This is a genomic window from Glaciimonas sp. GNP009, assembly GCF_054343755.1.
On record NZ_JBTGUV010000002.1, the window covers coordinates 1 to 57,671 of the forward strand.

Here is a 57,671-nt window from a genome sequence, read left to right on the forward strand (position 1 = left end):
GACTTGTAGTTGTGTCAACCGTTAATGTATGCTCGAGCCCTACCAAAAATTCGAAGCGGCGCAAGACAACATTCCGCACCGTTGCTGTTGAAGGAGCCTTGAGCCCTACTGCTGTACTACGCACCAGATCGTGGACAAGCTCGCACTGGCGCGCAATGAATTGACGCTTTTTCAGACTACCCGCGTCATTGAGCGCTCCCAGTAACCGGTGCACCGCCGCGACTGGGATTAGGTGTTGCGTGCTCGACCAATGGCTTAAAAGATCATAACTTATTACTTTGTCCTTGCTTCCTAAAATTCCCTTACTTTCCAATTGAGCATGAAGTGCAATCAAATTGCGTGCGTTAGCTGCGTGGGTGTAATCTTGAAACCAAAGCCATAGCGGCCCCTTCTTTGCTGACAGCAGCCGGGCCACTGCATTTTTCGGATCAGGTTTTTTATTGAAAAACTGCAGCAGAGAATTCCCTATCTTTTCCCACGCCACAAGGCCTTTCAATAACCGGTCTATAAACCGATACGCGGGTGCATCCAACCCTAAACCTGTCGCCTCCCACCACTCAGCGGGATCTGCGACAACCAAGCTGTCGCAGTGAGGGCAGGTTTTTCCATGTAGTGTCGACTGACGCAAAAATTGTACAAATTGCGCTTCAATATTCCCCACCCAAGCCAATAAGGCTGGCGCGAGCGGAACCGATAAGTCAAGTGGTTGCGATGCGGGAAACAACCAGGATAGTTGCGCCAACTTGCTCTGAATGTTGGCTATAGTTTCTGAAGTGGGTTTATTGCAGCCGCGCGATGCATGCTCGTAATTTTTTTGTTCGTCGCCCAGAACACTCCGTACCACCACTGTCGATTTCGATTCAAACGCTGCTTCTACCAGAAATTCGAGAGTTGGCACACTGGGCACGTGTGGCCTCAGTCCTAGCTTACTTTTGAACAAACGCATAGGCCGAAGCAGTGTGATCGGTTCAAAATTCTCCACATTGGAGATTGTCACTTTAGATAGCGAGAGGTTTTCCATCGAATGCCATAAAAAAGGTGCGCACTGGGCTCAAACTACGTCAGCACTGTAAAACATCCGGAACCTATTAAATCCCGTCCGTATTGTTTTGCAGTAGCAATGAGTATTTATCCAACCAATAGAAGAGAGATCATTATGGCATCCAGCAAAACATCCTCAGGCAAGCCGACACCTAAACTGAACACGCCCAAACCTCCAATCGTCCCAAACTTACCGAGCAAAACAAAAAATATTTCTGGAAAGAAGCGCGGAAACGCTGATCCGAAGGACAAACACTAATCGTAAAACTAGGCTTGGGGCTCTGGGCATCCAGTCTAAGACCACACATTGCCTGTATACCCGCGCCGACCTATACGTCGGCTTTTTGCATTGCAATACTAATACGAAACTTTGAAGGTAGGGCTATCTTCCGGCCGCATTTTTCTGCGGTCGTAGATGCGCGTGGTCGATATGTTAGCGTGCCCTAACCACTCCTGCACTTTGGCGATATCAGCTTCGTGGTCGAGCGCATTGGTAGCGGCCGTCGCGCGCAGCGCATGCGGCCCGAAGCCGGCGACGGCGATTTTTAACGAAGCGGCATAACCGGCCAGCATCTTGTAGACGCCGTCGGGCGTGATCGATGCCTCTGCATTCTTATGCATGTTGTTTTTCAGCGGTCGGAATAGTGCGCCCTGAGCATCGCTGGCGTGGCCGGCCGTCTGCAAGTACGCATCGATCACCTCGGCGGTCCCCGGATGCAGCGGCACGTAACGCAGCTTGCCGCCCTTGCCGTGAATGCGTAGATGGACGACACCGCGCCGTTGCTGCATATCACCGACCGTCAGTGCACATAGCTCAGCGCGCCGCAAGCCGTGATACAGCAGCGTCGACAGGATCGCGCGGTCGCGCTGCCCCTGCAGTGTCGTGACGTCCGGTGCATTGAGTAAGGCGCGTGCCTGATGATCGCCAATCGCCGGCGTCTTGCCTTCGGCACTGGTCATGGCCGGGCGTTTTACCCCTTTGACCGGATTGCTAACGACCGCATTGGCTTCGCACAGATAGTCGAACAGCGACGACAGCGCGGCCAGCTTGCGCCGGATCGTCGCGCCAGCCAGGGCGCGCTGTTCCAGATCGCGGCGCCAGGCGAGCACATGCGCGCGCACGACAATTCTGAACTGGTCCGGCCGATCGATGCCGGTGAACACCATGAATTCCTGGATATCACGCTGGTACGCGCGCCTAGTCTGGGGATTGTTGATATTGGCGAACCAAGTGGTGGCTGGTGGTACGTCTGCCAGTTGGGCAAACTGCTGCGCGGTCAAATTTTGACGACTGAGAACGCTGAGCGAGTGTTTCAATGACCTCTCCTTTAGCCATGACTAATGCACCATCGATTGTGTTACTGTATTATTCAAGGGGGACGATTTACTGTCAATGCCGGAGTAAAGATGTACCAAATGGCGCGTTAAAAGTGTACCAATCCGGGTTAATAAATAGAGCCGTTGAGGGCCTGAATTGTTCTCTTTTCAATGCACATTTCTATACTCTGCAGAGTTGGGGTGACGGGCGCAGCGCAGCGTAGCCCGTTCCCTTAAGACGTTGCTTTTACGGGGTGGCCCCTCCTTTTTCAGCAGTGCTGTTTGGTTTGACATTGCGCTGTTGCCGTTTCTTGCTGGTGGCCAATCGATACGATTCGCCGTTCATTTCCAGGATGTGGACGTGATGGGTAAGCCGGTCAAGCAAGGCGCCAGTCAGCCGCTCCGAACCGAGGACGCTGGTCCACTCGTCAAACGGTAAATTCGAGGTCACCAGCGTGGCACCGTGCTCATAGCGTCGGCTAAAGACCTCAAACAACAATTCCGCACCGACCGCTGTGAACGGCACATAGCCCAGTTCATCGATAATCAGTAACTTCACGTTAGTCAGTTGCTTTTGCAAGGCACGCAGTCGTTTCTCGTCACGCGCTTCCATCAGTTCATGGACCAGGGCGGCGGCCGTCGTAAAGGCAACGCTGTGTCCTTTCTGACAGGCAGCTAATCCTAGTGCCAGCGCAGTATGCGTCTTGCCAACACCCGAAGGTCCTAACGCGATGACGTTCTCGCGCTTATCAATCCACTCACAGCGTGTCAGTTCGAGCACCAGGGATTTGTTTAAGGTTGGCATCGCCATGAAGTCGAAGGTATCCAGACTCTTGGTCACCGGAAACCTGGCCAGACGGATGCGCCGCTCCATCGTGCGGCGTTCACGGTCGATACGTTCGAGTTCGCACAACCGTAATAAATAGCGTGGGTAATCTACGCCTTCACGCGCGCAGTCGGCGCCGACCTTCTCATACTCCCGGGCAAAGGTCGGCAGCTTCAGGGCTTTGAAGTGGTTGACCAACAGTACCTGCGGTGCCACCGTGGTGGTCTCGGACAGCGCCGCGCTGTTGGCGTTCATGCGAGGTCTCCGGTAACAGGTTGCGTCAGTAGCGCATTCCCGCTGAGCAAGCTGAGGTAGCTGCCGGCATCGGTCGTGCCGACCGTGGCGTTCGGCAAATACGGATACAGGGTTAAATCCAGCTTGGGTGGTCGTCGTTCGATGGCGCACAATACTAGGTGTTTGATGGCATCAAAGCTGAGCACGCCCAGATGATGGGCCTGGCCAATGGCACGCTCGACTTGCCCGATGCTGAAGGTTTCCAGCAACCGCAGGACCTGGATATATTCCTTGCGCCCACGCTTGTCCATGCGCGCTTCCAGCAGGCGTCGCAATCGCTCGAAGGCCGCTGGTAATGCCCACTCTTGCAGCGGTGCAGCCTGGTCAAGCGCACGCGGCTTCCTCTCCAGCAACGCCAGATAGTGCAGCGGGTTCACCACGAAGTCCGCTTTGGCATAACTGCGACGATGGTGCGCAATGCACTCCGGATTGCCAACCAGATAGATGTCGACCCAGTCGACGGTGCCTTTGACCAGCACCGCCTGATGACCGTATTGCGTCGGTACCGAATAGTCGTTGGTGCGGTAACGGACCAACGATTGCGATGATACCCGGCTGGTTTGCTTGTGACTGGCGTCATAGAGCGTTACCGGCAACGGCATCAATGCCGCCCGGTCATGGATGAGGCGCTGGCCGATGGTGTCAGATTGACCACGCAGCACGGCACGCTGACGTTTCAGGCAGCCGTCCAGCAATTGGCTATTCAATGCAGCGAAGTCATCTGCCACCGGCAATGGCACCATGAAGTGGCGTCGGCTGTAGCCGACCAGTCCTTCCACTTTACCCTTGTCGTTACCTTTGGCGGGACGTCCGAATTTATCATCAAACAAGTAATAACTCTGCAACTCGGCAAAGGCATGGGTCCGTCGGCGCTGGCCATCGCCTAATATCTTGGCCACTGCAATCCTGGTGTTGTCGTACAGAATTGATTGCGGCACGCCACCGAGAAACGCGAAGGCAGCAAGATGACCGTCCAGAAAGGCTTCCGTGTCTTCGGTCGGATACGCCTTGACGAAACACGCATCCGAATGCGGCATGTCCAGGCAGAAATAGTGGAAGCGGACCTTCTTGCCGCCGATGTACCCGTCGGCTTCGCCGAAATCGACCTGGGCATGGCCGGGGCGATGCGCCAGTGGCATGAACACTTCCTTCTGCCGGCTGGCCACACCGTTGACGTACTCGCGCACCAGGGTGTAGCTACCGTCGTAGCCATGCTCGTCACGTAATCGTTCGCGGATACGTACCGCCGTATGGCGCTGTTTCACATGGACTTGCTTATCGGCCTCGAGAATGGCGTCGATGATGGCTGCGAACGGTGCCAGCGTCGGAGAGACCGGGGCCGGCGCTCGCCGATATCCCGGCGGTGCCGCGAACTGGCACATCTTCCTGACGGTATTGCGATGGATACCGAAGTAGCGCGCAACCGCACGCTCACTCTTGTTCTCGACCATCACGGCGCGACGTACTTTGACGTATATGTCCACGGGAAACATCCTTTCCGCCTTTCTTATGCACCATCAAGGGCATAAGACTACAGGCTGGGATTGGTACACTTTTAACGCGCCATTCACGGCCGTTTCAAGTGCGCTATCCGGTACATTATTCACGCGGCATTTATAATTTACGTCCCTCCCCTACCAAAGCCGCCTTGTGCGGCTTTTTTATTGCCCGCCCCGTGCGGGCTTTTTCACATCTGGAGCATCAGTGCGCAAAAACTGGATCGCGCTCGTGATTGCATTGGCCAAGCTGGCCACGGCGATCATCGAGTACATCACCCAACAGTCCTAATCGCGCCAAGTCATTTCCCCAGCTGTCCGTAACTAGCCTGGGCTGACTTTCGAAGCGAAAAGTCAGTCGGGTATAGACACGCCAATTTACTCTTGATAACGCTTTTTATCAAGAGTAAATCGGTACGACAACCAGCGCCCTAACCAAATCGTCAGTTTGCAAAGTAAAAACCCTTTTACTGCCAATCATACATATCAATTGTATGCACATACATAAATAATATTTACATTCTTAAAAAAACCTCATACAATGAAGCCATGCATTACAAACATATGCACATGCATACGAAAAATTATATAGGAAGATAATGGTCACGATAAACACTCAGATGGAAAATGTATCCGAAACTGCTACTACACAGGATGCCAGCTTCCCGATGCCCTTTACGGCTGAAGAATTTCACCGTGATGTGCTCATACTCTATGTACATCAAATGCGCACGATGGCATGGATGAAAGGCGATTCAAGTATCTGGCAGGTCTTGGGGGAAGCGCCCGAAGATCCGGACGACATCTTCGGCCCGGAGATCACCGTGGAGGAAATGAAGATTACATATGCTGCCATCGCTGATACGTCATTCGCGAAATGCCTAGAAAGCATGTATCTATATAGTTATTTCGGCATTCTCGACGAAAGTTTCGAGCCCATGGAATATGAAACCAACTACACCATGCTCTCTGCCATTCTTTGTGATATGAACAAATCGCTTTTCATGTCTGAATGGGACTCCTATGGTGCGTGTGAAGAAATTGCCGCCGCACAAAGATGCTTAGCCGTCGCCGAGCTAGCAAACGCCAGAAGAGTTTTGGAAGGACACGAAAACTTTTCTTATTTCTTCGGGGCCAACTCAAAAGAGGATGACGCAACCAGTCTTGATGGCGGATTATCGGTACGCCAGATGGCCCTGCTTGCTGGCATGGAAGAAATGAGTATCCGCGCAGCTGCCAACCCCAAGCGTGCCAATCCTCTTCCAACCTACTCTGATGAAGAAAAACGGACACGCATTGCGATCGAAGCAGCGAAAGCCTGGCTGCAGGCGAAAGGCCGATATGTGCCTGTCGCGCGTAGATGGGGTAGTGGTGATATCGATCTCACCAAACGCAAGTTTTCAAGCCTCGCGGATCTGCGCCGAGTCATCTATGATCGCCCATTTTTCCTTGAACCGGAAAAACAAAAAAGCGAGGAATTGGCCAATCAGATCAAGGATCTTGGTATTAAGTATGGCGTTACCAAATTTGATGCATCGAGTCTTTCGGATACAAATTTCGTTCGCGACCTTGCCAAGCTCCTTGAGTTTCCGGCTGCTCTGTTCGAGCTCCGGCTGAGAGAGGTGCTTGCCAAAGAAGAGCTTGCAGCGGTTGAGTGTGCGTTGCGGGATATCGCCCGGCAATCCGATGAAAGAACCGTCAGTAGTTCACTTTAATAGGGAGACCCGTCATGAAGCTTACCAATCATGCAAAGATCCGGCAGCAACAGCGTGGCATACCACCAATCATTATTGATCTCCTGCTCAACTATGGGGCCATCGAGCACGACGGGAAGGATGCCACGAAACACTACTTCGATAAAGCATCGCGCCGCCGAGTCATGGCCTATGCCGGCCGACTCTCGAGCCAGATCGAAGAATACCTGGACTATTACGCCATCGTGGGGAACGACGGCCAGGTAATCACCATTGCCCCCCGGACCAAGAAAATCAACCATTAAAATCAGTATGATCCGCCATCATACTTACTACCCGACAGAAGGAATTATGGACATCACTCTCTTTTCCCACTACACCGACGCCATTCGTTCCACTAACTTTGGCAACGTCGCCAGTGCCTCCCAGATTCCGAGCGAATTCTTGTTCGGCCATGACGGCGCAATGACAGCCCATTACATTCCGTTCGATTTCGTGAACACCAAGGCGAAGGTCGTCCTAGTCGGTATCACGCCCGGCTTTACCCAGTGGAAAAACGCGATGATTGAAGCGCAGCAGCAACTGCAGGCTGGCGCTTCGCCCGAAGCCGCTCAAATTGCTGCCAAGCGAACCGGCGCTTTTAGCGGAGCCATGCGCCCCAATCTGGTTAGCCTACTCGACAAGATTCACTTGCATCGCTGGCTGAAAATTGAAAGCTGCACGGCGCTGTTTAGCCAGCATGACGACATAGTGCAGACGACCTCAATCCTGTGCCATCCGGTATTCGTCAACAACGAGAATTACAACGGCACACCGAACATGGTGAAGACACCGTTCCTGCGTAAGCTAATGCTGGACCATTTCGCTAAGGAGTCCGCCCAGCTGCCCGACGCCGTGTATATTCCACTTGGTCCCAAGGTTAGCGAAGGACTGTCATGGCTGGTCCAAGAGGGAGTGCTGAAAGAAGATCGAATTCTGGGAGGCTTACCTCATCCGTCCGGGGCCAATGCCGAGCGAATTTCTTACTTCCTAGGCAAAAAGGAAAAGAGATCACTCTCAGCCAAAACAAATGGTTCGAAACTGGATGAGGCTCGAACAATTTTGATCTCGCGGGTCCAATGCTTGGCCTGATACATCCATTGACCGCTGGCGTAATCGCGCCTATGAATGTAACGCTGAAACATCTAAAACTATCATGCCAATAAAACTCACTCGATTGACAACCGTTGGCTTCTCGCTCGCGGGTAGATGGCTGCTTTCAGGACGAGGGCTGGACCTCGACCTCGATAAAATTATTGCAGGCAAACGTGATGTACTCTATGCGTTTGCGGTTGACGGCGCTCTCAGCTATATTGGAAAAACAGCGTCTACCTTGCGCTCGCGCATGCAAGGTTATAAAACACCTCCAAGTAGCTCGCAAAACGGCGGTACAACCAACATCAAGAACAACCGCAATATCCTGGATGCGCTAGCGAAGGGAAAAACCGTTAGTATTTTTGTGCTATTCGATCAGAGCCAACAAAGTCACGGCGAATTTTGCATAAATTTGGCGGCAGGTTTGGAAGATAATTTAATTCGCGAACTTTCTCCCCCCTGGAATGACCACATGTCCACAAAGGCTGAAACAGTACAAGATCTTGCAACCTCTAAATTGCCCCAAAAAACTGTCCGAGTTGGGAACGAGCCTCGGCTTTCAAAGCCGGATTTTCAAATGATGTTACATCGATTGCTTGCTGAAGCAGCAAGCGCTGGCGAAATTTTTATCGATGTTAGGGCCGGGAATTTGCATACTCGAGTAGGGGGCTACCCAGCCAAGGGGCATTCCATGCCGACTTGTTGTTCCGTGATGCGTGACGAAATAAAAACTGGAGATAATGTCCTCTCTGAGCCCCCAAAAGGCAAAGGAGCGTCACTATTGATTCGCTATCGTCTTCCACGGGCATGAGACTAGCTTAACGAGCTAAATCCGGAAACATTCGATCTTCTCGATGGAGATTTATATAGATCTGAAAATTGCTAATAACTACACTTAGCTGGTGTCGCCCAGTTGTTGCATAGGGGCCAAACTTAACTTAACCGGATACCCAATGTCAGATTAAGTTAAGTTAAGTTAAGTTTAATTGTAGTAGCTCAGACTTGACCTGACAGTGAGCGTCGGATGAACGCCTCCTTTCGCCCCTAGGCGGAGGTAGACGTTTGCATGTGCCGGACGGCCGCTGACCAGAGCTGCTCGTGCCGTAACACACTCAGTCCGGGTTGTCCTCGCCGTAATTGTCCGGGTTGCTCATCCAATCCGGCTCAATGTCGCTCAAACCAATGTGGTGTGTTCGCGGAAGGATCTCGATCGCCTCAATCGTCATCCGATCGGGAATTTTCCCGCCGAGCGTAACGATTGCTTCAATGTGAATGCGTTCGTCGGTGACAATCTGGCCGCTTCCCATCGACATGTACTCCCCGTCGATACCGTCCCACTTGCGAAATTTAAAGTAGCTGCTGACCTGCGCGAGCGCAGTGGCGTCGACCTGGACAAACACCCTACCGTCACCATGCTCGACGGCCTCAAAGCTCCTCGCAGCCCATTCTGGATCAGGCAGCTCGACGTCGGTGAAGGTCGCCTCCACCCACTCCGATTCAAACTCGAATTGCGAGTCCGCATCGACATCGAATTCAACCTTGTCATCCTGACCGGACAGCTCTCGCAACAATGCGGCTTGCAGACCGACCGGGTCGCCTTCGCCCAGCAATTCGGCGAGCCGGCGCGCGGCATAGCTGGCAGTCTGATCCTGAAACCCGCTAAGGGCATCCGCAAGATCGCGAACCAAGACGAGACGTGGGCTCGTTGCACAGTAACGGACCCAGTCTGGATCGTTTGAAACCACCAGCACCTTACTCTCGTGCTGTTTGGCCCAGCACTCGAGGGTTAGTAGCGCGACCGCATCCGGAAACTCGTGCTTCTTTGGCCCGCTGGCCGCAAAAGGCGCCTGCGCGCCAAAGTATCGGAGCATCACTTGATCCAGCGTCACATACTCACCCGCATTGAGGATCACGGCGCCCGTGCGTTCAATCCAGCCGGCCAAGCGTTGGTTGGCGATTTCAGTAGCAGCCGCCGGATCGGCGATCTTCGCGAGCAGTTGCATCGCCGGCGTTACATCGTCGACCAGTGACAGCAGTTGCGCATGCTCCAGGAGACGCATCGCGCGTTTGAGCTTGCCCTGTGCATCGCTTGCGGCCTGAAGCAGATGTGCCTCGACCTCGCCGGCGATCACATCTGGCAATAACACGGCAATTTCGCCATCGGCAAATTGCGTCACGCGCTGGAGCAACCCTGCTTCCAGCGCGAGCTGCTTCGCGTCGAACACCTCGGTATCGAGCGCGATCGCACCGATCTCGTTCGCTTCGATCTGTTTACGAATCGCTTTATCCATAACGTACCATATAAGAGATAGAAAGGGTAGCATCTTGCCTAGACGAAAAGTGCGCGAATTGTCACGAAAAAGCAGGTCGCTGCTAGTAACGGACCTACGGACTTTATTCATCTGACAGCCAGTGTTAGATGAAGTCTGAGCTACTACAGTTTAATATATATAAATTCATATTACTTATTTCATTGCCTATCGTTCCTTGTCGCCATTGCGCTCGGCACTATCGCGTTCTTGGGTAGGCTCAGGCGTCTGCTGCTGTCGTTGTACCAGTGCGACTATTGCTCGTTTCATCTGGTGCCGCTCCGTCTCGGGGCGGGGCAATTCCTTCGCATAACGTTCAACGGCTGTTGCTAGTGTTTCGTCGCCGTCGTGCCGCAGCTCTTTAGCAACATTTAACAACGAGCGCACTACGGCTTGGCGCCGGTTGATGATGGCAACCTCCCAGGGCTTCGGCTCGCGATCTCCGCGCACTAGCTCTTGTCGCGCTTCCTCGAATTTGTTCTTCGTGACGGTCGAGTCGCCGCGCTTCTCTGCATAGTGCATACCGGCTGTTTTCCCTTTGCGCGTCTTTCCGCGAATGTCCCTCGGGGTTGCGTTGGCCTCTATGCCTTGCTCGCGCAGCTTTTCGGCAAAGTCGCCGCGCCATTCTTCGAGCGTCGCCTTACGGATATGAAGGCGCTTCCCGTCGAAGCCTTCGGCTTTGACGACCAGGTGAACATGGGGATGCGGCGGGGCGTTCTTGTGGGGGTCTGTATCGGGCGTATGCAGAACCATCATGTATTGATGCTGCCCGTAGAACCGCTCACGTGCGAAGTTTTGCGCCGCCTTGAATAAGCCTTTCGGGTCGGTGCCAGTCGGCATCGACAAAACGATGTTGAACGCTTGGCGGTATTTACCTTGGCCGTTTGCAGCGTCCAAGTCCCAAGAATCGTGCAGCTCCTTTACGTCTTCCTTGCCGCTTATTTTCTCGCCCTGGTCATTGACTGCATCTAACTTCCCGTTGCGCGTGATGTAGTCCATGTGCGCCCTGACGTGCTGCGTCGTCTTACCGCCGCCCGACACCTTAACCATAACTTCCGGAACACGATTCACCGTGCGCGCTAGCTGCGCTTTCATCTCGCCCAAGGTGAAGCGCTCCGTCCGGGAGCGCCGCCCGTTCACCAGGAAGTCAATGTCGTGCGATTCTCCAGGAGCAAATCCGCCGTTAATCGCCATTGGTCACACCCCACGATTTCAGGTTTGCTCTAATTAGGTCTTTGACGCTGGACCGCTCTTGATCGATTAGCGCCTTCATTTCCTCGAACGGTACAGCCAATGCTAAATGTGCTTCGTCTAGCGACGTATTCAAAGCGCGTGCGATTTGATTCACATTTCGCCCCATGGCAGAAAGCTGCGTCGTTGCTTCTCGCAACGCGAGCATTTCATTTTCGGAAAACCGGGGTTGCCCGGTTAGGTGAACGCGCAGCAGGTGCGCCAAGTAGGTGCCGCGCTTCCAATGGCGAATGTCCGCAAGTCGCGCAAGCTCGTGATACTCAAATAGCGACAACCTAACGCGCACGTCTTCAGACTTCACACCTCCCAGTTTTTCAGACTGGGACGAATCGGCCGCAGCGAAGGCAGGGGGATTGCGCTGCAAAAAAGCCGAGACAATTACTTCGAGCAAGCGTGCCTCACTCAGGCCTTGGGCTTGCGCTTGAGCAAGAAACGCCACCTTTATTTCATCAGTGACGCGCGTTTTTAGCAGGGGCTTTGCAGATGGCATTTCTAAGACTTTCCCCGCAGCGAGGTAACGAGTGAGGACCGAAATTTCGTCATGACGAAATGAGGATCCAGCAAAGTGGTCCACCTTGCCTACGCTAGTCTATCCTGCAATAGGTACTATCTCAAGCCGTTTCTTCGTCATGACGAAGAAACGCATCAGCTTCTACGGAAAAAATATCATCGCGGGCGGCTGAAGTAGATCCATCTTTTTGTTTCGGCTAGTTCGACGAAATGAACCCATTTGCTGTTATGCCAAAAATCTATGAAAAATACTCAAAATTCTTTTTTAATACGAACGAATCGACCGAAATGATCTGTAAACATCTCTATCTCTTTAGTAGTTCATGGGTGAGCTGTATCATCGCCAAAGGGGTCGTGGGTGACCTGCATTATCACCAAAGGGGTCGTGGGTGACCTGCATTATCACCAAAGGGGTCATGGGTGACCTGCATTATCACCAAAGGGGTCGTGGGTGACCTGCATTATCACCAAAGGGGTCATGGGTGACCTGCATTATCACCAAAGGGGTCGTGGGTGACCTGCATTATCACCAAAGGGGTCATGGGTGACCTGCATTATCACCAAAGGGGTCGTGGGTGACCTGCATTATCACCAAAGGGGTCATGGGTGACCTGCATTATCACCAAAGGGGTCATGGGTGACCTGCATATAAGTCCCTACCTCATCGCCTTTCTAAAACACCGGGGCTTGTAGTACCAGGGCGCCCCCGTAGGGTTTCCAGACTCATCCGCTCCATCAAGTCATTTTTTCGTCATGACGAAATTTGACTTGTAAAATGAGGCGGCGAAATCCGCCTCGTTTAAATTTCTTAGCCTTTAATTTTGCGCATTTCTTCCGCGAGAACCCATAAGGCGCGATTGAGTTTGATGTTTTGGTCAATCCCTTTTACTTCGCGTGTCGTACTGACTTGGCCGGTAGCGCTGCGACCACGCAAACCACCTCTAACCAAGTTTTCTTGAACGCAATTAAAAGTTGTCCACAAATCATCAGAACGGTCTTCCATCCGTTTTGGGCGCAGAATTTGATTTTCGGTGATAGGTGCCGGTGTCAATTCAGTATCGTATTTCAAAGACAATGCAGCGCGGGCGAATGCTGCTTGCTCTCCCTCGTTGAGCGTTAAGGATTTCATCCCGTCTTTTTGGCCGTTGACCAGATCGAAATCGTCCAGGACACGAAAAGCGCCTTCGATCACGTTGTCAACGATGTTGCCTTTATGACGAATGCGGATATCACTTAATATGTCGCCGCAAACCATGCCATTCGAGCAAACGAAGCGGAAAACACCGGACAGCATTTGATACGACGATGATCCATCATGGCTATTCAGCAAAATGATTTCGTTGGCTTCCTTGCCGTCGATCTGGCTTGCATGGCGCAAGCGGATCATGTGTTTTGTATGGTCGCGCTTCGCATCGTCACGAGTGCGCGTTTGGCAAACCATGAACGGGCTAAAGCCTTCTTTACGCAAGCCGCGCAGCACGTCGCTTGTCGGAATGTAGGTGTAACGATCTGACCGGCTGGCGTGTTTTTCTTCCGCGAAAATCGAAGGGGCAACTGCTGTAATTTGCTCGTCTGACAGTGGGGAATTCGAGCGCAAAACGTGTTGGTTACGGCCAAATCGGGAAGATAATTGCATGATATTTCCTTTAAGAGATTGTCGGGTTAAGGTCAATCAGCACTGAATTAACCATGTACCTATTATATGTTTTGTATATAGTTTTGTATATAGTTTTACCGATGAATTGTTTTAATCAACTACAACTTATCTATATACAAAACTAATTACAATGGTGCTCTGAAATTTGTTTTCCGTAGTAGTGAATTTGGGCGCTTGGCGCTTGCCTTTGACTTGGATTTGCGCAAGGGATATGGAGGGCTGCGAAGCAGTCCACGCGGAGCGGGGATGAGCGAATAGCGAACCCGGAGAAGCCCGGTCGCCGCATAGCGGCGATGCGCCCGATTGCATCTGCACTATGCGAAATAAACTTGGGGACGATTGATATGGAAAATCGTAGAAAATGCCATCACAAGTTAAATAGGTATTAATTTTTTGCTATTTTTACGCACTGCTGGGCTCCTATCGTCGTCAATATATTATTGACGCTTGCCGGATTCATATAAGGGCTCTTATACTGTGTTTTTATACAGCATAAATTATGAATATCCCCCTCCCTCTCTCGTCTTTTCCGTTGCTGCTGACGTTGTTCGATGGGCCCGTTTACGCTGGTTTTCCGTCGCCAGCCTCTGACTATGCGCAACGCCGGATCAATCTAAATGAACATCTGCTTATGAATGAGCAGGCATCATTCCTTTTTCGCGTTCGTGGAGACTCCATGTTAGGTATCGGCATCTATGATGATGACACCTTGATTGTTGATCGCTCGATCACGCCCGCACATAACCACATTGTTCTTGCCATCGTTGATGAAGAATTTACCGTAAAACGTTTGTTTCAGCGTGGTCAGCTTGTGAGGCTATTGGCCGAGAACCCGGCTTTTCCCCCGATTATGCTAAAGGAAGGTCAAGAGCTGCGCATTTGGGGCGTGGTGACATTCAATCTGCACAAACTCTTGAATGTGTGAGTCAGTATGCAGAGCGCGCCTCGCAGCATTGCACTAATTGATTGCAACAATTTTTACGTCAGTTGTGAGCGAATCTTTCGACCGGATCTTTTGACTAGGCCTGTCATCGTGCTTTCCAACAATGACGGCTGTGCCGTCTCCAGGAGCAACGAGGCAAAGGCGCTGGGCGTAAAAATGGGCGTACCTGTGTTCAAAATCCGCGATCTGGTGCGCGAGCAAGGAATTGAAGTGTTTTCCTCTAACTATGTGCTGTATGCCGATATGAGTAATCGAGTTATGTCGATACTCAGTCAATTCTCCCCGATGCAGGAGGTGTACAGCATCGATGAATCATTCCTGGAGTTGACTGGCTTCACCGACATCCAGGATCGTTCGAGAGCGATGAGGAAGCGCGTCTATCGTGACACCGGGATTCCGGTTTGTGTCGGCATCGGGTCATCAAAAACACTGGCTAAGTTGTCCAATTTTGTGGCGAAGCGGCACCCGCGATCAAATGGGGTGTTCAACATCAATTTGCTTTGCCAGCGCCAAGTCAACAGCGTTCTCAAAAATATCCCGGTCGAAGAAATTTGGGGAATCGGTCGTAGGTTGACGACGGCTCTGAACGGCATGGGTATTGAAAGTGTCTTGCAATTGCGAGATGCAGACGTGGCCAGCATGCGCAATCGTTTTGGTGTAGTGATGGAAAAGACGGTCCGGGAACTGCGCGGTGACGCCTGCATCGAGCTGGAAGAGGTAGCTCCAGCGAAACAGCAAATCATCAATAGTCGGTCGTTTGGTCAGGCAGTGACAGAGATGGAGGCTCTTCAGGACGCCCTCGCCCACTTTGTTAGCAACGCGGCCAAGAAGCTACGCGATCAGAATTCCATTGCCGCCATGATGCAGGTATTCATCATGACGGACAGATTCAGGGAAGACCGGCCGCAATACTGCCCAAGCGTTACCATCCCTCTCACAACGCCGACCGCGAACAGCATGTCGTTGCAAAGCTGGGCGCTAGTCGGTCTGAAATCGATCTACAAGCCAGGCTTTTACTACAAGAAGGCTGGCGTTATCTTGAGCGAAATTTGTGATTCTTCGATCTACCAAGGCGACTTGTTTGCGGCCGAGATCGAGCATCCTGCTCTCATGCAAACACTGGATGCGATCAACACCAGGTATGGCAAGGGAACTCTGAAACTCAGTCAGGACGGCTCAAGGCAATCATGGAAGATGCGTCAGGAAAAAAAATCGCCAGAATACACAACTAATTGGGAAGAATTGCCGATCTGTGGATAGTATTTAAACTGCATCGTAAGCAAATTTCAGGAAAGTCATCATTATGTGTGTGAACTATTTGCCGGTATCCCGTCAGGTGCTCGAAACAACTTTTGAATCACCAGTACAGGGCGAATTCGACTGGAAAACAGAGACCTGGAAAGATTATCCTGCCCCTATCATCATCGGGCAAGACGGGCGAAGAAAAGCAGTTTGCGGGGTGTATGGCATGGTTCCTAAAACCAAATTACCCCTTGGCGTAAAACCATACAGCACGATGAATGCGCGGGTGGAGACGGTTGGAGCCTTACGCAGCTACGCAAAATACTGGCGCGAATGCCGGTTGTGCCTGGTGCCGATGACAGGTTTTTTTGAACCCAACTATGAATCCGGTGCGCCCGTTCGCTGGTGTATAGGAATGGCTGACGAGTCACCGTTTGTGGTCGCAGGTTTGTATCGAACCTGGGCCGAACTGGACGGCACTGAATCTTTTTCTTTCACTCAGCTCACGATCAATGCCGACGATCATCCATTAATGCGGCGATTCCACAAACCTGGCGATGAAAAGCGTTCACTCGTTATTGTGCCGTCCGACGCCTACGATGATTGGTTGGAGTGCCGCGATCCTGAATTAGCCAGGGCATTCTTGCATCACTACCCTGCTGATTGGATGACGGCACGGCCAGCGCCGAAACTGAGGGAAAACAGAGAACAGCAAACCGATATCTTTCAATGATGGTCACACAAGGTTCGACTCAACACGGAAAGGGTCAGTTCGACCTCATATCTGTGTTAATAGCGAAGGATTCTCAGTATGTTGTATTCCAAAATGACGGAAGTGCAGCAAGCATTCGAGTACGCGATAACCCGCTCGAACCCCGACACCACAACCGATTTATCTACACGTTACTCAATCCAAATGCAGTGACTTTTCAAAATAAGGAAAAACAGTGTCACAACAAAAAACTGTCTCAATCGCCGAAGTACTCTCAACACACTTTTTGAAGGAACTGAAGCCTCATGCACCCGCGATTCAACGTGGTCTAGAGCAACTAGACGATTTTCGCAAACGGTTTAACAACGCAGCCGAACAGTTTGTTAGACAGCACGAGGCAACGTTTATAGCGTTAAGCAAAGTTGATTGGGCAGACGCGGCGAGACGGGTCAACGCCATGCATGACCTCTCGAAAAAGGCCATGATTTTGGCATCTTCGAAAGGATGGTTTTTTGGTTGGAATGATTCCTTGTCGGGAGTGCTTACGCTGGTAGAAAAACTCGACGGGATTGATTCTAAAGAGCTGGATGAAGTAATGGCACAATACCATCGTGAAAACTTGGACTTTGTGGAAAAAGAGTTGACTCAGCGGCATCCGAATAGGTCAGCGCCTATAACGGCCGCGTTCGCGGCCCATAGAAATTTTGGGGAGGCCGGGTATTTCTTGTCGATACCTGTGTTTATCGCGCAGGCGGACGGCTTACTGTCCGAGATATTGGACGTTAAGTCGCCCATGAGCATCAATAAAAAAGGACAACGAGAGGCGCGAGGGGCGACGGCTCTACGCGCGATGGTGGGAACAGATGCCAAGTTGACCGGCCTCCTTCATCCGCTTCTCATAATGGACCAGCTTGATTTCCTAAAAAGCGAGGCGGACCGTGACAAAGCTGCCGAAGCCGCGGGAAAAGCCTTCACTGTCCTGAATCGTCATCAAGTATTGCATGGAGAATGTTGTGACTACGGCAGCGAAATCAACAGTCTGAAGGCCTTTTCTTTCCTAGCATTCGTCGGCGTGCATCTGCCTATGCTGCTTGAAGATCAAAAGAACATCAAACCTTAACCTGACGTAGTTGGCGGTTCGCGATTGACGCCCGGTTGATGTGTATTTCAGCTTGATACTGCAATCTTGCTATGCTACTGGTAACCAAAAAAGAGGTAAACCCATGACATCCCATTTAACACCTGCATTTGTGTTCAATCTACTAGCCGTTGTCGCTGCCATTGTTGCTGCTGTGTATTGGTATCGCTCATCGCAAGTATCTATGCCACACGAACTTGTAGGGATCGCCCTTGTCGGAGGGAGGGCACATGTCAACACCAAACCTTTGGTGGCGGCAGCTAAAGAGAGTGGGCGCTTAAACTCTATTGCAGCAGGTTGGAGCGCTGGTGCGGCACTCTTTGTTGCAGTCGCTACTGTTTGTGATGCATTCGCACATACAATCTGACAGGCAGTACACTTGACTTACGATTTTTTCCGTTTCGTGAGCTGCCCCTACATGTAGTTGTAGCGGCTCGCGTTTGAAAACGGGGGTGCTCGCATTCGACGCCGTTTTCGGCTCGAATTAACTGCAAATGACGGGGCGCCCGTGCTCACGCTATCTGCAAATGAGCTTGCAATCGACGGCGCCGGCTCGCATTCCATGGCGGCGTGCTCGCGCTAACTGCAAATACCAGAAGACATGAATATCGTCTCGTTGGGGTCTAGACACTCCGGCGGTGATGTCTCAAATGTACAAATTCGACCCTTGTGGGACGCACACATTGTCTCGATAATAGTGGCTCAGTTGGGTACATTCGTACGGTACAATTTTCCACAGGTAATGTCAACAACCGGCCAGAAGCAATGGGATGGACTCCTCCTCCCCTCCGGGACGCGCTGGAGGTAGGTTATCCTCATTTGAAGACAGCGACGAACGGGCCTACCCCGGGGCGCACGCGAAACCTAAAAGGATCAACCATGAAGGCCACTTGAGCGAGCGGTTTGCGCGCCACTTTTAAGAAGAACTGGATTAAAAATGACCTTAAACGAGATTCTCAAAAATCTGTTCGAAGAACTGGATCGTACGCATCCCGGCGGGCATGCCGACGCCAAGGTTCTGCGCAACCCGGGCCAGCTGCCGAACTTTACGACTACGAGCAATGGGGTGATACGGTATTTCACCGACACCACTCTGAAACTGATTCAATCGGTGGCGTCCACTCTCCTGGTCAATGACAAGCCAGGACAGAAAACGGTAGATGAATCGGTCTACCGCAATGTAGTGCGAGAGTCAGTCGCGGAGGTACACATGTTGCTGTCGGCGGACGGAAAAGTATGGAGCGACAAAACCGCGAACGAAATCAAGGCCGCGTTGAAGGCTGAAGTCGCGGAAAGATTATACGGACTGACCCAGCAGTTTAAGCACTATTTTCCTGCGTCGACGTCAGGATTTGGACGAAATGCTGTATTTGATTTAGGCCCAGTATCAATAATGAGCCGGGAACTCTGGCTCCAACGCGTGGATTTTTCTCCGGGGGCTAAGGCTAACTACCTGGGCCTCCCCGCCGAGAATGAGACTTGGAAGGATGAGATATCTTCGGCGCTGCAATCGGGGGATCCAGAGTTAAAGCTGGAAGGGTTGGCTAGTTCCATCTGGCCTGCGATCAATCGATATGGATACATCGTCAGCGTCACGATTGAAGGGAAAGATCGTGTGCTTTCACGGCGCTTGGCAGAGATCGTTTGCCGTGCCGCACTCGATGGCCTATCGCTTATTTTCGGCGACATTGGGTTCTTTGAGCATCAAGTCCTTTCCTCGGAGAGTCTTCCGCCTGGGTTGGTGTACACGATGATTGAAACGAACGGACATCTATGGCTTCCTGGTTCCTATGCCGGCCGCGAACGCCGTGACCTCCGGTATGAAGTTTTGAAGGATGTCTGCACGGACAATGCTGACTACTTCACTTACCTAGGAAGGATCCTTGATGCGGTCGTTGCACCATCAAGCGCAACGCATCCGTTGCTTTCTCAGCGTTGGGCGACGGCATTGAATTGGTACGCCGAAGGGGCTAGGGAGAGCAATAGCGCAATCGCATTGGCTAAATTTGGCTCCAGTTTGGATGTTCTTGCCTCAGGTGGGAAGGCGTCTGGCATCACCGACATGTTGGTGAATCTATTGGGATGCAAGGCCAGTTCGGTCGTGGATAACGGGGAGAAGCAGAGGACGCTCTCCGGTCTGGTTTGCGAAGTCTACGATGCGGGCAGGTCACAGATTTTGCACGGAAATCACATCGACCAGTTGAAGTCCTTCGACGAATCGAAGGCGTATGCGTCGCAGCTTGCCCGTCTGGCTCTCATGGAAGCGGCCAAGCGACTTGTGAGCTTTGCCGGCCCCGATGAAAACGACAAAGCATTCAGGTCGATGCAGTAATAGGATAGGGCTTGAGGTAGCAACCTGGCCCTAATCTCGTCGGAATGACATTGCATATTCCTTTCCGCAGTTGCGATTCACTTCCTTAGAGACGATAACGGCTACGCCGGCCTTTCGGCCGGCGAATCTGGATAATAGCCAAGTAACAGTTTTATAATTCGGCAGCGCAGAGGGATGAGTGACGGACAGGGCAGTGTATGCCTTTATCACGTAGGCGGCGCTCGACGTGTAACAATTCTTCCTCAGTAGCGGAAGGGTGGAGCCGAACCTCCTTCATGAGTGCATTCAGCGAGTAGTCCAATATTAGGCCACTGCCTTTGCGTCGAATTACGTTGTGACTTTGTTCGATACCTGTTTTTGACATTCCAGATGTGACGCTTTCGTCCAAATGGGAGAGCTTGTCGCCCACGTGAGCGGCGGTGCGTGACTCAAATCCGGTAAGGATAGAGTAATGTGTGAGGTCAAATACCAAGCGAAACTCTTGTTCGTCCACGAAGCACTCATTCTTTACCGAAAGCGGGTCATGTCCTGCCACGACTTTGAGCACGTCGTCGTAAGTAACCTCAGGAAATTTGGATGCATATTTTAGTGGCTCAGGGAGCGCATCTTGAATAGTCCAAGAGTCGCTGACGACTAGCACTCCGTTCATGCCAAACTCGTCCCACATTTGTTGAGATTCTTCAGCACCCAGATACCAGCAGCTTAAGTAGCTGTCGGTTCTCTTGAAGTCTTGCATGCCGAGCTGGAGCTTGTCCAGGTCTCGAAGCAGCGCAGCACTCGTATTTGGCATCTTCTGTGAGATGAGTCGAGATAGGAGGGTGTGGTCATATTTTCCTTCGTCCTTGTCACTCTGATCTGCTGCGGCACCTAGATATAAGCCATCATCTGCAAGCAGCCAATTAAATTTTTGGGCAGTAAGGTATCGTGAGATGGGTCTGTTCATGTAGATCAAATTTCATTAATTTTTTCAGTGTGGCCGCTTGCCGCTTGCTCTGCACAGTGAAGCACGAACTCCAGGTTCTTGACAAGCTGGCGCCTGCTTTTAAGAAATGATTCGGCATGGTCGAGTCACTAGTTAGATAGTTTGTACAAAGATTCCAAGTCCGAAAGTGCGGAAGTCCGGCTTGCGCGGTTGCTACCCACGTAGCGATATTCCAGCATTAATTGATCGACCGCTTTGGGGTCGATAACGGTCTGTCAACTTACTCAGGAATTTCATTTGCAGTTAGTGTGAGCACGTCGCCGTGGAATGCTAGCCGGCGCAGTCGATTACAAGCTCATTTGCAGATAACGTGAGCACGAGCGCCGTTTCACTTGCAGTTATTGTGAGCCGAAAACGGCGTCGAATGCTAGCACGCCCGTTTTCAAATGCGAGCCGTTACATGTAGTGGCTCGCGTTTGAAAATGGCTATACTCACATTTGACGCTCATTCTGGATCGCATTAAGTAAAAATGACGGTGCTGATTCGCGTTTCATGTTGGCGTGCTCACGCTAAGTGCAGATAAAATACCAATCCTTTTAGGGTGATCTGGCATGAAGTACCGTATTTATTGCGTTTCCTATATCAACAACGAGTTTTGAGATGCGATTGAACTCCAACTCAATGAAATCGCGCGCACAAGTTTCAGGATAGTTGACCTTCTTATAGGTGAATGCCGCCAATTTTAGTTGATGACGTTCTGGTACTTTGCCGGTCATGTCCTCGGAGAGCGAAGTAGGAATAATGCTCCTATGCTTGCTGTGATTCGATAGGGCGGTAAGATGGCCAAAGTAGCCATCATCGACAAGCGAAGTCAGATATCGGCAGACTTCTTCAAGGTCGGACGTTTGCTCCAGGCGCTCAAGAACGGTTTTCACGTTGATAGCCGCCTCCTTTATTGGTTTTCCAGAGCGATCTAGTCCCGTTGAGTAGTAGATCGCGTGCGCGAGGATGTCAGGGATAGCGTGCAAACTCTGAAGGCACGCGAGCACATGCGCGCCAAACTTTGTCATAAATAAATAGAAATCATCACGAATAATCTCTACGCCGAATGCCACTTGCAAAATAGACGAGCCGGACAATCGTTTTGATGCAAACGCACTGAATAGGTCATTGGCTTCGTGATAATGAAACTTTGCGAATTCTTGTCTTTGTATAATAGATTGAAGGCTTGGCTGAGCAAGCTTGAGTTGTGATCGACTGTAGCAGTACTGAATCAACTTTTGTGTTACGTCGATATGCCATGTGTCCATGATGCGTCCATGCCCCAAAAAATTGATTGCATATCTGAAATTTATTAGTTTTTAGTATTAATTTTTATGCAACCCGCTCCCAACTTAACGAATGGCTCCCCTACCTAAGCGACTCGGACGCCCTCAAACTCCGCGACGACACTCTCAATTTTAGCGAACATTTCGGCAGGTCCAGTGTATGTGTGCGACTCGAAACCTTCAGGCTCGAATTGCTTCAAAATAATGTTCGCAGCCTGATAGACCTCGGCGCGGCCTATGCCTAGTTCATTGGCGATTTCGGTGTATCCGCGACCGTCAACCAACGCGGCACGCGCGTAAGCGATGCCCTTTTCTTTTAGCCTAGTCTTGCCAACGAGCGCATCAAATTGCTCGGCCGTCAGTCGAATTTTCTTCATGCTAATTTTGAACCTTTAGATTACTCAATCCACAACACGGAAAATACGGGCCACGTCACGTAGCACCTTCTCCGCATCCTCGAAACTGGAACGCTATCCCGACGCTTTTGCATCGCTTACCGCTCCGCGATCATGACGTAACCATCCGGTGCCAGGAACGACAACAGCGCGTCATAGAACCAAAGCACCATCGTAGACGCGATGCCGGCAACCAGGAACGCCCATAGCGGTGTGTGCTGGTCGCGGACAAAGAACGCGCAGAACAGGAAGCCCAACAGGCACAAGCCCGACGCCAGCCCGAAGACCGCCCCGAAGATGGGGCGGACGAAAATCAGGAGCGAGAACAGGACGAACCGCACCAAGTTAAGAAGCCCCCGTAGAACTTTCATGGTGTATTACCTCCGTGCCGACGATCTCGACGGCGGCCAGATCGATCTCGGCCACTTCGCCGGTATCCTTGTAGAGGATCTCAACCTTGCGGCTATGCATAACCGTTGCGATCCGTTCGCCGTCCTTAATGACAATAGCGAGTTTCTTTACTACTTCTTGCGTCTTTGTAGTCACCGGCTTGTTTGGCTCGGTGGCTTTATCATCGGCGCTGCCTGTAAGCGCAGCCATGCTGTTTGCTGCTAAATCCGGCACCGCCCCATCACTCAACCCATTTTCGGGCGCCTGTGCGCCATTTGCTGCTGCCTGTTGGCCTTCGTCAATGATTCGAAGCTCTGCTTCTGATCCATTCAAGCCCGCGCTTGTTGGTGATACAACCGGTGCCTTCAAACCTTTGATCAAAGCCGTGACCCCTGCCCTCGTTATTTCTTCCGCAGACGCGACGTAAGTTTCCGCTTCGGCAGGAAAATCGGCATACGCTTTAATCAAGTCGTACAAGGTCCGAACACCAACGCTCTTGTCACGCGCAAGCACTTGAATGAATTCAGGCGCATCGACTAGCGGCAAATGCTCGGATACAAACGACGCTTTTTGCCCTAGCTTCACGGCAATGTCACCTTTCTTATCACCCTTGGCGATACGCTTCTGGATGAACATTGCAATCTCTAACGGTGCTAGGTCTTCACGCTGAATGTTCTCGGCTAGTTGGTCATAATCGTCGTGCGTTTCATCAATGAAGCCGGGGATAGTCGTCTTGCCAGCCCGGATCGATGCACGGTAACGCCGCGCGCCGTGGTTGATGATGTATTTGCCGTCCACGTTCATCGGCTTCACTGAGATAGGCGACCGCACCTTCGATGCGCGAATCTGCACCGCCAAGCTTTCGATGGCTTCTTCGGAAAAGAATTTGCGTGGTTGATTGGGATCTTCAATTACATCCGTAAGCAACAATTCCAACGGCTCACCATTCGATGCTGTTTCGCTTCCTTCTGAGAGCGCAGCCAAATTACCCAACCCAGTAAGATCTAGTTTATTTTTTGCCATTACGCTTTCTCCATTCGGTCCTGCATCATCTTGAAGACAGCCTTTACTTCTCGCCCAGCCGTGCGCGCTGCGGTCTTAACCTTGCCTTTGCCACTGTCATCGTCGCTGTCAGACTCCAAGCGCCATACTGGCACGCCCGCTCCACACGCTTCACGGTATGCGGAACGCTTAGTCACAAAAGCACCAATAACAAATTGCTTGTAAGCCGACATAATTTGTTTAAGCCATTCGTCTTGTGCCGGAGAATTAGTGTCATATTCATTCGGCAAAATTCCAAGATTCACCAAATTTGGATTCCATTTCTTTTGAATGAACATGATCCGTTTAAGCACTTCTGTAGCAACGTCAATGCTGTACGGATCAATGCGACACGGTAAAACCGCATAGTCACTTGCCACAACAAGTGCATTTGCCACCCGGCTATTTGCCCCCGCCGTATCTATAACTGCATAGTCGAAACCGTCTGCAATGTCGGCCAACCGTGCCCGTAACGTTGTCACGAGCTCATCGTCGCCTTTATCGGACTTCTCAACCTGGCGTAAGCCTGAGTCCCCACGTAACAGAACGATTTGTTGCGGCATGGTCGGCAATTTAATCGGTGTCTCACTAAAAAGAACGCTTGCACCCATACTTGGTATTGCGTACTCAGCTAGACTTTTGCTGCTGTTGGCTTGTTCATCGCCATCGATAAACAATACGCGCTTACCTTGCTCGGCCAAGTAATGAGCCTTGTTATACGAAAGGATAGATTTACCGCTACCACCTTTCTGATTCACGAAAACCAGCTTCTTCATGAGTGCCCCTTAGTTAGATTTTCTCGCGCCTTGCGTTCCATGTCCTTGACCATATCCGCCATGTCAGGCGGCAACGTGACGCTAATACTCGTCCATCCATTGGGTCGCGAGCCGTGGTCTATGTGAAACTGCCATGCTTTGCCGACCATCTGACTTACTGCCTTGTTCGTAACGCCTAATACCCCTGCAATTTCCGTCTGTGAACGTCCGTCCACAAGGATTTGTTGAAGTGCATGCACGTTGCGCTCTTTTAGCCGGGAAAGGAGAGGACGCAGCGCCTCGAATTCCTGGGCCGTCAACCGTTTCTTGCCTCGCATCGCTGTTCCTCGAAGTAATCATTTATCTCCTAACTCCGTCTCGTTAGTCGGTCCCGCCAGGTTGCCGCCCGTCGCACTCAAATTACCAACACGAGATTATTTTAGGTTAAACAAAATGGTAAGTAAATAGATATTTGAACCTTTTTACAACAGCCTTTGCTCAAATCAACATTTGTTTTCCGTAGTAGCTATCGATGTCTTTTGTAAGAGAGGTCACTTTTGAAGTTTCGACTACCTTTCCCGGGGGTCAGCAAGCCCGTTTGCGGGCGTCTGCCCCTCTCCGTAGGATGGGGGCGTAGTTTTGTCGTTTTGGGGGCTAACAAGCGCGAAGCGCGATTTACTCCCGCTTGCGGGGGTCTGGAATTGAAGCTGTTGCTGGTCCGATTAAAAGCTTATTAAAATATAGATTAATAAAAGATTAGCGTCTGTGGATAACGTCTATGAAAACAATGGGTGTTGTCGGGAGCGCAACCCCGTATTGCCGGGAGTGGAACCCCGTGTAAGCGGGAGCGCAACCCCGCGACATCGGGAACGATACCCCGTGGATCGGGAACGATACCCCGCGACATCGGGAGCGTAACCCCGTATCACCGGGAGTGGAACCCCGTGCGTAATCTCTTGGCTCGCATCTGTTTTTAATATCTAAGTCATAACCAAATTCCTCGGGAACGATACCCCGTGTCAAATTCCTACTGCTTTGGCTTGTTTTGGCGTGGAGAAATCCTCGTAGACCGGGAGTGAAACCCCGTGCATCGGGAACGATACCCCGTGCTTTGTTTATCCCGCAGAAACTTTCTTTTTGCCGGCGATGGCTTGCGCTACCGGTGTTTTCATTACGGTTACAAGGTCGCTTTGCTCGTCAATTTGCCAGTCTCGTATCGCCCCAATTTTTTTAAGTTCATCGAGCGCGTTTCGTAGCGCTTTCCTAAAATCGCCAAGCCTTTTGGTGGTACTTCCGCAAAGCGTTTTAATGGTTAGCACTTTGTAGGGGAACGGGTCAGCATGACTAGCATAAAAACCATGTAGCCATTTAGCCAGGTTATTTTTACCCAATGCGCGGCGCTGCTGCCAGTCCACATATGTATAGCCGTCCTCGTACAGAGAAAGCATTTTTTCATCAAAAATGACAACGTATTGTTGTGTTTCTTCATCCCGGTATACGTTTTTTACCAATGTCCCTGAAAACGTCTTTTTTTCTTTCTTCCAAGTGATTTCCACAACGCCGCCCATCAACCGCGCAATTTCTTCCTTGAGTTGCTCATGGTCTTGCCCGCCGAGACCTCGCTCAAGGTCAGTCAATAGTTGATTGCCGGTGAATTCCACGCAACTTTCCAGCGGCTTTTTCCGGCCGTAATGCAAGAGCATTTCCAACACATCTAAATCGGTCTGATTGAATTTTTCGCCTTTAAACCGGATTTCAATCCCGCCTACCGAAGAGAGTAATTCGCGCTTCTTTGCAATAGTTCTTTCCTGGGCGATAGAGAAAAGTGACCCGCGCAAAGCGGCGTTTGGGACACCTCGGACTTGATCCGGCCACAATTCCAACGCAAGTTGAATTTTCGGTTCTTCTTTCTTGGGTGGGGCTTCTTTTTCTCTTTTCGCCCGGTTGAAAGTTAGCGAAGCCAAAGCATCGCTCAACGGTTTAAAAGTCTCAACAGCCATTTCTCGACCTCCGTAATAGGCGGGCTTCTTTGTCGCCAGTTTCTTCTCTAATCATGCGGCACTCCTAGCCATAGTGCGGCGCCGAACAAGGCTAGAGCCGCAATTATTCCAACGATCCGCCCAAGCCGCTTTTGCATAACAGCGTAAGCAAACGCCGCGCCGAGTACGCCAAGAATGATTGTCTTTGCCATTATGCTTTCATTCTCCGCTGAAACCGCAATTTGAATCACGCTGAGTAGCGGGCGCAAAATGATCTAGCGGCGTTGCTTGAGTACACGTAAAATTATCAGTAGCCGACACTCTATCTCCGTCTAGTTAGGGTCTGGTTAAAAGCCTCGCTACGGTTGCCGCCGTCCGGGGCTTTGTCTTTTCTACTGCGGACCGATTATCGAGCACTGCGGTGCGCTTGAAACAATTCAAACACCCTCCGACATGCGTCAAAGTATAAATAGACTAAAATGGTAAGTCAATAGTATTATTTACCTTTTGAGTTGTGCTATTATCGCTTTTAACAAAACAAAATATTACTTTCCGTATAAGCAATAATTCATGTTTTGTAGGAGCCGCAAGAATGGACAAGCTCGAAATATCAAAGGCACGTGAGATCCCTCTTGATGCGATCCTCGAACGCTTTGGAGCCGAACGAGACCCAACCGACCCTAAGCGCAACTGGAAAACGCACGCCGGCCGTATAACGATCACGGATGACAAGTTCTACAATCATGATCTTGAAAGAGGCGGCGGCGGTGCCATCGACCTAGCAATACAATTGGGCGGCTTCAAATTTAAAGACGCAGTTGCTTGGCTTGGCGGCAACATCAGCCGCGATGCTGCTATTCAGCAATACCAGGCTGAAGCAGTCAAGCACGCAAGCCGCATTCTTGATGAGACGCAGGCACCCAAGCTCGCGGTACCAGAACAGGACCCCGCCACACTCAACCGAGTGAAAGCTTATCTAATCGGAAAACGTGGAATTCCCGAGCCGATAGTCGATAACGCGATCAACAAAGGGCGCTTATGGTCCGACAAGTACGCGAATGCCGTGTTCAGCTTGCGCGACCTCGAAGGCAACCAAATCGGTGCTGAATTACGCGGTACATATGACAAGCCATTTCATGGGGTGCGTGGCGAAAAAGGATTGTTCTTCACTGGCACATCGCAGTCAAAGACCGCCGTGTTTGTCGAGTCGGCCATTGACGCCATGAGCTATCAAGCGCTCAACCCTAAAGCCTTAGTTATTGGCACGGCCGGCAGTAGTCGCGAGGTGATGACCGCAGCTGCAAGAGCTCTTGACGAAAATGGCTTCAAAATCGTGGATGGCTTTGACAACGACAAGGCCGGCGAACGCCATGGCGTAACCCTCCGGGAAGCAGTGAATGCCCCTGTTGAACGGTTGCGACCGGCACAGGGCAAGGACTGGAACGACGAGCTCAAGGCCCAGCGCACAACAGAAAAAACTCCCACGGCTGAACGCTGACAACACATCTTTACTCCCTTAGCTCTAACGATTTTGGTTGGTATGTTTTGAACTATTTGATCACGCAGCACTCACATATTGCCATACGGCAATATGTATATACATTCGACCACTCATCGCTGGAGCCTTATCGTCTTTAAGACGTTTGCGAGAAATGGATCGACGATGATCGTAATCAAAGCCTCTAAGTTTTAAGTTTTAAGTTTTTTATTTCAAATAAGGGCTTGATGATGAAACTATATCCATATCGGAAAGTATTATTTCCGCAGTACCTATCAGCGCCTACACCAATAACAGAATGTATGAACCTGTTCACTGGTAATCAGCCATGAGACCGGCGACTCTTCTGCTTACCGCGATCATATCTTTGTTCAGTGCCTTACCCTTCACGGCCTATGCACAAGGCACATTCCCTACTATCGATCAAGCAACGCAAAAAACGCGCGATGATACGCGCCATCAAATTCTGAAAATCGAATTGGCTACGGAAATAAAGGCATTCGAGAGCACCAAACAGTCGCTTACCGATGCAACCAACACCAAACAACCATTAACCAAACTCGATGCACTCCGCCAAGAGGCAGACCGACATACCAAGAACCTTAATGCACTATACGTCGAACTCGCTGCCTTTGATAAACCGCTAGTTTCCTCAAAAACATCTTTACCCGTTCGTCTGCAAGCACGAACAAAAAATAATTTGGTATCTGATACGGCACAACCAGCACCGTTTTGGGACGTTTATAAACGCGCTCAGGTGAAGGCTGATGGAGAATCCCAAGCGTCTCTCTGGTTGCGACATTCAGATGAAAATCAATTAATAAATTAATGCAAAATCAATTTAAGTCAAATTGATACTACACTTTTGCCATTTTTGTTGATACACTATACGTATATTAGTAAAACTCATCTGGCAACCCCGTATCAACAAAACTCAGACTTCGCGCTACAATTCGTTCTTCTTGTAGACGGAGTCCCTATGAACATCACTGAGAAAGAACTTCTCAACTATCTAGCCATTTCGAGCGAAGCCACGGAATCTTCACGAATGAGCACCGACGAAAAGAGAGGTATAGACAGTTTCCAGATTGAGGAAACAGAAGACGGTCGGTTCATCCTCGTGATGACCTTAACGTTTAAAAAAGGTGACTTCATACTGACGAGCGCGAGAAAAACGCCCCGTCTCTGGCCGAACCTAAATACCTTAGTTGCATTTCTAAAGGAACTGGATTTTCCAGATGCACCTATTTCACTACGGTTACTTTTGAAGAGGGATCCATGACGAAGCACATCAGAACTCTATGCAAGGCCGGCGCCCTCAAGCGCCGTGAAGCGATTTCCCTCCTCCTTCTTGCTACACTTTTCCCCTCTCTCGCTTTCGCTGCCTCACCTTTCGCGGGCGGCACAACTGGCCTCTCCGCTGACATTCTTACCATCGTTGCCCCTATCGCTGGCCTCGCGCTGATCGCGGTCGGCGTGATCTGCTGGTTCGGCAAAATTTCCTGGCTTTGGTTTGGCGGTCTTGTTATTGGGATTGTCCTGGTCTTCGGCAATCAGCAAGTCGTTTCTTGGATTCGCGGCCTGTTCGGCGTCTGATACTCCGGAGGTTTCATGAACAAGAACGACGGTATTACCGTTGACACCTTGTTCGTGGGGCCAACCCGTCCCACGACCTTTTGGGGTGTCACTTGGCAAGCGTTCATTTTGAACGTGATTGTCACGATGGAAGCCTTTGTATGGACGCGCAACTTGGTTTGGTTGCTTCTATTCATTCCGATTCACGGTATCTGCTACCTAATCTGTCTACGCGACCCACGTACCTTTGAACTCCTAATTCAGTGGGGTCCAACCAAAGGTGCTGCGTTCCTCCGTAATTTCTTTTATTGGAAGGCCGCGACGTTTAGCCCGCTCGAAATCCACGTCGGCAAAAAACCTTCTTTCCGTAGTAGAAGAAAATTTAAAAAGGCGCTATCGAAATGAGCACTTCGATTGATGTTAAACGTGAGAAGGCACTACGACGCGAGCCGGTTGTCTCGAAAAATATTCCCTATGCGGTCCACTTGACACCGACAACAGTTATGACGGAGAACCGTGACTATGTGCAGGTTCTCCGATTAACTGGTGCCAGCTTCGAGAGCGCAGACGATGACCAAGTGAATAACTGGCACGAACGCCTCAACGGACTGCTTCGCAGCGTTGCTTCGCAAAATATTGCGATCTGGCAGCATATCGTTCGACGCGAAGAAAACACCTATCCAAAGGGTGATTTCCCTGAAGGCTTTGCCAAAAACTTGAACACTAAATACGCTGCGCGCGTAGGCGGCGAAGCGTTGATGGTCAACGAACTGTATTTGACTGTTGTCTATCGCCCCCAACCTTCGAGAGTCGGAAATGCACTTTGGAGGCTTATCGCATCAGGCGATAACAATGCATTAGTTGAGGAGCGAGAAGAATCGATCGACACCCTTAACAAAGTCGTATCGGAACTTGAAAGCTCATTAATACGCTATGACGCAGAACGTTTGTCGGTCTATAAGCATAACGGCGTTCTGTTCACCGAACCGATGGAGTTTTTCGCGTATTTGGTCAATGGTGAATGGCAACGCATCCCGCTTGCGCAAGCTCCCTTACGGACCTTGATCCCGACTTCGCGCCCGTTCTTCGGCAATGAAGCAATCGAAATCCGGCATCCGACAAAGACAACATACGGCGCGATGCTGGGCATCAATGCGTACCCACCAGAAACCAAGTCAGTCTTCCTGAATCACCTGCTGACGGTGCCATTTTCGTTTGTACTAACCCAATCATTTTCTTTCTTGCAGCAGGACACGGCGCGCGGAAAACTCAAGCGTGCAAAAAACCGCATGAACAATGCCGGTGACGATGCTAGGTCACAAATAGACGAAATTGACGATGCGCTTGATGACTTGGTATCACGCCGTTTCGTCATGGGCGACCACCACTTCAATTTGTTCGTCAAGGCAGCTAACCTGCGCGAGCTATCCGATAATATTTCCATAGCACGCACGGCACTATCGGAAGGCGGCATCGTTGCCGCGCGTGAAGACCTTGCTGTCGCATCCGCTTTTTGGGCGCAACTTCCAGCTAATTTTAAAATGCGACCTCGTATCGCCGCTATTAACAGCCGCAACTTGTGCGGCTTTGCACCGTTGCATAACTTTCCTATGGGGCGCCGTCAAAACAATCATTGGGGCGACGCTCTTACGATGTTTATAACGTCAGCCGGGACGCCCTACTATTTCAGCTTTCACGCGGCCGACCCAAACGACGAAGACGGCGGTACCAAAAAGGACGTTGGACATACGCTTGTTCTGGGCCCAACCGGCTCAGGGAAAACCGCATGGATCGCGTTCAATCTTTGCATGCTGCAAAAATTTGGCGTCACCTCGATCCTGTTTACAAAAGATCGTGACACTGAGATCGTCATTCGTGCGTTAGGTGGCAAGTATTACCCGATCAAAACCGGCGTTCCAACTGGCTGGAATCCGTTTTGGCTTAATGATGACGACCCAAGCACGACAGCCTATCTCAACCGGCTCGTTCGTAAGCTTGTCACGCGTCCGCGCCTAGTCGAAAGCGGCATCGAAATCGACAGCGAGCCACTATCCATCACCGAAGAAAACGAAATCGAACGGGCTATCGCATCGGTGTTTCGGCTCGACAAGGAATACCGACGCCTTGGCCGCGTCCTTGACTATCTGACAAAAGGGCAAGGTAGCGTACATGGACGCCTCGCCAAATGGTGCTATTCACGTGAAGCTGGCCGCCCTGATGGTGCGAACGCCTGGGTGTTCGACAACGCAACAGATAGCCTTATTGATTCGTTCGGTTCAGCGCTCACGACCGGCTTTGACATTACCGCCTTCCTTGATGTACCTGAACTACGTACACCGATCAATATGCACCTGTTCCATTTGACGGATCGTTTGATCGACGGCCGACGCTTGGCATTGTTCATTGCCGAGTTCTGGAAGTCTCTGGGAGATCCGCAATTCGCTGGCTTCGCAAAGGATCAGCTCAAGACAATCCGTAAACAAAACGGCTTTGTGGTGCTCGATTCACAATCCCCCAGCGACGCTTTGAACCACCCAATCAGTCGCACGCTTATCGAACAAACGCCGACCAAAATTCTATTCCCCAACCCTGACGCAAAGTATGAGGAATATACGGAAGGAGGTTTGAATTTATCCGAACGCGAATATCGACTCATCAAGGAAGAAATCCCTGAAGGCTCGCGCATGTTTCTGATTAAACAAGGGCATCACTCGGTAGTCGCTCAACTCGACCTCAAAGGCTTCGATTATGAATTGTCGGTGTTGTCTAGCCGAAAAGCCAATATCGAATTCATGGAAAAGTTGATCGCGCAGTACGGTGAGGCTACAGATAAGTGGCTTCCTCTTTTCGAAGAACATAGGAAAGCAGCATGAAAATCACCCATCGCAAGCTGGCCACGCTCGCCGTCTTTGTTTCCGTAGCAGCCTCTTTCAATCCGGTTTTTGCCACTGGCCTTCCGGTTCTCGACGTAGCCAATCTTGGACAAGCGATGCAACAAGTCGCTGCTTGGCAACAGCAATATTCACAAATGCAAAATCAGATTAGTTCGATGACTGGGGACCGAGGCATGGCAAACCTTCTGCCTGGCAATCGGACCTACCTGCCATCCGACTGGAATAGCGCAATGAATACGCTAAATCAAGGTGCCGGTACAAGCTACGGGGGGCTAGCCCAAGCTGCGCAGCAAATCAAAAACGCGCAATCGGTCTTGTCGCAGCAACAAACCTCGACTATGACGCCCCAAATGCAGCAGTACGTGGAGAAAATTCGTAATTTGTCGGCCTCCCAACAGGCGATGGGACAAGCTGCTTACACTACTGCAGCGCAGCGCGTGAACACACTGCAGACGCTTACCAATTCGCTTAACGGCCAGACTGACCCGAAGGCCGTCATGGATTTGCAGGCTCGTATTCAGTCCGAACAGGCCGGACTTGCAAATGATCAGGCGCAGCTTCAATCCGTGGCGCAGCTAACAGCCGCACAAGGCCAGGCACAAAAAGTTATGGCCAACGAATTACGGGCCCAAACGAGTGGCAGCGGTAATTTCCCTCGGACCGACACTTCAGTCGCCCACTAAACCAGAAAGTGAATTAGATGAAAGTTACTCCAACTACCCTCCCCCTCGCCTCTCTCCTATCCCTCGCTGCATTGCTTGCCGGGTGTTCCGGCAAGCCAACGCAGATTCCGTTTCTGGATCGAATCATGACGGCCGAGGAATTCACCGCACAGCCTGACGTTCGCGAAAAGGTGCTGTTGTTCTGCGCAAACGATCCCGGTCGACTTGGTACCGAACCGAACTGTGTCAACGCAAAGCAGTCCACACGCATGGCGACTTCCGGATCTGGCAATTTCCCTAGGCTCGACATATCGCCGCCTTCCAATGTCAAGAGCGGCACCAAGAGCAAGTAGGGGATAGAACTATGTCGATGACCTACCAAGATGGCTTTACCTATGTAAATGGCGTGTGCAACAGCTACATAGGCGCAAACGTGGCTGCTGTGGCTTCTGCCATTGCACCGGCAGCGTACACACTTCTGAGCGTGTACGTGATCTTGTGGGGTGTCGCAAGTATGCGCGGGTTGATTCAAGAGCCAATCCTCGAAGCAGCGGTGCGGCTCATGAAGATTGCTTTCATTTTCGGCATCGGCATTCAGTTGGCAGAGTACAACACCTATGTAACGGACACGTTTTTTAATGGCCCCGAACAACTGGCATCCGTGCTTACTAACTCAACAAGCAACAGCACCGCGATTAACAGCCTCGACCAAGTTCTCGATCAGGGCTTCCAAATCGGGAAAACGTTTTGGGACAAGGGCGGCATTATCGACGGCGACTTTGGGATGTATATGGTTGCGTTGCTGGTTTGGATCATCACCATTGCAGTTACTGCCTATGCGTTCTTCTTGATCATGCTGGCAAAAATTGCGCTCTCGCTGATTATTGCGCTCGGCCCACTATTCATTATCTCGCTCTTGTTCCAGCCAACCGCCAATTTTTTCAATTCGTGGATTCAACAACTCTCGAACTATTTCTTGCTCATGGTGTTGGTGATCGCAGCAAACGTGTTCGTAATGACGCTTTTTCAACGTGCTGCGGGTGGCGCCACTGCGATATCCAGTACAGCTCAAATCGATCAGATTTTTCCATTCTTGATTATGGGTACCGTTTCCTTGCTTGTGACCGCGCAACTTCCAAGCATCGCGGCCGGCTTGGCCGGCGGCATTTCGCTTTCTTCCTATGGCACGGGCAGGCTTGGCTTGTCCGTGCTGTCGCGTCCTGGTCGTGAGCTGGCAAGTGCTGGTTATCGCGGTGGCAAACGGGGCGCAGCCGCTGGCACAAAGAAAGCGACGCGTGCCGGGTGGAATGCTACGGGGGGTCGGGCCTACAGCGCCTATAAGAACCGAAGCCGCAATTCCATTAATCAATCATAAACGATTAAATCGATAATACAAAACAAGATTTTATGTTTGTACAAAACATGATATTTTGTGTCGTGTTTTTTGTTTTTCACGAGAGGAAAACCATGCGTTCTAAAGCTCTGGTCGCTGTACTTCTTGCCTTGGCTCTACTAGCCGGCTGTGTCAGCGCTCCCCCTACCTGCGACGGCGCTAACCGTCGTCCTGTAAATCAACCTCCGCAAGCAGGCATAACGCATCTTAGTTGCGGCTCGCACGCGACTGCTTAACTAAGGGATATCTCATGCCTGAAGCCAACAAAGAAACACCTGACGACAAACTACAGCAGCAATTAAATGACTTACGTCAGTTCATTGAAGCGCACGACGATATTCAGGTACTACTCGAAAATTCAGCCTCTTGGGCTGATAGCCAGGCCGAAGGAAAAGAGAAATCGCGCATTATCGCTTGGCGTGTTGCTTTCGGTGCTGGTGCCTTTGGATTACTGTCCCTGGTGGTCGCCCTTACAGCGGTCGGGACGGCATTCCGCCCCGCTCCACCGCCCGAGATCCTTCGCGTTGACAGAACAACAGGCGCAACGGAACGGCTCATTTCCCTGAAAGAATTCCAACAAACGCCAGAAGATGCAACGATTCGGCGCAACGTCGCAACCTTCATGCGTGCACGTGAGAATTACAGTTATGACACCGCCGAAGACAACTATTACGATGCGGCCGCCTTCATGACGCCGCAACTTCAACAGCAATGGGGTGCGTATTGGGATACAGCAAATTTGAAGTCTCCCCTCAATTACTACAAGAAAGACGGCAAGGCCCGTATCGAGCTTGGTGCTATCACAATCAACCGGAACTCTGACGGTGTTGCGACCAGTGTTCGCGCTGGCTTTACGCGGACCATCAAACGCAACGATCAACTGGTCGGCCCACCTACGTCATGGATCGCAACAATTCCCTTCCATTGGGTCAATGCGCCTACAAAGGAACGCGACCGCCGTGTGAATGATCTTGGCTTCGAGGTCACAGACTACCAAGTTGATGCGGACATTGGCGCCAGTGCCAACACATCGCTACTAACGCCCTCACCACAGCAACCGACACCGTTCTCGCTAGCGGCCTTGGCCGCCCCTCAGATATCGGCTCACGTGGCTAAGCCAGGGAGTGCGCAATGAATCTCAAACCTCTAGCTTTCTGCGTAGGCGTGAGCATGACCGTCGCCATTTCTCTGCCATCGCTTGCGTCGCAGCCAGCCCACGCCGCGCCAGGCGATACCCGTGTTCGCTTCGTTGATTACGACGCAAACAACGTTGTAACGATCTATGGGCGCGTCGGCGCTGATACCCTCGTCATGTTCGAAAAGGGCGAAAAAGTCCGTGATTTGAGTGGCGGCGACACAGACGCATGGGGCGTGGGCGTCACGACAGCGGGCAATGGTTTTTTCATAAAACCAAAGGTAACTAGTCCAAACACAAACGTACATGTCATCACTGACAAGCGCGTCTACAGCATCGATATGAAGATCGCTGGCAAAGGCCAGACCAACTATCTGACAGTTTGGTATCGCTATCCCGACGAAGACGCGGCCCGCCGTGCGGCAGCAGCAAGCCGGACCACGGCGCGCGATCTATTGAACCGTGGTGGTACTGCGACCGCAAAGAACCGGCACTACTCAGTTCAAGGATCGGACGACCTCACCCCTTATGAGGCATGGGACGATGGCACAGCGACTTATTTCCGCTTTGCCGCGCATCGTATTACCCCGGCCGTTTACACAGTCAGTGAGGATGGTAAAGAACACTTGGCCAACTTCAATACTGAGCCTGACGGCACTCTGACAATTCACACAGTTGCGCGCAAGTTCGTATTCCGCTCAGGCGAGCTCGTTACCTGCATTTTCAATGAATCCTACGACGCCGTAGGTACGCGATCCACGACAAACACGGTATCACCGAACGTCGAGCGCATTATTAAGAAGGGAGAACCGCAATGAAATTTCCTTTCCGTAGTCGCAATCAAGATGCCAATGATGCAACAAATGAACGTAGCACAGTCAATGGCGAGCGCTCCGTAACTTCCGTAAATAAAGGACTTGGCGTCCAAACAAAGATCACAAACCTTGTGATCGGCGCAGCGGTAATTTTTCTCGTTGGATTTTTACTTTTCAAGTATTACGCCGCCATTTATGAAAAACGTAAAGAGGCGCAAGCCTCTACACAAAAAGATGGGAATCATGCCATTGCAACCAACCTACCCCCACTGATGCCGCCAGCATTTTCTGATACGCCCCCCGCAACTTCCCCACCCCCGCCAATGATCGCCGCCAACGGTGCCACGGTCGGTACAGATGGAAAACCGGTGCTCACCCCCGCGCAAATAAATCTAAATCGCCGACTGGGCTCCGGAGTGTTCTTCAAAGTGGATAGCGCTTCAGGTAGTGCTGGATCGGCGGTCGGCAATTCCCCTGGCGCGGCCGGTTCTGGTACTGGCGCACGCACCAGTCAAAGCAGTGACTCCTCTGGTGCCAGTGACCCACTTTCGAAGTCGCTTCAAGCCTCCCGTTTTTCCGATGCTAAAGCATATATCCTGCCAGACCCAAGCTTCATGATTACGATGGGTGCCGGAATTCCGTGCACCGTTCTACCTGCAATCGACACGACGCTACCAGGCATCGTAACGTGCATCCAGAAAGAGGACGTGTACAGCGCAGACCATAAGGTACTGCTGCTGGAACGCGGGACGAAATGGGTCGGTCAACAGAAATTCGGCATGGCGCAAGGTCAACGACGTGTCGGTATCTTGTGGACTCGCGGCGAAACGCCGAATCATGTTTTGGTCGATGTCGATTCAGCGGCAGGAGATGCACTTGGTCGTCCTGGCGTTGATGGCATAGTAGACAATCACTTTTGGGACCGTTTCGGTGCCGCGATCATGCTCAGCTTGATTAGCGACGTTGGCACGTATTTGGCCGCTACGCAGCAGAACAATGGCAGTGGGAGTAATAACACCACTATCGCCTTTCCGAATACGGTGCAAGGTTCGCAAGGTGTCATGAGCGACGTGTTAAAAAATACCCTTAACATTCCTCCAACTCTGACCAAGAACCAAGGTGCCGACATTACCATTTATGTTGCGCGAGATCTTGATTTCCGCGACGTGTATGACGTACAGGTCAAGCAGTGATGACCCAGGAAAAATCCACCCTCGCAATACACTTGGAACCGCTCTCGCGGTTCCTTAGTGATTCCGACGTTACTGAAATTTGTATCAACGAACCACATAAGGTATTCATCGAAGGCCGCGTCGGCTGGACTGTACATCTTGTTGAGGCACTCACCTTCGACTGGTGCATGGATGCAGCTAAGCTAATTGCCAATTGGGCGAATCAAAGCATCACAGAAGAATCACCCATGTTGTCCGCGCAACTTCCGGACGGTGAACGCGTTCAAATCGTTTTGCCCCCGACCGTCCCATCCGGCACTGTTTCAATCACTATTCGCCGCCCTTCTACATCAGTGATGTCGCTCGATGAAATCATCGATACCGAAGCCTTTGCTAACGCTCGATGCGAGCAATCGCTGCGCCTTACTGCCGAAGAACGCAAAACCATAGAAGACGAATTACCCGACCACGATAAGAAGCTGCTCGAGCTGTTTCACGCAAAAAAATGGAAAGAATTTCTGACGCAATCTGTTCTACGGAAAAAAAACATCATTTCGTCAGGTCAGACCGGATCTGGAAAAACAACATTAGGCAACGCACTAATAGCGATCATTCCATTAACCGAGAGAATCATCACGGTTGAAGACGTGCGTGAAGCTCGTCTGCCACATGAAAATCTGGTCAGCATGGTGTATTCGAAAGACAACAAGGGCTTAGCAAAGGTCACCCCAAAACAGATTTTTGAGGGCAACTTACGCCAACGCCCCGACCGCGTGTTGCCGGCCGAGTTACGCGGCGACGAAGCGTTCTTCTTCATCCAGAACGTGATTAATAGCGGCCATCCAGGAACAATTACCACCGTCCACGCAAACCGCGCAAAACTCGCGTTCATGCGCCTATCTTTCATGATTAAAGCCAGTCCGGAAGGTGCCGGCATCAGTCGTGAAGACATCCTCGAAACGCTGTATGCCCTGATTGACGTGATCGTGCAAATGGAACGACTGCCAACAGGGCAACGTGTCGTAAGCGAAGTTTATTTCGACCCGGCATTCGCTGCAAAGCAATTAGGGTAAATGGAGCCACGATGATTATTTCCCCCGCAGATAGTCCGAAGGTAAAAGCCGGCGCATACGTCGGCCTTATCGTTGTTGGCTGCATTATGGCGTTGTACCTGGCCGGGTATTTCTTTCTTTTCAAGCTGCACAATCCGGAGTTTCCGCCATATAAGGCCACGCTGCTGACGGTAATCGACTATTGGACGTACTACGGTCATGAGCCGTACACGCGCAAATGGTTGACCATTTGCTTGATTGGCGGATTCGTGCCGGCGTTGGTGTTCATCGGTGTGCTGCTCGCGCCGGTCAGTCGAGCCTTACACGGTGACGCACGCTTCGCAAAATATCAGGAAGTCAAACAAGCCGGCTTGCTTGGCGAACTTGGTTTGATCTTGGGTAAATGGGGCGACCGCTTCGTCATGCTTTCCGGCCAGCTAGGTGCAATCTGCGCAGCCCCTCCGCGTAGCGGCAAGGGCGCAGGCTTGGTCCAACCAAATATGTTGAATTGGCCTGATAGCGTTGTGTTGTTGGACGTTCGGCAAGAAAGCTATCGCATAACGTCCGGCTTTCGCTCGACATTCAGCGATACGTTTTTATTTAATCCCGTGGCTGAAGACGGTCGCACCATGCAATGGAACCCGCTGTCGTATATTCGCGATGATCCTGTACTACGCATCAATGATGCGCAGAAGATCGGGAACATGCTGTCCCCAGACCCGCCGGACGGAGACCCTTTCTGGCCAGCCTCGTGCCGCACGCTGTTTCTCGGCCTTGCACTTTATCTTTTCGAAACACCTGGATTGCCACGAACCTTCGGCGAAATCGTCCGCCAAATTATGTATGGTGAAGGAGAATCAGTAGGCGAACACTGGAAGGAAATAATCGAAGAACGCGACGAATCCGCTACACCGCTATCAAGCGCATGCAAGGCCGCGCTCTACGATTTCATCTACACCAGCGGTAACACGCAGTCGTCTATCAGGAAGACATTTACAGCAAAGCTCGAACTGTGGCTTAACCCGCTAGTTGATGCTGCGACGAGCGGGGACTCTTTCGATCTCCGCGACTTGCGTAGCAAAAAGATATCAGTCTACGTCGGCGTTCGCCCCGGCGATCTCGACCGACTCAGACTCATTCTTAATTTGTTTTTTGAGCAAATTCTCGATCTCAACACCATCGAAATGCCAGAAGACAATCCGGCACTCAAATATGAACTATTGATGATGATGGACGAATTTACAGCCGTTGGCCGTATGCCCATTTTTGCTAAATCGATTAGCTTCATGGGCGGCTACAACATCCGTCCATTTGTCATTGTGCAAGGCTTCTCGCAGTTGCGGGCAACCTACGGCCCCGATGTTGCGGAAACCATCGTCACATGTTGCGGTGGAATGGTGGTGTACGCCCCCAAGGAACAGAAACATGCAAATGAGGTTTCTGAAATGCTCGGCGACATGACAGTCAAGTCGAAGTCTCAGTCGCGCCAAATAATGAGTAACAAGGGCGGCAGCGTCAATACGTCCGTCGCGCCGCGCCGACTATTGAAGCCCCAAGAAGTAAAAGAGATCGGCAAGAACCGTGAAATTATCTTCATCGAAAATGTAAAACCGATTCTCTGTTTAAAAATTTCCTACTGGAAAGATCGCGCGTTCATGCGACGCGCAAACATGCCACTTCCCCATATTGAACCTATTGAAATTACGATGCCCACGACGAACGGGACCGGCAGAAAGAAGAAAAAATCGAGGCCAGTACCGCAGCAGGATGCTCAAGGCAACATCGTCACTGTTACGGAAAGAGAAATTACGCCGGCCGACATGGACAAACTCGATCAGTTAAGTCTCACGGATTACGACATCGACTTTGAAAGCGTGGAAGTACCAAAAGGAGAAACTATCAGCGACGCCGATATGAAGAAAGCTTTCGGGTCGTTCTTGCAAACCATCGCAGACGAATAAAGGAGCACTAGCATGGCAGAACAGACATTCAATCAAAACGGCGCATTCAAAATCAACGATCAATATGCAACCGCCTTACGCTACGAGGTCACACTCGATGGCGACGCCTTCGCAAGCGGCGCAATCAAGTTCGTCAACGGTCGCAAACAAGTCGCGGAGGTCAAGATTGAGAACCGCGCGGAAGCGGTCGAAATACTGGGCGAGCGCAACGTCGCCAATATCGAGGCCGCGAAAGGCAAGGAAAAAGACAGCCCACCCGGTACCGCCAAAGGTAAATTACAGTCTGAACACTTGGCCTACAAAGATTCCTACACACCCGACAAGCGACCAGAAAACATTGTCGAAGCCGGAGTGGACCGCGAAGCCAGCGAACTAGACGCAGAGATTGCCACCTGGGTAACGAAGCGCCGCGAGCAAATGACACGCTCACGCCAACAGCGGCTACAGAACGAGCAAATTGTCGAAGCGGAAGACATTACCGTGCCAGCGGCCCGGCCAAACTTCGACATTGACACGCCAACCACCAATGCCAGCGATGATGACCGCGCAGCGGATCGCTCCAAAGCGATTCCTGCACCAATCAAACAGCGTTTCATCCAGGCTGACAATAAGTATTACTTCCCAGACAAGACACATGCATTCGATGATCGCGGTAGCAAGCTTGCTACCCGTAGCGAGAGTCAAGAAGTCCTCCGATCAATCGTAGCGATAGCACACGCTCGTGGATGGGACCGCGTGACAGTGCGGGGCACTGAAGACTTCCGCCGTGCGGCCTGGCTCGAAGCATCGTTGTCAGGCATTGAGGTAAGCGGCTACACAGCGTCGAAGGTTGAAAAGGCACACTTGGCCACGCTGCTTGATCGCAGCGGCCAGGAAAACAGCGTTGAGCGTGGCACCGACCGGCAACAGTCAACCGCCCCCGAACGCACCAGATCAATTACTGCAAAGCAACCTGAAGAAACCGTTAAAGCGCCCTCTGGCAATCGTCAGACCGTGACAGCAGACGCGAACCAGGAAGCGACTGCGAGCGCTCCTGCTGCGCCCGCTGGCCCATCTGTTCCGCTACGTGCTGGCGTTGTTGCCGGCAAGCTGCTCGAACACGGCGAAGCGAAGTATCAGCATGATCCGAAAAAGGAAATAAGCTATTTCGTGAAGCTGGAAACGGCGCGCGGCGAGCAAACCGTGTGGGGCGTCGATCTCAAACGCGCTGTAGCTGAATCAAGCGTCGCTCTCGGTGAAAATGTCGCAATCGAAAGGCAAGGTAGCAAGCCCGTTACTGCTCGCGAACGCATGTTTGATGAAAACGGTAAAGCGGTTGGCGAACGTGCCGTAGATACTCACCGCAATAAGTGGTTTGTTGGTTCTGTGGATAAGGCAGAAGCGTTCGCACTAGGCGACCGTACCGAGGTCGTAAAAAAGCATCCAGATCTAGCACCGGCCTACGGCACTGTTTCAGCAGCTCGTAAGTTCGCGGAAAAGCAATTTCCTGACAACAAAAATGACCAGGCGCGTTTCATAGCTGTAGCTCAGCAAGTCGTCGCGGAGAAAATTGCACACGGTGAACCAGTACCGGCACCAAAGATTCGCGAAACGAAGGTACAAGAACGTCCTAAACAACAAGCTAAGGACCAAGAACGCGATGCTCAACCCGCCCAAAAACTGCAAGATGCTGACCGTCAGAGAGCCAGGTAATGCGCCGCGCTGCCATCGCTCTCTTTATATGTGGAACCGTTGCTCTGCCCTGCCACTTAGCGTTTGCGGGCGCGCAGACCGAAGAACAATTATCGGCCAGTATCCAAGCCGGCTTATCCGCATCTTTGAGCGACCAAGCAGCCCCTGAGCCGTTCTTTCCTTCCGAAGCAGCGAAGACCAAGTGGTTAACCGACCGGGCCGCGCTGCTCGCCAAACGGATACCAGAGATTGAGGACCGCATTACGTTCCTCAAGACAGTCTATTACGAAGCGACACGCGCCGGCCTTGATCCCGAACTGGTACTCGGCTTGATCCAGACAGAAAGCAATTTCCGCAAATACGCCGTTTCATCGGCCAGCGCTCGCGGCTACATGCAAGTAATGCCTTTTTGGGTGAATTCCATCGGCCGACCAACCGATAACCTTTTTCATCTTCGGACCAATCTGCGCTACGGCTGCACAATCCTCCGTCACTACCTGGATAAGGAGCGCGGCAATCTTTTTCTCGCTCTCGGCCGCTACAACGGCAGCCGCGGACAAGCGGCTTATCCAAACTTGGTTTTTGTATCTTGGTCGCGATGGCGTTCAATGCCATCTGGATTACCCCAGTCACCATCCGCTTTAAGCATTGCAGAAATAAAATAGAAGTTGTTGACCGAAAAGCAAAGAATTGCTATTTGTTCATGACATACTTATCCAGACAGCGCCACCGGCGCTAAATGGAAAGTGTCATGACAGAAAAATTGGCAGAATGCACCGCCCTCACAAACGGGGCGCACTTTTATCGTGGCGATTTGCACATTCATTCGTTCGTCGCGTCACATGATGTTAAGGACGCGGCGATGACGCCTGAGGCGATCGTCGCGACTGCGGTCGCTGAAAAGCTCGATCTCATTGCGATTGCAGACCACAATGAAATACAAAGTATCCGCGCCGCGCTTGCTGCTGGTGTTGCTGCTGGTCTGTTGGTAATCCCTGCGGTCGAACTGTCAACGCCCGAAGGACATTTGCTGTGCTATTTTCCAACGATTGAGGCGCTTGAACAGTTCCATGGCCGTCTCGATTTGTCCGATCGCGGGACCCAAAACAGCCGTTGCAGGACGAGTATGAGCCGCTGCCTAGACTTGACTGGGGAGCAGAGCGGCTTCGCAGTGCTAGCTCACATCGATGGCGGAAACGGTCTGGAAACCAACAATCCCGGTGCGTCGCCTCACAAGCTCGACATCTTATGTCACCGTGCTCTGTTAGGCATTGAACTGAACACCGCCCTATCTCCTGTTTCCTACACCAAGGAGGACTCGAATTCCATTCGAGCTGGAATTGGAAAACAGCGTATTGAAAAGCTGGGACTCGGCGAGCGGCAATATTTGGCCCGCATCCTCAATTCCGACTCGCATACCTTGAATTCCCTGGGACGCAATGCCCGCCAGGACCAGAAACTGACACGCTACAAAATGACAGTGCCATCATTCCTTAGCTTAAAGCATGCTCTTGAGGAATGCGATTCGCGTGTACGCCTGGAGGAAGAAGTACCGGAAACAACGCCGTTTGTCCTCGGAGTTGCATTTAGTGGTGGCTTCTTGGACGGACAGGCAATTCATTTAAGCCGCAACCTCAACTGCATCATCGGTGGCAGGGGAAGCGGGAAATCGACAACGTTCGAAGCCATCCGATGTCTCGTAGGCTCGCATACTGAAGCTGAAATGGTCGATTCCGAGGTATGGCCAAATCAGCTGCATCTATTCTGGAAAGACGAAGCGGGCCAGGAACATAGCCTTTTGAGATCGATTGGCGGCCCGGTCGAAAATCTGGATGACGCCCAAGATGGCCCCATCACCTTCGACATCGATTGTTTCAGCCAGGGCGAGGCGGCACGCGTGCGGGAGCAAGCAAAGACAGATCCCCTCGCCTTGATGAAGTACTTAGACACATTCACCGGCGTGCAGGACGCACTGGTCGAGGAAGCAAACATCCTGCAGTCCTTAAGCGACAAGCACGATGACATCCTCAAAGCTGAAAAGCAGGTTGCGTTGATCCCACCAACACAGCGATCACTCAGTACCATCCAGCAGCAACTTACGGCGTTCGAAGTGGCCAAAGGGGCCGAGATCATGCACCAGCAACGGAGTCTTGCCAGCGAAAAGGGCCGGCGCGACTCGCTAACAAAAAGCATTGCGGATATTGGACAAGCGATAGCCAGCCAGTCCGTTACAAACATGATTAACGATGCGCGAGCATTCGTAGAGGCCAACGACATCACCACCGGGGTCAATGAGGCACGCACGATCGTTGTACTGGCCGAGGCGTTTAAGGAGCGGGCGGATGAATTGGAACAACACTTGAATGAAGCGTTCAGCTCCTTCAGGAAAAACACTGTGCGCGAGATGGATGCCTGGGCATTAAAGGAACGTCCCATTCGCGAAGATATCGAGATCAAGCGCATCGTGCTTGAGCAGCAAGGCGTAAAGCTGAACATGGTCCATATCAGCAAGCTGACTACCGACGAAGCGACGCACAAGCAGGATTTGACAACGCTAAAGAGCTGGGAGTCACACCTGAAGCACCTCCAGTCCGAATACGCCACATTGCTGTCGCAGCGCTGGGCAGCGCGCGCCAAAGTGGCTTTGTGCCGGCAAGGCTACGCCGCCAAGGCGACAAGGGCACTTGGGGAGGTGCTAACCGACCTACGCGTAAAACTACAATACGTCCAGAGCGGTTTCTCCGAACAGGCGGTCACCATTGTGGCTACGGCGCTAGGATGGAGAACTGTGAATCACGCCAAGGCCAAGCTTCTCATCATCAACCTCACGGTGCCTGGCCTGCTAGAAGCGGTGTCAAAAAAACGCGTTGCAACCATCACCACTATCCCCACCGAGGACGATACCTATCCGTTCGGCAAAACGGAAGCCGAGGACATTATTGCCAAGCTGGGCGAGCCTGCCGTGAAGGCTTTGCTAGAACAATGCCAGGTCGATGACTACCCTAAACTCACTGTGTCACGTCACACTAGTAATGCGGACGGTGCCGCGCTGATGAAGCGCGAATTTTCGCAGCTCTCTCTCGGTCAGCAGCAATCTGTTCTGCTTGCCCTTATCTTGTCCTCAGACAGCAAGCGTCCCCTAATCATTGACCAGCCCGAAGATAATCTCGACAGCGAGTTTATTTTCCATACCTTCGTCCCTGTTCTACGCAGAGCGAAGGAACGCCGCCAAGTCATCATCGTCACCCACAACGCCAATATTGCCGTATTGGGCGATGCCGAACAGCTGATTGTCCTGAAAACGAATCGCGACCGCAGCCAGATTGTTGCGCGCGGATCCATTGACGACCCTATGGCCCGGGACGCAGCCTGCAAGATATTGGAAGGCGCAAAAGAAGCGTTCGCCCGGCGGGCACGGATTTATGGCATCAAGTAAGGGCCCATTCGGCTTCGCCAGTGAGCCTGTCATTGAACACACTTGCAAACACATATAAGATGTTGCCAATCTTAGCCAATTTTGACAACTGTGCATGTTTTTTACAATGATCAAGCCCAAGTCCACATCTGACATTCTGACGCTCCCTGAGGTTGCTGAATATCTTAAAGTCGCAGAGCGAACGCTGTACCGCCTAGCTGCTACCAAGAAGATTCCAGCATTCAAGGTCGGTGGAACGTGGCGCTTTCCGCGCGCCGATATCGATCAGTGGATTAAGCGTCAGACATCAGAGACGCTCGGCGATGATGGATCCGACTCGCCTGGTAGAGGCGACTGATGGCTGCGCCAGAAACGCTAGCGCGCTTGGAACAGCTAGCCGCTGAGATTGGTGCCCTGCACAGCAAGCTCATCCTGCTGGTCGGGGCTCCGCATACCGGCAAGACGGCATTGTTGTCAGCATTCGCGGGGCGCGTCGAGGCCAGCACTTTGAACGTCGGCTCAGAGCTGGGCCGTCGGCTGGCTGCGATTCCGCGCAAGCAGCGCCACTTGCAGGCCGGTACCGCGCTGCGGGAATTGGTCGACGAGCACGCCAAAGGTAATCTGCTGCTGATGGACAACATCGAATTGCTGTTCGACACCAACTTGAAGCTCAACCCACTTGATTTGCTCAAGCGGCACGCGCACAGCAAGCGAGTGGTGGCAGTGTGGCCAGGAGAGATGCAGGACGGTCGGTTGACCTATGCCGACATGGGACATTCAGAACATCGGGACTACGCCACAGTTGGCTTGGTCGCATTGAAAATACAATAATAGGGAAAAGGTAAAAAATGCGCTACGGGGATCTCATCCAATTCGAACCGATTGAATCGGTCATTCAACTGCTTGATGCCAATCGTCCCGATGAGGCGAAAAAGCTCGTTTCGACCTACGTCATCTCCGATGACATGGCCGAGCGCATCGCTAAGCTGATGATCCCGCAGATGTCGTTTGACGAGTCAGTCGACCACAAGGGTGTGCTGGTCGTCGGTAACTACGGTACCGGTAAATCGCACTTGATGTCGGTGCTCTCGCTAATTGCCGAGGATGCCAGTTTTGTGTCGATGATCCGGCATCCAAAAGTTGCTGAAGCCGCTAATGCAATCGCAGGCAAGTTCAAGGTTCACCGTATCGAAATCTCCAGTCAAATGTCGCTACGCGACATCATTACCCAAGAGCTCGAGTTATTTCTTGAAAAGCACGGTATCAGCTTCTCGTTTCCGCCTGCAGACAAAGTAGTCAACAATAAGGTCGCATTTGAGGAAATGATGGCCGCCTTCACGGATGTCTATCCGAACCATGGCATCTTGCTTGCTGTCGATGAGTTCTTGGATTACCTACGGTCCAGAAAAGACTATGATCTGGTGCTTGATCTGTCGTTTTTGCGCGAAATCGGTGAGCTTACCAAGCACTTGCGCTTTCGCTTTGTCGCTGGTGTACAGGAGGCAATCTTCGACAGCAGCAGATTCCAGCATGTCGCGGACAGTCTGCGGCGCGTTAAAGACCGCTTCGAGCAGGTTCTGCTGGCTCGCCAGGACGTGAGTTTTGTGGTGGCTGAGCGCCTACTCAAAAAATCCGCTGACCAGCAGGACAAGATCAGAACGTACCTGGCGCCGTTCTCAAAGTTCTACGGATCGATGAATGAGCGGATGGACGAATATGTCCGGCTGTTTCCCGTCCACCCCGAATACATCGGCACTTTTGAGCGCCTGATTTTCACCGAAAAACGCGGCGCACTTGTGACGTTGCGGGACCAGATTCAAGCTATCCTGAACGACGATGTTCCGTCCGACCGTCCTGGCCTCATCGGCTACGACAAATTTTGGGACACGGTCAAATCGAACTCGGTGCTGCGCTCTGACCCAAACATTGGCCCTGTTCTCAATGTGTCGGAGGTGCTCTCCGAGCGTGTACAGAAGGCCTTTACGCGCCCGACCTACAAACCGATGGCCCTGCGCATCATCAACGGACTGTCGGTACATCGTCTGACAACCGGAGGCGACATCTATGTCCCCATCGGCCCCACAGCTGAGGAACTGCGCGATAGCTTGTGCCTGTACCAGCCGGGTATCGAGGATATGGGCGGTGAGCCCGCTGCCGATTTGCTGTCTCTCGTGCAGACCGTCCTGCGCGAGACGCTGAAGACGGTCAACGGCCAGTTCATTTCCAAGGCGCCGGATACCGAACAGTACTACCTCGATCTCAAGAAAGACATCGACTACGATGCGCAAATCGAGAAGCGTGTCGAAGCGTTGTCGGACGACACGCTGGACCGCGCCTACTACAGCGCCATCAAACAGTTAATGGAATGCACGGACGAAACCGCCTACGTCACCGGGCACCAGATCTGGCAGTACCAGATCGAGTGGCAGGATAAGCGCGTAGATCGCAATGGCTACCTGTTCTTCGGTGCGCCCAACGATCGCCCCACGGCCCAACCAGAGCGAGACTTTTATGTCTACTTTATTCAGCCATTCGAGCCACCTCGCTTTCGCGATGAAAGCAAAGCTGACGAAGTATTTTTTCGCCTAAAACCTGACGAAGAGTTCAAAAGCCATCTTGCGCGCTACGCTGCAGCAGACAGCTTGCAAGCCGATGCAAGTGGTGGCCCAAAAAGTATTTATCTGAGCAAAATGAAAACCACTCTGCAGGAAATGAGCACGTGGTTGCAAGGTAAACAGATGTCCTCCTACGAGGTGACCTATCAGGGCAAAACCAAGAGCTTGCAGGACTGGGCGAAGGGCGTATCACTGCGCGACAAAGCGCGCCTGGGGCAGGATGAGCGCATCAATTTCCGCGATGTGGTTAAAGTTGTCGCAGGTCTGGCTCTTAATCCCCAGTTCGCCGAAACATCGCCCGAGTACCCCAGCTTCTCCGTGCTGGTGACGGAAGCCAACCGCAAGCAGCTCATCGGCAACACGCTCAAGGCATTGGCGGGCGGCACACGCACCAAGGACGCTACCGCCATTCTCGACGCACTCGAAATGCTTGATGGCGACCGCATAGACCCCGGACGTTCGCGCTACGCCCAAGAAGTCCTGGCACGCTTGAAGGCAAAAGGCCACGGCCAGGTGTTGAACCGGAGCGAATTGCTCTCGGGCCAGACCGACGTCGAGTATTTCGCCCCGGTACGTTTCCGCCTAGAACCAGACCTGCTGGTTACTGTACTATGCTGCCTGGTGTACGCCGGTGACATCGTACTCGCCATCATCGGCGATAAAATCGACTCCGGCAAACTCGCCCTGCTGGCCGAACGCTCGTTGAACGAACTCAAGCAGTTCAAGCATGTCGAGGCGCCGAAAGAGATCAACGTCGCGGTCTTGCGCTCCTTGTTCGAATTGCTGGGCCTGTCACCTGGACTCGCCCAGTTGGCCATCCAAGGTTCGGAAGAGCCGGTCAAGCAGTTGCAGGAGTCCGTTAGCGGGTTGGTACGCCGTGTGCTTGCCACCACTACCGACATGCAAGGTAGGTTGTCCTTTTGGGGCCAACCACTGCTGCGCGAGGAAGAAGTGCGCGACTGGCGCGCCCGGCTCGAAGCGCTCAAGACATTCATCGAAGGCCTGTCGCCTTACAACACAGTCGGCAAGCTCAAGAACCTGCGCATCGACTCAGACCATATCAATGCCGCGAAGAAAAATCTCGAAGTGCTGGCGGCCGTCGAGCGGCTCTTAGAACTGGTGACCGAACTTGGCAGCACGGCGGCGTACCTGTCCCAGGCCGAGATGGTCTTGCCGGGCGATCATCCATGGGTGAAACAAGCCCAAGCCGCACGGACCAACATCCTGGCCAAACTCGGTGCGGACCGGACAGCGCAGCATTCCGTTGAATACCGTCAGGCGCTCGCGCAACTGAAGAAGGACTACATTACGGCCTACATCGCCAGCCATAGCAAGGCACGATTGGGTGTGGCGGAGGACAAGACCAAGACCGCGCTGCGCAAGGACGCGCGCTTGGTGGCTATGCGCGCCCTGGCCGGCATCGCGCTGATGCCTACCAGCCAGCTCACCGTGTTCGAAGAAAAACTGGACAACCTGAAAAGTTGCTACCAGCTCTCAGATTCCGAACTCGTGGCCAGCCCCTACTGCCCGCATTGCAGCTTCAAGCCGGCCAATGAGTCACTGCCGTTCGGCGTCGCAGCCAATGCGCTCAGTCAGCTTGACGACGAACTGGATCGGCTGCTTTCCGGTTGGCAGCAGACGCTACTAGACAACCTGGATGATCCTATCATCAAGGACAACCTCGACCTGCTGAAAGCGGCGGCACGCGTGCTCATCCAATCCTTTGTGGAGTCGAAGACCTTGCGCTATCCGGTCACACCAGACTTCGTCAGCGCGGTTCAGGAAGCCTTGTCTGGATTGGAAAAGATCGCCGTCACCAGCGATGACATCAAGAAGGCGTTGCTGCACGGTGGGTCACCGGCGACACCGGAGGACCTGCGCAAGCGCTTTGAGACTTTTCTCAATGAGCGCTGTAAGGGCAAAGACGCAACCAAGCTGCGATTCGTGGTGGAGTGAGCATGAATCAGGACGAGTTGCTCGCCCGCCTGCAAGGCTTTGAATGGAACGACTTCGAGTGCAAGAAAGCACTTCGCGGGGTGCCTGAAGACGCTTACAAAACGGTATCGGCCTTCGCCAATACTGCAGGTGGCTGGCTGGTATTCGGCGTGAGCGAGCAGAACGGCCAGCTTGAAGTCACAGGTGTTGACGAACCTGACAAGGTCCAAAACGACTTTCTAGCCGTGCTGCGCGGAGGGCAAAAACTCAACCGCGTGATTCGAGTTGAAGAGCGGCACTTCAACATCGACGGAAAACATGTGTTTGCCTTCCATGTGCCGGAATGCGTGCGTCATGAAAAACCGATCTATCTCAAGGGTGACCCGCGCCAAACCTACATCCGCCGTGGCGCGGGTGACGAGCAGTGCACGCCAAGCGAGCTGGAGCGGTTTCTTCGTGATGCTGCGCAAGACCGCTACGATGGTGCCGCGTTGCAGGACATTCCAGCGGAAAGCTGTTTTGACGAAACCACTGTCAAGTGGTATCAAGTCCAGTTTGGGCGGCGTAACCCTGAGCATGCAGAAATCAGTGAGCCCACTGCGTTTCTACTGAACTGGAACTTCATTGTCGAACAGGGCGGGAAACTGTTGCCCACCCGAGCTGGCGTGCTGCTATTCGGGCAAGCGCACTATGTGCGCCAAGTCCTGCCGCGCCCGGTGCTGGACTACCAGCGCATCGACACCGCCTTCGATAACTGGTCAGCCGAGCAGCGCTGGCATGACCGCTACGTGTTTGAAGAAAACATTTTTCAGACATGGCAGGGGTTGGTGGCGCGTTACATGCGTATTGCTGAGCACCCATTCTCGCTCGATCCAGCCACCCTACGCCTTAACGACGATCCGCCGGACTATGTCGCCTTCCGCGAGGCTGCCATCAATCTGTTGGTGCATCAGGATTACGGCGACCATGGTCGAAAGGCGTCCATCAAGCTATTCACCGACTGCACCGTATTTTGGAACCCCGGCGACGCCTTCGCCACCGCTGCTGAGTTGCTCGACGCGACTGAAAAGGAAGTACGCAATCCCGCCATCGTCAAAGCCTTCCGCCGCATCGGCCTCTCCGATCAGGCGGGCACTGGAATCCGTGCGATCTTCCGCAACTGGCACGAGCTGGGTCGCACACCGCCACAACTGACCAATGACAAGGCGCGTAAACAGTTCGAGCTAGTGTTGATCAACAAGCCGTTGGTGACGGTTGCCATGCAGCACTTCCGCCAGAAGCTGGGGGCGAACCTCAGCCCTGAACAAGCAGACGCGCTGGCCCTGGCGCTCGAAAAACCTCGCATTAGCCTCACCGACATCCGGGGGTTGGGTATTGGTACCACTCAGCAAGCCAATGCCATCGCCGACCGCCTCGTCGGCCAACAACTACTGGAACGGCTTTCCGATACTCAGTTTCAGGTGCCGGAGCGACTGCAACAGCGCTTTGCAAAGGAAACCGAGCAGGTTTCCAGGGAAGTCGGTACCCAGTCGGGATCGGATACGGACAGAACACAGCCAGAGTCGCAGCCAGAGTCTCAGCCAGAGTCACTGGAAAATCGGGTGCTGCGCATTCTGGCAACCAAGCCCGTCAGCAAAGCCGAAATCTCCGCGCAACTTGGGCAAAAAGAAGTCTCCGGACAGCTAAATAAAGTCGTGCGTGACCTGCTGGCAGTCAAAACCATTGAGTACACAATCCCGGATAAACCCAACAGCCGTTTGCAGAAATACCGGCTCACCGAACACGGGCTGGCACTCCTAGCCGACAAGAATAACGAGGAATCCAAGCTATGAACGATCTATTCAAAGAGTCTGCCAAGATATTCGGCCCGGTGGAATGTTTGGGTCAAACCTTCCCGAGCAACGATGCTCGGCGCGAGCACTTCCTGAATCTGTTGCGCGAGAAGCTGAAAGACCCGGAGTTTCGCAAGATCGAAGGGTTTCCAGTTGGCACAGATGAGGCCATCCTGGCGATGTCCGACCCGCCGTACTACACCGCCTGCACGAATCCTTTTCTGGAGGACTTTGTCCGCCACTACGGCAAACCCTATGATCCGAGCGTGAAGTACAGCCGCGAGCCGATGACGGTAGATGTGTCAGTCGGTAAGACTGACCCGCTTTACCGGGCACATTCGTATCACACCAAGGTGCCGCATCTGGCTATCGTCCCGTCGATCCTGCACTATACGGAGCCGGGCGACATCGTGCTCGATGGCTTTGGCGGATCGGGTATGACGGGTGTGGCCGCCCAGTGGTGCGGGACTGCTCCAGCGACTTACAGGCATGAACTGGAATCGGAGTGGAAGAAGCAAGGCAAAGCTGCGCCAAAGTGGGGAGCACGGCGCGTCATCTTGAATGACCTGTCTCCGGCGGCCACCTTCATGGCTGCCAACTACATCATGCCGTTCGATGTCGAAACCTTTGCCAAGGCAGGTAAGAAGCTGCTCAAGGAAGTGGAGCAGGAGTTTGGCTGGATGTATGAGACGCTGCACACCGATCACGAGACCAAGGGGCGGATTGAGTACACGGTGTGGAGCGAGGTACTGAGCTGCTCATCGTGCGCTGGTGAGATAGTTTTCACCGACGCTTCGAAGGACGAGGAAACCCAAGGTGTTGCTGATGTCTTGACTTGTCCACACTGCGGAGCCAAGGCCAAGAAAGAACAAATGGACCTCACTTTTGAGTCGTTCCTTGACCCTGCTACGCAAGCAGTTGAAAGGCGGCCGAAGCGTTTGCCCGTAACGATCGTATACAAGATAGGGAAGGCAAAATTCAGTAAACGTCCTGATGACGAAGATATGAAGACGCTGGCGAAGATTTCAGAATTGCTATTACCGTCTGATCTACCGGTTAGCAGACTACCTGATTGTCAAATGACAAGAGTTGGGAGAATGCGCACCACCAACACATCAGCAATTCACTTTATGTTTTTGCCGCGCGCTGCCCAAGCGATGGCATTGCTTTGGAAAAAGGCAAAACTCTATCCTGATCCGCGCATTAGAAACATGCTGCTTTTCTTTGTTGAGCAGGCGCTGTGGACCGCATCGCTACTCAACCGTTTCAGACCGACGGGTTACTCACAAGTTAATCAGTTTCTAACGGGCGTCTTTTATATTGCTTCACAGCATGCAGAACCTAGCCCTTGGTACATCCTTGAGGGAAAGCTTGATCGCCTTGCAAAGACATTCAGCTCTTTCACGACTTCACCTGGTCAAGCAGCAGTTACTACTGGGACAGCTTCGAACCTGCCTATCCCGAACTCATCAGTTGACTACATTTTTACCGATCCACCTTTTGGCGAGAATATTTACTACGCCGATCTGAATTTCCTTGTCGAATCTTGGCACCGCCTGACAACCGATGCCGAACCTGAGGCTATCGTAGATCGCGTCAGGAGCAAGGGGGTGCCCGAGTATCAGCACCTGATGCAGAGTTGCTTTGCTGAGTATTATCGAGTGCTTAAGCCGGGTCATTGGATGACGGTGGTTTTTTCCAATAGTCGTGCAGCTGTTTGGAACGCGATACAGGTAGCCCTGCAACATGTAGGCTTTGTGGTGGCGGAAGTGACCGCGCTGGACAAAATACAAGGCAGCTTTCAGCAGGTCACATCCACCAATGCAGTTAAGCAAGATCTGATCATTTCAGCCTACAAACCGAATGGCGGACTGGAGGATCGTTTGAACCGTACGGGTGCGACAGCCGAATCAGCATGGGATTTTGTCCAAACGCATCTGAAGCAGCTGCCCACGGTGAAGGTCACCGGCGGTGACTTCCCGGAGTTGCTGCATATCGTCGAACGGGATCCACGTCGTATCTATGACCGGATGGCCTCGTGGTTCATTCGCCACGGGGTGATGATGCCGATTTCCACGCCGGAGTTTTTGGCCGAGCTGCCACAACGTTTCGCTGAACGCGACGGCATGATGTTCTTGTCCGACCAAGTGGTGGAGTATGACAAGAAACGACAGCAGATTCCGCAGATTCGTGAGATGGAGTTGTTCGTCTCTGATGAGCGTAGCGCTATCGACTGGTTGACGAACTTCCTGAAGAGAAAGCCATCGACTTATTCAGAAGTTCACCCGGAGTACATCCCAGTCGTTGGTGCTGCCAAGAAGAAAGGTGAGGTGATTCCGGAGTTGGCCCAACTGTTGGAAGATAACTTCATCCAGTACGACGGCAAGGGTGATGTGCCCAGTCAAATACACAGTCTGCTGTCCACCAACTTCAAGGATCTGCGTGGCTTGGAAAAAAACGATCCACGTCTGATGGCCAAGGCAAAGGATCGTTGGTACGTTCCGGCCCCGAACAAGGCACAAGACTTGGAGAAGCGGCGTGAAAAGGCGCTGCTCAAGGAGTTTGATGTATACCGTACCTTTACCGGAAAACGCTTGAAGGAGTTTCGTCTCGAGGTTTTGCGCGCAGGGTTCAAGGCTGCGTGGGCTAACAAGGACTATAAAACCATCATCGCCACCGCGCAAAAGATGCCCGATGAGGCACTACAGGAAGATGAAAAACTCCTACTCTGGTATGACCAGGCGCTGACCCGTGCGGAGGTCGGTGCCTAAATGGAACTTAGCAGCGGATTCGCTTCTAGCCTGAAAGTGGGCGACTGGTGTTGGCACACTCGGCATGCGTCGCCTTGCCGCGTGGTCGAGCGCCAAGACATGTGGGGCGAAGTGAGTTTACGCGTCTGGCTGCCCGCCAAGGATGCAGTTGTGCGTGCCCGTGCGGCTGATATTGCGCCGCTTGCGGGTATCCGGCCATCCCTGAACCACATCCTGCATACGGCGGCGGCCGCTAAGCTTCTGGATGCGCTAGAGGACAACCTGCTGTTGGCGCCGATCCAGTCAAGCGTGGTGCCGTTGCCCCATCAGCTTTATGCCCTGAACCGCGCCATGAGCCGGGACCGCATTCGTTATCTGTTGGCGGATGAGGTGGGATTGGGCAAGACCATCGAGGCCGGGCTGATCCTGCGCGAGTTGAAGCTGCGCGGGATGGCTCGTCGCATATTGGTGGTCGCGCCCAAGGGTCTGGTGCGCCAGTGGCAGGCGGAAATGCGTCTGCACTTTGGCGAGAAGTTTCAGTTCATCGAGCCGGCCGAACTGGCCGCGTTCCGGCAATGGCGGGGTAACGCCAATGCGGACGAAGACAACCTATGGCGTGTGCACGACCAGGTGATCTGCTCGCTCGACTCTGTCAAGCCGCTGGAAGGCCGGCGCGGCTGGAGCCTGGAACAATTGACGAACTACAACCGCGAACGCTTCGAAGATTTGATCTCGGCATCGTGGGACTTGGTGATTATCGACGAATCTCACCGTTTGGGCGGCAGCACGGAGCAGGTGGCACGCTACAGGCTCGGTGCTGCACTGGCTGAAGCTGCGCCCTACCTGCTGTTGCTTTCGGCCACTCCGCACCAGGGAAAAACGGACCAGTTTTTGCGGCTGATGCAGCTTATCGACCGGGATTCATTCCCTGACGAAGGCAGCGTCACGCAAGATCGTGTGCGGCCTTTCGTCATTCGCACGGAGAAGCGCGTCTCGATTGATGCCGAGGGACAGCCGCTGTTCAAGCCACGAATGACCCGCTTGCAGGCCGTGGCGTGGCAATCGCATCACTCCGCTCAGCAGCGCTTGTACGAGGCCGTCACCGATTACGTGCGCCACGGCTACAATCAGGCGCTCGCTTCGAAGCAGCGGCACATTGGCTTTTTGATGATTCTGATGCAACGGCTGGTTACATCGAGTACGGCGGCCATCCGCACGACACTGGAGCGGCGGCTTGCGGCGTTGGAGTCTCCACTGCCGCAAGCCTCGTTGTTCGAACCTGCCTTTGACCATGGGGAGCCCGAAGAGTGGGCCGAGCTGGATGGGCAATCGCAAGTGGATCTCGCTGTGCAGGCCACCGCCGACACACTGGAAGCGGTCGCCCGTGAGAAATCCGAAGTCGAGATGCTGCTCGATCTGGCGCGGGAGACGGAGGCTGCCGGCACCGATGCCAAGGCTGAAGCGCTGCTGGAGCTGATCTACAAGCTGCAGCAGGAAGAGAACGACCCATCGCTTAAAGTGTTGATCTTCACCGAGTTCGTACCGACCCAGGCGATGCTGGCGGGTTTTCTGGAGAGTCGCGGCTTCTCAGTAGCTCTGCTCAACGGCGGAATGGATCTGGACGCGCGCGGCAAGGCGCAGCAAACATTCGCACGCGACATTCGTGTACTGATCTCAACCGATGCCGGTGGCGAAGGTCTGAACCTGCAGTTTTGCCACGTCATCGTCAACTTCGATATGCCGTGGAATCCGATGCGGATTGAGCAGCGCATTGGCCGGGTGGATCGCATCGGCCAGCGTCATGTGGTGCGCGCGATTAACTTTGTTCTGGAAGACACAGTCGAGCATCGCGTGCGCCAAGTGCTGGAGGAAAAACTCGAATTGATTGCAAAGGAGTTTGGCGTCGACAAGGCATCCGATGTGATGGATTCGGTGGAGTCTGAACCATTGTTCGATGAGCTGTTTGTTCACGGTCTACAGAACCCTGATGCCATCGAGAAGGAATGCGACGCCGTGATCACGCAGATCAAGGAGAAGATTGCGGATGCCAAGCAGAGTACGGATCTACTGAGCGACGGCCACGCGCTTGATGCGGATGACGCCCGCAAATGGCGTGATCATCCGGCGCAGTTTTGGCTTGAGCGCGCAATCACCAGTGGATTGCCGGCTCGCGGCGGTTCAGCGGTCAAGGTGGACCAAGCATGGCGCGTGAGATGGGTGGACGGCAGCGAATCGGCGCAGGCGTGCTTCGATGCCCGAACTGCCGAGGAAAACCCGGAGCTAGAATGGGTAACGCTGGAGGACCCAAGGGCGCGGGCGCTGATCAGTGAATTGCCACGTTGTGTCGCTGGGCAGCCGTTGCCGAGCATTCGCATTGCTGGACTGCCGGCGAGCATTAGCGGCATCTGGTCGTTGTGGGAGATCACTCTTTCCGCAGATGGGTTCAACCGCAGGCGCTTTCTGCCGTTGTTTGCCACCGATGATGGCCGCACCTACGTGCCTACCGCGAAACGCATTTGGGATTTGCTGCTGACTGAGCAGATCGAGGTACTGGACGCGATCGGAGATGGCCATGGGGTAGAGAGAGAT

Annotated in this window: 50 protein-coding genes (1 of these 50 running past the window's edge); 33 read left to right on the forward strand and 17 right to left on the reverse strand. The window is 52.4% G+C overall.

Translation table 11 applies throughout. From position 1 onward, the window contains the following. The 4 genes from ACXX82_RS00900 to istA form a co-directional block, all read right to left on the reverse strand. The coding region (locus tag ACXX82_RS00900) for a hypothetical protein (protein ID WP_458562161.1) at positions 1-898 on the reverse strand (898 nt) is incomplete at its 3' end. A 500-nt stretch (positions 899-1,398) separates the two neighbouring features. Continuing rightward, positions 1,399-2,358 (reverse strand): tyrosine-type recombinase/integrase, encoded by a 960-nt coding sequence (locus tag ACXX82_RS00905; protein ID WP_458562162.1) that lies wholly within the window; start codon positions 2,356-2,358, stop codon positions 1,399-1,401. A 247-nt stretch (positions 2,359-2,605) separates the two neighbouring features. Next, on the reverse strand, positions 2,606-3,439 hold the full coding sequence (istB, locus tag ACXX82_RS00910) for an IS21-like element helper ATPase IstB (protein WP_458562163.1): 834 nt from the start codon (positions 3,437-3,439) through the stop codon (positions 2,606-2,608). Then, positions 3,436-4,971: an IS21 family transposase gene (gene istA / locus ACXX82_RS00915; RefSeq protein WP_322232686.1), complete on the reverse strand. Its 1,536-nt coding sequence runs from the start codon at positions 4,969-4,971 to the stop codon at positions 3,436-3,438. The genes istB and istA overlap by 4 nt, the downstream gene beginning before the upstream one ends. A gap of 623 nt (positions 4,972-5,594) precedes the next feature. Between istA and ACXX82_RS00920 the strand changes: the two genes are divergently transcribed. The 4 genes from ACXX82_RS00920 (at position 5,595) to ACXX82_RS00935 (ending at position 8,613) form a co-directional block, all read left to right on the forward strand. Beyond that, entirely contained in the window at positions 5,595-6,689 is a 1,095-nt protein-coding gene (locus tag ACXX82_RS00920) for a hypothetical protein (RefSeq protein WP_458562164.1), read from the forward strand. A 14-nt stretch (positions 6,690-6,703) separates the two neighbouring features. Beyond that, positions 6,704-6,973: a hypothetical protein gene (locus tag ACXX82_RS00925; protein ID WP_458562165.1), complete on the forward strand. Its 270-nt coding sequence runs from the start codon at positions 6,704-6,706 to the stop codon at positions 6,971-6,973. 46 nt (positions 6,974-7,019) lie between these two features. Further along, positions 7,020-7,799, forward strand: coding sequence for a hypothetical protein (locus ACXX82_RS00930; protein WP_458562166.1), 780 nt, complete (start codon positions 7,020-7,022; stop codon positions 7,797-7,799). A 64-nt stretch (positions 7,800-7,863) separates the two neighbouring features. Beyond that, positions 7,864-8,613 carry a GIY-YIG nuclease family protein gene (locus ACXX82_RS00935; RefSeq protein ID WP_458562167.1) on the forward strand — a complete coding sequence of 250 codons (750 nt, stop codon included), beginning with the start codon at positions 7,864-7,866 and terminating at the stop codon, positions 8,611-8,613. A 301-nt stretch (positions 8,614-8,914) separates the two neighbouring features. Here ACXX82_RS00935 and ACXX82_RS00940 read toward each other — a convergent pair whose 3' ends face one another. The 4 genes from ACXX82_RS00940 to ACXX82_RS00955 all read right to left on the reverse strand — a co-directional run bounded on the left by ACXX82_RS00940 (position 8,915) and on the right by ACXX82_RS00955 (position 13,508). After that, a complete protein-coding gene (locus ACXX82_RS00940) occupies positions 8,915-10,093 on the reverse strand; it encodes a PIN domain-containing protein (RefSeq protein ID WP_458562168.1) in 1,179 nt (392 codons plus the stop codon). A gap of 186 nt (positions 10,094-10,279) precedes the next feature. Beyond that, positions 10,280-11,305: a relaxase/mobilization nuclease domain-containing protein gene (locus tag ACXX82_RS00945; RefSeq protein ID WP_458562169.1), complete on the reverse strand. Its 1,026-nt coding sequence runs from the start codon at positions 11,303-11,305 to the stop codon at positions 10,280-10,282. After that, on the reverse strand, positions 11,295-11,852 hold the full coding sequence (gene mobC, locus ACXX82_RS00950) for a plasmid mobilization relaxosome protein MobC (RefSeq protein WP_458562170.1): 558 nt from the start codon (positions 11,850-11,852) through the stop codon (positions 11,295-11,297). Before mobC ends, ACXX82_RS00945 begins: the two co-directional genes overlap by 11 nt. A gap of 828 nt (positions 11,853-12,680) precedes the next feature. Then, positions 12,681-13,508: a DUF932 domain-containing protein gene (locus ACXX82_RS00955; protein WP_458562171.1), complete on the reverse strand. Its 828-nt coding sequence runs from the start codon at positions 13,506-13,508 to the stop codon at positions 12,681-12,683. Positions 13,509-14,028: 520 nt separating this feature from the next. On the opposite strand from ACXX82_RS00955, the gene ACXX82_RS00960 reads away from it, so the two are divergent. The 6 genes from ACXX82_RS00960 (at position 14,029) to ACXX82_RS00985 (ending at position 19,896) form a co-directional block, all read left to right on the forward strand. Then, positions 14,029-14,454: a LexA family protein gene (locus tag ACXX82_RS00960; protein WP_458562172.1), complete on the forward strand. Its 426-nt coding sequence runs from the start codon at positions 14,029-14,031 to the stop codon at positions 14,452-14,454. Positions 14,455-14,460: 6 nt separating this feature from the next. Then, positions 14,461-15,732: a Y-family DNA polymerase gene (locus ACXX82_RS00965; protein ID WP_458562173.1), complete on the forward strand. Its 1,272-nt coding sequence runs from the start codon at positions 14,461-14,463 to the stop codon at positions 15,730-15,732. Positions 15,733-15,775: 43 nt separating this feature from the next. Next, a complete protein-coding gene (locus tag ACXX82_RS00970; RefSeq protein ID WP_458562174.1) occupies positions 15,776-16,447 on the forward strand; it encodes an SOS response-associated peptidase in 672 nt (223 codons plus the stop codon). A gap of 214 nt (positions 16,448-16,661) precedes the next feature. Further along, on the forward strand, positions 16,662-17,546 hold the full coding sequence (locus ACXX82_RS00975) for a hypothetical protein (protein WP_458562175.1): 885 nt from the start codon (positions 16,662-16,664) through the stop codon (positions 17,544-17,546). A 103-nt stretch (positions 17,547-17,649) separates the two neighbouring features. Further along, on the forward strand, positions 17,650-17,931 hold the full coding sequence (locus tag ACXX82_RS00980; protein WP_458562176.1) for a hypothetical protein: 282 nt from the start codon (positions 17,650-17,652) through the stop codon (positions 17,929-17,931). Positions 17,932-18,501: 570 nt separating this feature from the next. Continuing rightward, positions 18,502-19,896 (forward strand): hypothetical protein, encoded by a 1,395-nt coding sequence (locus tag ACXX82_RS00985; protein ID WP_458562177.1) that lies wholly within the window; start codon positions 18,502-18,504, stop codon positions 19,894-19,896. Positions 19,897-20,047: 151 nt separating this feature from the next. On the opposite strand, the gene ACXX82_RS00990 is transcribed toward ACXX82_RS00985, so the two are convergent. The 9 genes from ACXX82_RS00990 to ACXX82_RS01030 form a co-directional block, all read right to left on the reverse strand. Then, positions 20,048-20,839 (reverse strand): hypothetical protein, encoded by a 792-nt coding sequence (locus ACXX82_RS00990; protein ID WP_458562178.1) that lies wholly within the window; start codon positions 20,837-20,839, stop codon positions 20,048-20,050. Positions 20,840-21,415: 576 nt separating this feature from the next. Continuing rightward, a complete protein-coding gene (locus tag ACXX82_RS00995) occupies positions 21,416-22,129 on the reverse strand; it encodes a hypothetical protein (protein WP_458562179.1) in 714 nt (237 codons plus the stop codon). A gap of 104 nt (positions 22,130-22,233) precedes the next feature. Continuing rightward, on the reverse strand, positions 22,234-22,524 hold the full coding sequence (locus ACXX82_RS01000) for a TrfB-related DNA-binding protein (protein ID WP_458562180.1): 291 nt from the start codon (positions 22,522-22,524) through the stop codon (positions 22,234-22,236). A 116-nt stretch (positions 22,525-22,640) separates the two neighbouring features. Continuing rightward, complete coding sequence (locus tag ACXX82_RS01005; RefSeq protein ID WP_458562181.1) at positions 22,641-22,913, reverse strand: hypothetical protein; 273 nt, start codon at positions 22,911-22,913, stop codon at positions 22,641-22,643. After that, positions 22,888-23,955 (reverse strand): ParB/RepB/Spo0J family partition protein, encoded by a 1,068-nt coding sequence (locus tag ACXX82_RS01010; RefSeq protein WP_458562182.1) that lies wholly within the window; start codon positions 23,953-23,955, stop codon positions 22,888-22,890. Before ACXX82_RS01010 ends, ACXX82_RS01005 begins: the two co-directional genes overlap by 26 nt. Next, positions 23,955-24,749 (reverse strand): ParA family protein, encoded by a 795-nt coding sequence (locus ACXX82_RS01015; RefSeq protein ID WP_323519452.1) that lies wholly within the window; start codon positions 24,747-24,749, stop codon positions 23,955-23,957. The genes ACXX82_RS01010 and ACXX82_RS01015 overlap by 1 nt, the downstream gene beginning before the upstream one ends. Continuing rightward, positions 24,746-25,066, reverse strand: a complete 321-nt coding sequence (locus ACXX82_RS01020; RefSeq protein ID WP_458562183.1) for a TrfB-related DNA-binding protein — start codon at positions 25,064-25,066, stop codon at positions 24,746-24,748. The genes ACXX82_RS01015 and ACXX82_RS01020 overlap by 4 nt, the downstream gene beginning before the upstream one ends. A gap of 777 nt (positions 25,067-25,843) precedes the next feature. Beyond that, on the reverse strand, positions 25,844-26,728 hold the full coding sequence (trfA, locus tag ACXX82_RS01025; RefSeq protein ID WP_458562184.1) for a plasmid replication initiator TrfA: 885 nt from the start codon (positions 26,726-26,728) through the stop codon (positions 25,844-25,846). 47 nt (positions 26,729-26,775) lie between these two features. Further along, entirely contained in the window at positions 26,776-26,919 is a 144-nt protein-coding gene (locus ACXX82_RS01030) for a hypothetical protein (RefSeq protein WP_323519691.1), read from the reverse strand. 380 nt (positions 26,920-27,299) lie between these two features. Between ACXX82_RS01030 and ACXX82_RS01035 the strand changes: the two genes are divergently transcribed. The 23 genes from ACXX82_RS01035 to ACXX82_RS01145 form a co-directional block, all read left to right on the forward strand. Then, positions 27,300-28,205 carry a DUF3991 domain-containing protein gene (locus ACXX82_RS01035; protein WP_458562185.1) on the forward strand — a complete coding sequence of 302 codons (906 nt, stop codon included), beginning with the start codon at positions 27,300-27,302 and terminating at the stop codon, positions 28,203-28,205. A gap of 328 nt (positions 28,206-28,533) precedes the next feature. Then, complete coding sequence (locus tag ACXX82_RS01040; protein WP_323519643.1) at positions 28,534-29,034, forward strand: hypothetical protein; 501 nt, start codon at positions 28,534-28,536, stop codon at positions 29,032-29,034. Positions 29,035-29,184: 150 nt separating this feature from the next. Continuing rightward, positions 29,185-29,487, forward strand: a complete 303-nt coding sequence (locus ACXX82_RS01045) for a hypothetical protein (protein WP_323519645.1) — start codon at positions 29,185-29,187, stop codon at positions 29,485-29,487. Continuing rightward, positions 29,484-29,801 carry a TrbC/VirB2 family protein gene (locus ACXX82_RS01050; RefSeq protein ID WP_323519648.1) on the forward strand — a complete coding sequence of 106 codons (318 nt, stop codon included), beginning with the start codon at positions 29,484-29,486 and terminating at the stop codon, positions 29,799-29,801. Before ACXX82_RS01045 ends, ACXX82_RS01050 begins: the two co-directional genes overlap by 4 nt. Before the next feature lie 15 nt (positions 29,802-29,816). Continuing rightward, complete coding sequence (locus tag ACXX82_RS01055; RefSeq protein WP_323519649.1) at positions 29,817-30,185, forward strand: VirB3 family type IV secretion system protein; 369 nt, start codon at positions 29,817-29,819, stop codon at positions 30,183-30,185. Continuing rightward, positions 30,182-32,653 (forward strand): VirB4 family type IV secretion/conjugal transfer ATPase, encoded by a 2,472-nt coding sequence (locus tag ACXX82_RS01060; protein WP_458562186.1) that lies wholly within the window; start codon positions 30,182-30,184, stop codon positions 32,651-32,653. The genes ACXX82_RS01055 and ACXX82_RS01060 overlap by 4 nt, the downstream gene beginning before the upstream one ends. Beyond that, positions 32,650-33,357 (forward strand): type IV secretion system protein, encoded by a 708-nt coding sequence (locus tag ACXX82_RS01065; RefSeq protein WP_458562187.1) that lies wholly within the window; start codon positions 32,650-32,652, stop codon positions 33,355-33,357. Before ACXX82_RS01060 ends, ACXX82_RS01065 begins: the two co-directional genes overlap by 4 nt. Before the next feature lie 17 nt (positions 33,358-33,374). Beyond that, complete coding sequence (locus tag ACXX82_RS01070) at positions 33,375-33,689, forward strand: EexN family lipoprotein (protein ID WP_458562188.1); 315 nt, start codon at positions 33,375-33,377, stop codon at positions 33,687-33,689. Between the two features lie 11 nt (positions 33,690-33,700). Then, positions 33,701-34,711, forward strand: a complete 1,011-nt coding sequence (locus ACXX82_RS01075) for a TrbL/VirB6 family protein (RefSeq protein ID WP_458562189.1) — start codon at positions 33,701-33,703, stop codon at positions 34,709-34,711. A gap of 268 nt (positions 34,712-34,979) precedes the next feature. Further along, positions 34,980-35,864: a VirB8 family type IV secretion system protein gene (locus ACXX82_RS01080; RefSeq protein WP_458562190.1), complete on the forward strand. Its 885-nt coding sequence runs from the start codon at positions 34,980-34,982 to the stop codon at positions 35,862-35,864. Next, positions 35,861-36,682, forward strand: a complete 822-nt coding sequence (locus tag ACXX82_RS01085) for a TrbG/VirB9 family P-type conjugative transfer protein (protein WP_458562191.1) — start codon at positions 35,861-35,863, stop codon at positions 36,680-36,682. The genes ACXX82_RS01080 and ACXX82_RS01085 overlap by 4 nt, the downstream gene beginning before the upstream one ends. Continuing rightward, complete coding sequence (gene virB10, locus ACXX82_RS01090) at positions 36,679-37,872, forward strand: type IV secretion system protein VirB10 (protein WP_458562192.1); 1,194 nt, start codon at positions 36,679-36,681, stop codon at positions 37,870-37,872. The genes ACXX82_RS01085 and virB10 overlap by 4 nt, the downstream gene beginning before the upstream one ends. Next, complete coding sequence (virB11, locus tag ACXX82_RS01095; protein ID WP_458562193.1) at positions 37,872-38,924, forward strand: P-type DNA transfer ATPase VirB11; 1,053 nt, start codon at positions 37,872-37,874, stop codon at positions 38,922-38,924. The genes virB10 and virB11 overlap by 1 nt, the downstream gene beginning before the upstream one ends. 11 nt (positions 38,925-38,935) lie before the next feature. Beyond that, complete coding sequence (locus ACXX82_RS01100; RefSeq protein WP_458562194.1) at positions 38,936-40,864, forward strand: type IV secretory system conjugative DNA transfer family protein; 1,929 nt, start codon at positions 38,936-38,938, stop codon at positions 40,862-40,864. 12 nt (positions 40,865-40,876) lie between these two features. Then, positions 40,877-42,556 carry an LPD7 domain-containing protein gene (locus ACXX82_RS01105; RefSeq protein WP_458562195.1) on the forward strand — a complete coding sequence of 560 codons (1,680 nt, stop codon included), beginning with the start codon at positions 40,877-40,879 and terminating at the stop codon, positions 42,554-42,556. Then, a complete protein-coding gene (locus ACXX82_RS01110) occupies positions 42,556-43,200 on the forward strand; it encodes a lytic transglycosylase domain-containing protein (RefSeq protein ID WP_458562196.1) in 645 nt (214 codons plus the stop codon). Before ACXX82_RS01105 ends, ACXX82_RS01110 begins: the two co-directional genes overlap by 1 nt. An 86-nt stretch (positions 43,201-43,286) precedes the next feature. Continuing rightward, positions 43,287-45,971 carry a TrlF family AAA-like ATPase gene (locus ACXX82_RS01115; protein WP_458562197.1) on the forward strand — a complete coding sequence of 895 codons (2,685 nt, stop codon included), beginning with the start codon at positions 43,287-43,289 and terminating at the stop codon, positions 45,969-45,971. A 94-nt stretch (positions 45,972-46,065) separates the two neighbouring features. Further along, entirely contained in the window at positions 46,066-46,308 is a 243-nt protein-coding gene (mads1, locus tag ACXX82_RS01120) for a methylation-associated defense system helix-turn-helix domain-containing protein MAD1 (RefSeq protein ID WP_458562198.1), read from the forward strand. Then, complete coding sequence (gene brxF / locus ACXX82_RS01125) at positions 46,308-46,781, forward strand: BREX-3 system P-loop-containing protein BrxF (RefSeq protein WP_458562199.1); 474 nt, start codon at positions 46,308-46,310, stop codon at positions 46,779-46,781. The genes mads1 and brxF overlap by 1 nt, the downstream gene beginning before the upstream one ends. Positions 46,782-46,798: 17 nt before the next feature. Continuing rightward, positions 46,799-50,521: a DUF6079 family protein gene (locus ACXX82_RS01130; protein ID WP_458562200.1), complete on the forward strand. Its 3,723-nt coding sequence runs from the start codon at positions 46,799-46,801 to the stop codon at positions 50,519-50,521. Between the two features lie 2 nt (positions 50,522-50,523). After that, positions 50,524-52,332, forward strand: a complete 1,809-nt coding sequence (locus tag ACXX82_RS01135; RefSeq protein WP_458562201.1) for an RNA/DNA-binding domain-containing protein — start codon at positions 50,524-50,526, stop codon at positions 52,330-52,332. Further along, entirely contained in the window at positions 52,329-55,103 is a 2,775-nt protein-coding gene (locus ACXX82_RS01140) for a DNA methyltransferase (protein WP_458562202.1), read from the forward strand. Before ACXX82_RS01135 ends, ACXX82_RS01140 begins: the two co-directional genes overlap by 4 nt. Next, positions 55,104-57,671, forward strand: the 5' portion of a protein-coding gene (locus ACXX82_RS01145; RefSeq protein ID WP_458562203.1) for a DEAD/DEAH box helicase. The gene runs 336 nt beyond the window's last position; the window shows 2,568 of its 2,904 coding nt (coding positions 1-2,568); it begins with the start codon at positions 55,104-55,106; the stop codon falls past the right edge of the window.

What these genes read in the sequence shown, in the direction of transcription:
- ACXX82_RS00920 (WP_458562164.1), top strand. Translation starts at nt 5,595, where the DNA reads ATGGAAAATGTATCCGAAACTGCTACTACACAGGATGCCAGCTTCCCG.
- ACXX82_RS01035 (WP_458562185.1), top strand. Translation starts at nt 27,300, where the DNA reads ATGGACAAGCTCGAAATATCAAAGGCACGTGAGATCCCTCTTGATGCG.
- ACXX82_RS01055 (WP_323519649.1), top strand. Translation starts at nt 29,817, where the DNA reads ATGAACAAGAACGACGGTATTACCGTTGACACCTTGTTCGTGGGGCCA.
- mobC (WP_458562170.1), bottom strand. Translation starts at nt 11,852, where the DNA reads ATGCCATCTGCAAAGCCCCTGCTAAAAACGCGCGTCACTGATGAAATA.
- ACXX82_RS01140 (WP_458562202.1), top strand. Translation starts at nt 52,329, where the DNA reads ATGAACGATCTATTCAAAGAGTCTGCCAAGATATTCGGCCCGGTGGAA.
- istB (WP_458562163.1), bottom strand. Translation starts at nt 3,439, where the DNA reads ATGAACGCCAACAGCGCGGCGCTGTCCGAGACCACCACGGTGGCACCG.
- ACXX82_RS01050 (WP_323519648.1), top strand. Translation starts at nt 29,484, where the DNA reads ATGACGAAGCACATCAGAACTCTATGCAAGGCCGGCGCCCTCAAGCGC.
- ACXX82_RS00945 (WP_458562169.1), bottom strand. Translation starts at nt 11,305, where the DNA reads ATGGCGATTAACGGCGGATTTGCTCCTGGAGAATCGCACGACATTGAC.
- ACXX82_RS01080 (WP_458562190.1), top strand. Translation starts at nt 34,980, where the DNA reads ATGCCTGAAGCCAACAAAGAAACACCTGACGACAAACTACAGCAGCAA.
- trfA (WP_458562184.1), bottom strand. Translation starts at nt 26,728, where the DNA reads ATGGCTGTTGAGACTTTTAAACCGTTGAGCGATGCTTTGGCTTCGCTA.
- ACXX82_RS01085 (WP_458562191.1), top strand. Translation starts at nt 35,861, where the DNA reads ATGAATCTCAAACCTCTAGCTTTCTGCGTAGGCGTGAGCATGACCGTC.
- ACXX82_RS00925 (WP_458562165.1), top strand. Translation starts at nt 6,704, where the DNA reads ATGAAGCTTACCAATCATGCAAAGATCCGGCAGCAACAGCGTGGCATA.
- ACXX82_RS01105 (WP_458562195.1), top strand. Translation starts at nt 40,877, where the DNA reads ATGGCAGAACAGACATTCAATCAAAACGGCGCATTCAAAATCAACGAT.
- ACXX82_RS01070 (WP_458562188.1), top strand. Translation starts at nt 33,375, where the DNA reads ATGAAAGTTACTCCAACTACCCTCCCCCTCGCCTCTCTCCTATCCCTC.
- ACXX82_RS01015 (WP_323519452.1), bottom strand. Translation starts at nt 24,749, where the DNA reads ATGAAGAAGCTGGTTTTCGTGAATCAGAAAGGTGGTAGCGGTAAATCT.
- ACXX82_RS01000 (WP_458562180.1), bottom strand. Translation starts at nt 22,524, where the DNA reads ATGAAGAAAATTCGACTGACGGCCGAGCAATTTGATGCGCTCGTTGGC.
- ACXX82_RS00970 (WP_458562174.1), top strand. Translation starts at nt 15,776, where the DNA reads ATGTGTGTGAACTATTTGCCGGTATCCCGTCAGGTGCTCGAAACAACT.
- ACXX82_RS01060 (WP_458562186.1), top strand. Translation starts at nt 30,182, where the DNA reads ATGAGCACTTCGATTGATGTTAAACGTGAGAAGGCACTACGACGCGAG.
- ACXX82_RS01130 (WP_458562200.1), top strand. Translation starts at nt 46,799, where the DNA reads ATGCGCTACGGGGATCTCATCCAATTCGAACCGATTGAATCGGTCATT.
- ACXX82_RS01010 (WP_458562182.1), bottom strand. Translation starts at nt 23,955, where the DNA reads ATGGCAAAAAATAAACTAGATCTTACTGGGTTGGGTAATTTGGCTGCG.
- brxF (WP_458562199.1), top strand. Translation starts at nt 46,308, where the DNA reads ATGGCTGCGCCAGAAACGCTAGCGCGCTTGGAACAGCTAGCCGCTGAG.
- virB10 (WP_458562192.1), top strand. Translation starts at nt 36,679, where the DNA reads ATGAAATTTCCTTTCCGTAGTCGCAATCAAGATGCCAATGATGCAACA.
- ACXX82_RS01045 (WP_323519645.1), top strand. Translation starts at nt 29,185, where the DNA reads ATGAACATCACTGAGAAAGAACTTCTCAACTATCTAGCCATTTCGAGC.
- ACXX82_RS00960 (WP_458562172.1), top strand. Translation starts at nt 14,029, where the DNA reads ATGAATATCCCCCTCCCTCTCTCGTCTTTTCCGTTGCTGCTGACGTTG.
- ACXX82_RS00930 (WP_458562166.1), top strand. Translation starts at nt 7,020, where the DNA reads ATGGACATCACTCTCTTTTCCCACTACACCGACGCCATTCGTTCCACT.
- ACXX82_RS01030 (WP_323519691.1), bottom strand. Translation starts at nt 26,919, where the DNA reads ATGGCAAAGACAATCATTCTTGGCGTACTCGGCGCGGCGTTTGCTTAC.
- mads1 (WP_458562198.1), top strand. Translation starts at nt 46,066, where the DNA reads ATGTTTTTTACAATGATCAAGCCCAAGTCCACATCTGACATTCTGACG.
- ACXX82_RS01065 (WP_458562187.1), top strand. Translation starts at nt 32,650, where the DNA reads ATGAAAATCACCCATCGCAAGCTGGCCACGCTCGCCGTCTTTGTTTCC.
- ACXX82_RS01115 (WP_458562197.1), top strand. Translation starts at nt 43,287, where the DNA reads ATGACAGAAAAATTGGCAGAATGCACCGCCCTCACAAACGGGGCGCAC.
- ACXX82_RS00955 (WP_458562171.1), bottom strand. Translation starts at nt 13,508, where the DNA reads ATGCAATTATCTTCCCGATTTGGCCGTAACCAACACGTTTTGCGCTCG.
- ACXX82_RS01005 (WP_458562181.1), bottom strand. Translation starts at nt 22,913, where the DNA reads ATGAAAGTTCTACGGGGGCTTCTTAACTTGGTGCGGTTCGTCCTGTTC.
- ACXX82_RS00935 (WP_458562167.1), top strand. Translation starts at nt 7,864, where the DNA reads ATGCCAATAAAACTCACTCGATTGACAACCGTTGGCTTCTCGCTCGCG.
- ACXX82_RS01100 (WP_458562194.1), top strand. Translation starts at nt 38,936, where the DNA reads ATGATTATTTCCCCCGCAGATAGTCCGAAGGTAAAAGCCGGCGCATAC.
- ACXX82_RS00985 (WP_458562177.1), top strand. Translation starts at nt 18,502, where the DNA reads ATGACCTTAAACGAGATTCTCAAAAATCTGTTCGAAGAACTGGATCGT.
- ACXX82_RS00995 (WP_458562179.1), bottom strand. Translation starts at nt 22,129, where the DNA reads ATGGACACATGGCATATCGACGTAACACAAAAGTTGATTCAGTACTGC.
- istA (WP_322232686.1), bottom strand. Translation starts at nt 4,971, where the DNA reads ATGTTTCCCGTGGACATATACGTCAAAGTACGTCGCGCCGTGATGGTC.
- ACXX82_RS01110 (WP_458562196.1), top strand. Translation starts at nt 42,556, where the DNA reads ATGCGCCGCGCTGCCATCGCTCTCTTTATATGTGGAACCGTTGCTCTG.
- ACXX82_RS00965 (WP_458562173.1), top strand. Translation starts at nt 14,461, where the DNA reads ATGCAGAGCGCGCCTCGCAGCATTGCACTAATTGATTGCAACAATTTT.
- ACXX82_RS01135 (WP_458562201.1), top strand. Translation starts at nt 50,524, where the DNA reads ATGAATCAGGACGAGTTGCTCGCCCGCCTGCAAGGCTTTGAATGGAAC.
- ACXX82_RS00940 (WP_458562168.1), bottom strand. Translation starts at nt 10,093, where the DNA reads ATGGATAAAGCGATTCGTAAACAGATCGAAGCGAACGAGATCGGTGCG.
- ACXX82_RS00990 (WP_458562178.1), bottom strand. Translation starts at nt 20,839, where the DNA reads ATGAACAGACCCATCTCACGATACCTTACTGCCCAAAAATTTAATTGG.
- ACXX82_RS01040 (WP_323519643.1), top strand. Translation starts at nt 28,534, where the DNA reads ATGAGACCGGCGACTCTTCTGCTTACCGCGATCATATCTTTGTTCAGT.
- virB11 (WP_458562193.1), top strand. Translation starts at nt 37,872, where the DNA reads ATGACCCAGGAAAAATCCACCCTCGCAATACACTTGGAACCGCTCTCG.
- ACXX82_RS01020 (WP_458562183.1), bottom strand. Translation starts at nt 25,066, where the DNA reads ATGCGAGGCAAGAAACGGTTGACGGCCCAGGAATTCGAGGCGCTGCGT.
- ACXX82_RS01075 (WP_458562189.1), top strand. Translation starts at nt 33,701, where the DNA reads ATGTCGATGACCTACCAAGATGGCTTTACCTATGTAAATGGCGTGTGC.
- ACXX82_RS00980 (WP_458562176.1), top strand. Translation starts at nt 17,650, where the DNA reads ATGACATCCCATTTAACACCTGCATTTGTGTTCAATCTACTAGCCGTT.